The organism is Shinella sp. NM-101 (genome assembly GCF_021401195.1).
GTDB lineage: Bacteria > Pseudomonadota > Alphaproteobacteria > Rhizobiales > Rhizobiaceae > Shinella.
Map to the genome: position 1 here is coordinate 1 of NZ_JACBFT010000025.1, position 54,028 is coordinate 54,028.

Genomic DNA, 54,028 nt, shown 5'->3' on the forward strand with positions numbered 1-54,028 from the left:
CTCGGTGATCTGACGCACCGCGTCGCGCTTGAACTCTTCCGTGAAATTGCCTTTGCCCATGTAGGCCTCCTGCCTCAGATTTAGGGGAGAAGGCGTCTACAAATCTAGGGGCTATTCAGATCTTCAAGTTCGCGACCTACGACATCGACTTTATTGCCAGCGAGGTGGAGAGCGGAGGCCATGGATCGATCGCGGCGTTGAACCGCATGCTGCTCGTCCAATACTTTTCCGCTATCGAGGCGTATCTTAGCGACCGCCTGATCCGCCTGGTGCTCGACGATCCCAAATCCATGTCAGCATTGGTGAGGGGCAACAAGGAATGGGCCGCCGAAAAGATCAGTGTCGTTGAGCTTGCATCAAATGCAGATGCCTTTCGCGATTGGGTGCATACGCGCTTGCGCGAGCTGATGTACCACAACTTCGTGAAGATCGATCAATACTATCGAGGCGCGCTCGGCTCTACAATTTTTCCCGACGAATCGACAAAAAAAGTTCTTATGGAGTTCGTTCCGGTACGGCACGATTGCGTCCACCGTTACGGTCGCGATCACGACGGTCAACAGCGTACTATAAGCAGAGCAGATCTTGATAAGCTGGGCGGCGCCCTCGAAAACATGGTCGTTCACCTTGAGGAATTGTTTGTCCGGCGAGGTACAGACGGGTAAGGCGTTGTTCGCCGCCTGCATGGCTAACTCGGGGATGGTGGCTGCGCGAGGCCAAGATATGGGGGCGGAAAATGTGCATTCATACCGTGATTGTCGATGGCCCCCTTGCATTGCGGATGCAGCGGCTCACCGCGGCGCGCGAAGGCGCGATCGGGCGCCAGATACTAACGCTTCCCCTTTTAGCTGCGCGGCTCGCGGGCGGCTTCATAGCCCCAGCATCTCAAGAAATGTTGTATCCCGCGATACGAGCGGCTCTGGACGCTGGGACCTACGAAGACATCGGACAGGTGTCCGACCTGCCCGGAATGCCAACTGCTGTACTCGCCTCGCTCCGAAGCTGGTGGGAGGCCGGCATCCTAACTGAAATTGCGGACAATCCCCGCCTTCGTGACTTCACTATGCTGGAACGGCGTGTGAGAGAGGCGTTGCCCCCGGGGACACTCGCCCCGCCAGACCTCGTCGAAGCGGCACTGAAGCGCCTGCATCACGCTCCAAAACTTTTGGGTTCCGTTACGCTTCATGAGGTTCCCAACATCAAGCCCGTCTGGCACCGGCTCATCGAGCACCTCTGCGACGTTGTTCCAGTGCGATGGGTTGCTTCGGCCCATTGCCAGCGCAGCTGGTTTCCCGGAAACGAGGTAGTGTTGCCCGCCGGCCGCAGCCATCTCGCCGCCGCTGATGTCTGCGCCGATCCGCGGAGCGAGGTGCGAGAGGCGCTGCGTTGGGCGAGGGCGCTCATTGCGGAAGACGGCATATCTCCGAGCGAAATCGCGATCACGGCCACTTCGCCGAATACGTGGGACGATACATTCTTGGTGCTTGCGCGCGAGGCTGGGCTTCCACTGCATTTTAGCCATGGCGTCCCCGCCTTGGCGACGCGTGAAGGTCAGAGCTGTGCCGCACTGGCCGATGTTTTACTAAGGGGCCTCTCGCAAGAACGCATGCGCCTCTTATTCGCCCGGGTTTCTCCAGCGCGTCAGAATATCCCCCTCGACTGGGCCAAGGGTTTAAGGCGAAGCGCTGCGCTGTCGACCCCGCAGCATTGGCGGCACGCCCTCATGCAAGCGCGAGCCGAACGGGCCGATGGAGATGCTGCCGAAAAATCATTGCTACCGGTTATAGAGCTTCTCGCTAGCGGTCTCCTCGAGGCGGAACGCGCGGGACGTCTTTTGTTGCGTGGGGCAGCGCTCGCCTTGTGGCAGGATGCCTTACGCATGGCGCCTCCCCAGGCATTGGAACTCTCGCTCCAGGCCCTCCGTGTCGATGACGGGAAAGAGCCCGGCAGCAGCGTCGTGTGGGGACCAACTCGTCATCTAGCCGGCGCCCCTCGCAAGTATCTCCGGCTTCTTGGCCTCGAGGCAAACGCCTGGCCGCGACAGGCGATCGAAGATCCGTTACTTCCGCAGCATCTTCTCGACAAGATTAGGCTTCCGTCAGCTGATATCGCCGACGAGGACCGACTGATGCACGACCTCCTCATAGCTCAGTGTGACCACTATGCGCTCTCACGCGGACATAGGAGTGCGAGGGGTGCGCTGCAAGCCGCGAGCACGCTCTGGCGCCGCGATCAGCAGCGGATCGTGAGCCGGAGCGCCATCCCCGGGCACGCCTTCAGCGAAAGCGATCGCCTCTATGCAAGACCTGCAGATGCAGGCAAGCAATCGCAGATTCGGTCCAGCCGCGCCTGCTGGCGGGCTTGGCAGGATAGCGAGCGGCATACCGCGCATGATGGGCTGACTCGGGAAAACCATCCTTTGATCCTGGATGCACTCGCGGAAGTGCAATCCACGACGTCCCTAAATCGCCTCCTTTGCAATCCGCTCGGATTTGTCTGGGAGTACGCGCTTCACTGGCGCGAGCCCAATCTCGACCCCCAGCCGCTGGCGCTTGACCGACGCGCGTTCGGAGAACTCGTCCACGCCCTCATTGGAGGAGTTCTCCGCAACGGTGCTCCGAGGAATTTTGACGAGATCGACATCGGTCTAGCAGATGAAGCCAAGCGGCTGGGCGACATTTGGCCGATCGCACGTGCAGTCCCACCGGGTCTGCTGTGGCGCCATACGATGACAGTGGCCCGTGAACGCGCATCGCGGGGGTTGCGAGATGCTCTTGGAGAACCTCGTGGCATGAGCTGGACCGAGCTCACATTCGGCGAGCCCATCGCGGGGCCTCATCCTTGGACAACGCTTTCGCCGGTCTCGGTTGGAGCGACCGGTATTGCATTTCGCGGCAGGATCGATCGGCTAGACGAGGACGCGTCTCGAGGTGCGGCCATCATAACGGACTACAAGGTAGGTGCGGCGCCCGAGCGGAAGAAGACCATCGTTTTCAATCAAGGGAGGGAGCTCCAACGCGTTTTCTATGCTCTGGCCGCCAAATCGTTGCTGCCGGAGGTCCGGAACGTCGAGTCTCGGCTGACCTACCTCAGGCACGAGCCCGCTCGCACCTTGAGCTTGGTCCACGACGAACTCGCAGCTGCCATCGAGGAGGCAATTACCTTTACAGCCGCTGGTGTCGAACTTCAGAAGACCGGGCAGATTGCGCCGGGTCCCCAACCGGAGTTTTTTGACCCGATTTCGATCGCGCTGCCATCCGATCTGGACGTCTATCGTCGTACCAAGCAACGTCCCTTCGCGCAGGTGAACAGCCCGCTATCCAAGCTTTGGAGCAGCCCGTGACCGCTGACCTAGATGCTCGCAGACGCGCGTTGACAGACTTCATATCCAACATCCTGGTCGAGGCAGCCGCTGGCACCGGCAAGACGTCCTTGATGGCTGCCCGTGTTGCGATGATGATAGCGAGCGGGATTGAACCCTCAAAGATTGCCGCGATCACCTTCACCGAACCGGCGGCAAGCGAGCTTGAAGCGCGAATTCGGTGGACGATTGCGGAGCTCCGGGCCGGAAAGATCCCGCCGGCGCTAGCAAAAACACTCACTGAGCCGTTAGACGCGGATGCGCTTGCTCGTCTCGAGGCCGCGGCTCCGCGACTCGATGAGATCACGGCGACGACAATCCACGGCTTCTGCCAAGGCATCATCCGCTCCCACGGGCTTGCTGCGGGTCTCGATCCCGGATCCAGAGTGGTGGATGCAACCGTCGCCGAGGCCCTCTTCGATGAAGTGCTTGCCGAGTGGTTGGCGCGAAAGTTAGCGGATGGTGCCGACGAAGATGGAGCGATCGCCACGTTGGCGAAGGACGATCCGCTTGGAGTCGTCGAGCGCGTTCGCGAACTTGCCGTATTGCGCCGAGACCATCGCACCGCGAGTGCGCCTCCACCTGATTTCTCATCCCGGCCCGACCGGACATTCAACGAAGCCGTCGTGGCGTTTTCCCGCTGGCACGCTGCCGGTCCAGCCGAGGCTGGCACAGCGGACTTGATCAATGACCTGGAACGTTTGGCTGCATTCTATAACGAAGCCCTCGCGAATACCGCATTTCCAGTCCTTTGGCGCTTGACGCAGCCTCCACGCATCGAAGCTATGTTGCCGCGGTCCATCGATCTACAGCCGTATCGCAGAATGGCGGCCTGGAAGAGTGTCCTCGGACCCGCTGAAGGCCAGCGTCGGGGTGGCGAGGCCTCCGCCCGGTACGAGCAGGTGAGCGCGGCATACCGAGTCTTGATTGGGTCGATTGCCCAGCGGCTTGTGCATGAACTGGCCGCGGTCTTGAGCGAAGTGATCGATGCATATGATCTGCGCAAGCGTGATGCTGCGATCCTGGATTTCGACGACCTGCTGCTTCAAGCGCGACTTCTCGTCTGCGAGCATACGGAAATCCGCGAATGGCTTGCGGGCCGCTACCCGCATCTTCTCGTCGACGAATTCCAGGACACGGACCCGCTACAGGCCGAGATCCTGTTTTTCATCGCGGCAACCACGCCTCCCGGCCGATGGGAACAGGCTGAGCTCCGTCCCGGCGCGCTGTTTCTGGTCGGCGATCCTAAGCAGGCTATCTATCGGTTTCGCGGGGCCGACATTGAGGCCTATGCCGTCGCAAAGTCGGTGATCGCCAGATCATCCAACGGCTGCCTGCTAGCCGTTACAGCCAATTTCCGGTCCCGGGCGGAAGTGCTCGAACATGTCAACGAGGTTTTCCAGCAGGTTCTTGCCAAGCCGGGGCAGCCCGGCTTCGTGCCCTTGACGGCTACGGTGAACCCGCCGCCGCTGCCATTTCCGGCTGCGGCGAAGTTGACGATCGACGTGCCGCGCGATGCTCGCGCAGAGGAGCAGCGCGAGGCGGAGGCGGAGGCGGTGGCCGGTCTTTGCGTGCGCTTGATAGGGGCACTTACGATTACCGAGGCAGACGGCACAGAACGGCGTCTTCGCGCAGGTGATATAGCGTTGCTCGCGCCCACGCATACCGATTTATGGCGCTACGAGCGGGCCCTTGAAGGACAGCGGATCGCTGTCGCCTCTCAAGCTGGCAACGCACTATTCCGGCGGCAGGAATTGCAAGATCTTCTGGCTTTGGTCCGAACGTTGAGCGATCCCTTGGACACACTCGCGTTTGGCGCGCTTATGCGAGGCCCGCTTGTTGGCATGAGCGACGAAGAGTTGCTCGACGTCACGGCGGCACTCAAGCCAGATGCTGACGGTCGCCGGCGATTTCAGTTGCGGACGGTGGCTGACGACGTTGTCCATCCTCTCGCTCGTGACGTGCTCGTGAAACTCCAAGGTCTGCACAGACTCGCTGCGGAGCTCACGCCCATGCAATTGCTAGCGTACGCGATCGAGCGATTGAACCTCCGGGTGGTGATGGCCGCGCGTCATGGCCAACGCAACGCTCGTGCGTTGGCGAATCTCGATGCGATTGTCGAGCTTGCCAAGCCCTACGGAGTCGCTGGCCTGCGGGCATTTGCGCTCGATCTCCAGCGGGGTTGGGAGCGAAAACGCCGCCACCCCGAGGGACGGGTGGATGTCTCCGGAGAAGCGGTCGAAATCGTCACGATGCACAGCGCCAAGGGGCTTGAATGGCCTGTCGTCATCACGGTGAACTCGTCAACTCGTTTCAAGCCTCAGGACCAGTTCGTCTATCGCCAATCGGACGATACCCTCCATTGGATCGTCGGCGGCATTGAGCCACCGGACTTGGCAACCGCCCGCAGCGAGGAAGAGTTTCGTGAAGCTAGGCAGCGCGAACGGCTGTGGTACGTCGCGACCACGCGCGCCCGCGATCTTCTCGTAATCCCCGAGCTCCCAGGAGCCTCGCCGCGCTCGTGGTCCAGGGTCATGGATCTAGGACAAAAGCGACTGAGCGAGCTTCAAACTGACATGCTACCTGTCCCTGAAGTAACCGCTACTGATGTCCTGACCAACGAGCAGACCGACGCGATTTTCACCGCCGAGCGCGAGCGCATCGTGGCAGCCTCGGAACCCATTCTCTGGGATCGTCCGAGCGAGCGCGATCCTGACCGCAGCGCAGACACGATAGACAGCTTTGTCATGGATAGCACCCCGGACGGACAACGAATAATCGGGGCGGGCGCCCTCCGCGGTAACGTTCTTCACAAGCTGATGGAGGAGCTCCTTAATGGCGAACTGTCCCAAGGCGAGGAAGAGGTCATCCGGCGGGCCGGACAACTGCTAGAGCAACTGCAAGCCGCGTTGGATGGCAGCGACAATAAGCTCAGGCCGGATCCCGCGGAAATGGGAAGAACAGCGCTGCGGACATTGCGCATGCCCGACCTTGAGCCGTTCATCGGGCGGCTGGTGCCCGAAATTCCGCTATGGGCAGCAGCCCCGCCACGCTATCTGGCCGGCCGCGCGGATGCCGCCTGGCTCGACGGCGATCGCATCGCCCTGGTCATAGACTGGAAATCGGATGTGAATCCGGATGCGACTGCGCAGGGTGCACACGCGGCACAGCTCCGTGATTATCTGAGCGTGACCGGTGCTGAACGCGGGGCCGTCGTTTACATGTCAGCTGGTCATGTCTCCTGGATCGACCCGGGAGTGCCGTGATTACCAGACGGGATTGAGTGTCGGGGAGGAGGAGCAAACGATCACCCGGCTAGATCCACGCGTCATCGCGACATAGAGGTTTCGAGCGTTGAGGGCAGCGGCGTTCAGAACAACGGAGATATCGGCTTCCAGGCCTTTGAGTAGCAAGGTGCTGCCGACCGAGCGTCTGGCAAGCGGCCGCCCAACCAACCGCGACTGCTCGCGGATCGCAACGGTCGCCTCGCGGAAGGACGGTCCCCCTGGGGAGGCGGCGAGCTGGAGGGCGCGCTGGGCTGCGGCAAGCACCGCCGGACGATAACATCGCACCCCGCCCGTCCTGTTGATAGACACCAACAAGTCTGCAACCGCGCTCAGCGTTCGCTCCTGCTCGACCACAACGGCCGCCTGTTCCATTTCGGACAAGGCACGGCCAAGGCTGCCCGCCCGGGCGGCAGCGATCGACCGCACAAGGTCATCAGCAGAAAAATTGCTCATCAGGTTTTCAGCAAATCCAGCAGCCACGGCGAGCGCTTCCTGGTGACTGAGATCAAGCGCAGCTCCAAAATCCGTCAGGTCCCGCAAGTCTACGGCCTCTACGGTGACGGCACCATCGACCTGACGTGCGAAGCGGCGCTGTCCACGCGGGTCAGTACTGTCGCCGATAATCAGGACCTTTGCTTCGCCGGAGACTTGTACCGCGGCCGCCGCCAAACGAAGTGCATCATCGCGCCGACCGTCGAGCTCGATCCACTGAACTGCAGCGGGCGCCGTCCGCAGGTCGATCGGTGTGCCGCTGACGAGCTGGGGCCGGAGGGAGAGTAACCAATTCCCCAGTTCGGCGGCTCCGGCATTGTTCCACCGCCAAGGAATGGTGAGTTCCCCGACAACCGGGAAGAATGCCAGCACCTCTGAATTCCAATCCGCTAGACGGTCGCCCCCGAATCCGAAGATGGATTGGAAAGGGTCTCCGACGATCGCTGTCGGCAGGCTCTGGGCGAGCCAGGTCACCAACGCGTGTTGGCGGATGGAGCAATCCTGGTACTCATCTACAAACAGTCTTTCGTAGCTTGCGGCGAGGATATCGTTCACACGCCCGTTTGCGATGAGCCGAGCCGCTGCATCTCGGATGGCCTCATAATTCGGCCGCGCACCGCTTATGATCCTCGGATCGAGGCGCGCGCGCTGCGGAAATGTCGAAATAAGCCGGATCGCAAAGCCATCCAGCGTAGTTGCTCGATAGGAGCTGGGTTTCACTCCCGCCTTTTCGAGACGCCCACGCAACGCTGCCACGCCGGCGTTGGTGTGCGTCAACACGAGGATCGGTTTCGCGCCACCGTGCCGGGCAAGCGCGTCCGTGATGAGCTGTGTCTTTCCGCAGCCAGCAGGAGCTACGACAAGTCCACGCCCGATGGCGTTCAGGTCGATTTCACCGGCTGCCATCTTCAACCCAATCCAACACGCCATCCATCACGCTTGTCAGACTAGCATTGGCGGCAGCATAAGAAGGTCCGACGATGGTCCGTCCAGCGGTCTCCATGGTTGTAATGGTCTTAAGCCAGCCGAACCGCGCCGCAGCATTCCCCAGGAGCGTTCGGCTGGCGGCATCGAAGCCATTAATCAGAGCGTCGGTTTCAAGAACAATCAGAGACGTCGAGCTGTTCGAAATCGTCTTGATATGCGCGTCGATGAGTGCGCGTTCCTTTGCTTCGACCGCAAGCTCGAGAAGTTGCGCGACGGACGCGTCTGACAAGGCAGAAAACAGCTCCTGCTCAAGCGCCCGCCCCCCACCCCAGGCGAAGACCTCCCCTCCGCCGGCCAGGAAAGTCGCCTCCGCTGCTGCTGGCGCGGCCTTGTCACTGTCGCGCAGGATGGCGACGCGGTATCCAAGGGACTGCAATGCGTTGGCGCGGCTGAACGTCTCATCGCCATTGCCGTTGACCAGCGTGGCGCCGCAGGCGGCCAGCGATAATTCACCCGTTCCGGTGAAATGTTGATCCAGTCCGCGCATAAGGCCGATCTCGCTTCCGCCTTCACACACAACGATGGACCTCGCGAGGAGGGCATGGGCGTGAGCCCGGATCGTCCCCTGCACGTCCCCTGCGTCGCTGGCACGGGTCACGGTGTGTTCGTAATCGCTATGTCGGACGATGTGGAGCTGGTGAGCGCTCAGTTCGGTGACGGTCGTTGGTGAATGGCTCGTTGCGAACACCTGCATCGGAGGAATTTCTTCCTTCGCACCGAGCGCCCCGAGCAAGCGGATGATGCGGTGCGGCTCAAGGCCGTATTCCAGCTCATCGATCAGGAAGGTCGTTGCCTTTTCTGCAGCTTTCCGCTGCAGAGCGGCGATCAAAAGACGCGACGATCCCAAGCCGAGCGACCTCAGCGGTATGCCGCTCTCGTCGTGCAGCGAGATCGACCCGCCCGTAAAGCTGATCGAACCGGCGTCGATAAGGGCTTGCACCGCCGCACCGACAGGAACGCCCATCTCACCTGCAGCGGCGGTGACGATCTTCAAGGAGCCTTCCAACTCCTTGAGTTTCTCCTGATCAAAAGCATCACGCATCTCGCGCGCCAGCCGGGTCAGTTCGCTCGATGTATCTGCTTTGCCATCCGTTATTTTGCTCAACACCGAACCACGCCGCCACGTTAGGTGTGAGTCGCCCGCCCCACCGAGCCGCGCCGGCGCAATCCGGGTGCGATCGGCCCAGCTGAGGTTGCGCGTTCGTCCCGCGGCCTGCGCGCGCGGCGACACGAGCGACCATTCCGGCTCGAGGTCGCTCTGCACGGTGAGTTGCAGTGTCAGCGCCGTTTCTAACCCGGCACCTGGCTCCGCCTCCACGATTCCCGTCACCGCGTTGAAGCCCACCAGGAAGTCGCCGTACGCGTCGATGTTCTTGAGCGGATCATCGAGGGCGCCAAGGGTAACGGAAATGCGGATAGGCTGATCGAAGTCGATCCCGTGGAAGTCCGCATCCGTGAAGGACAACGATCGCCGCGCGCCGAGGCATAAATCGATTGCGTCGAGGATCGTCGACTTCCCGCTATCACCCGGGCCGATGAGACAGTTTACCCCGGGCCCCGGCAGCCACCGGAGAGTTTTGATTGCGCGAAAGTTCGCTATTTCCAATATTCGGACCAATGCCATGCCCACCCCCACATCTGCTTTTTTTCGCTTACCTGCCGTGCGCTGTATTAGATCTCCGCGGTAAAATCCTCCGCGAATAGCTATTCGGTGCAGGCGCGGCGGAAACGCTAGGGCAAAAGACATATAGCAGGTGATGCCACGAAGGGCCGTGTTTTTTACAGCTACTCCGGGAAACCCTCATGGGAAATGCTTGCATGAAAACGGCTTCATCTGCAAAATCTAAAGGGGCAGTATTTCTATCTGGCCGGCCTTATTGCTTAGGACGTGCATAATCGGAAGACGACGGGGAGGCCTTATGGATACAACGAAGCCTAATCAAGGTCTGTTGTTCGACGACCGGTTTCTGGACAAGTACGCCGGGCCGATCATTTCTGATCCCGCAGTCGCAATCGTGGAACTTGTGGCAAACGCCTGGGATGCCTACGCCACACGTGTCGATATTGTCTGGCCGAAGCGAACAGAGAATATCCCGTTTTCGATAACGGACAATGGAAAGGGGATGACGCCGGCACAGTTTGAGCGGCGTTGGAAAACCCTTGACTACAACCGCCTCCTCGAGGAAGGAAACAAGTCTGCGCCGCCTGCTGAAATGTCCAGCTCCCCTCCGCGCAATCCCTATGGACGCAACGGAAAAGGGCGTCACGCTGCCTTCAAGTTCTCTGACCCATATCGCGTCCGGACGTGGCGTGATGGCGAGGAGACAATATACGAGGTCCGACGCGGTACCAAACAGCCGTTCGATGTAAAGATTGTCAGCTCACGCACAGGTGTTGAAGGTCACGGGACAGAGATTAAAGCGACCACGTCCGACGGGGTTGCCATGGATGCCGATACAGCCCGGGAAATCATTGGGACTCGCTTCCTTGCCGACCCAAACTTCGTTGTCTCATTAGACGGTACACTCGTCACATTTGACGACATCCCTACGCACAGCATTCAGAAAGTGGTTGTCGATGTGCCGGGCCATGGAATCGTCCAGGTCGTCATGATCGATAGCCAAAAGGCTGACCGTACTACAAAACAACACGGCATCGCTTGGCGTGTGAATACACGTCTCGTAGGCGTACCAGGCTGGATAGGTTTCGATCATGAGCGGATACTCGATGGTCGCAGCACTGAGGCGAAACGCTTTCAGTTCATCGTTTCTGCCGATCTTCTTGAGAACGCTGTTCAGCCTGACTGGACGGGCTTTATTTCCAGTGATCCTGCCTGGCAGGCAACCCGCGACGCGGTTCACGCGCAGATCAAGAAATATCTCTCTGCATTTTCTGCTGATCGCCGTCGTGAAGCCAAGGAGACTGTGAAAGAGAACCTCGTGAAAACTGTGCGGCAGTTGCCGCCTGTAGGGCGGGAACGCTGGAATCAGTTTGTCGACGAGGTGATCGACAACTGCCCCTCCATTTCAACCGATGAGGTAGGGAAGGTGGCAGGTATCCTCGCCAATCTCGAATTGAGTACATCGAAATATGGATTAGTCGAAAAGCTCCATGAGCTTGAGCCCGGGGACCTTGACGCCCTCTACCAACTTCTTGACGATTGGACGCTCAGGCTCGCCAAAGATGCCTTGGACGAGGTTCAGACACGACTGAAGCTGATTGAAGATCTCGACAATAAGCTTCGTGATGAAACCATGGATGAGGTGGGAGACCTTCAACCATTGTTCGAGCGATCACTGTGGGTATTTGGCCCCGAGTTCGAAAGCCTCGAGTTCACCAGCAACAGGGGAATGACCGAAGTTATCAGGAAGATCTTCGGATCTGACAAAATAGGCAGCAGACAACGCCCTGACTTCGTCATATTGCCGGACGGAAGCGTTGGACTTTATAGTCGCGACGCACACGACCTCGGTCATGATGTCGACGGGGTATCCCGCCTCGTGGTCGCCGAAATCAAGAGGCCAGGAATCGCCATTGGCTCGGAACAGAAGGATCAAGCCTGGCGGTATGTGAAGGAGTTGAGAAACAAGGGGCTGTTGACCGAGGCAGCGACCATCACGTGCTATGTGTTGGGATCCAGGATCGACAAAGACGAAAGCGCCCACCGCACAGAATGGGACGGTCGGGTAACAATAATCCCGATGTCTTACAATACGTTCATACGTCGAGCGGAGAAGCGAATGCTCGGCCTGCGCGAAAAGCTCAAAGAAGCACCTTTTTTACGCGACATCGACGAGACGTTTCTTGAGCCGCCTCAGGAACAGCAGGCCGACATGCTCGTCAGCTGACGCAGTTTCGCGCAGAGCCGCTAATCTTCCGCTAGCGCCTGCTTGACGGCATCCAGTATTACTGAGACGTCGTCGCCGGTCGGTTCGATCTCCAGATCGCCATGAACGATGCGATTGCGGACCGCAATCAATGGGCGCAACCGGCGCTCGGTCTCGGGCGTGACGTAGCCCAAAGTAGCGAGCGTCTCGACAACCGTGCCAGGCGCGCGGGGCCGCTTGCCCTCCTCACCTTGTAGCCGGTGCAACGCTGCTTCTAGTAGAGCCCATCCTAACACGAATGCGGCCCGATGATTTCCTAGTTCGGAGAGAGCTTCCACCTCCAAGAGGCGCTTGGCGATCAATGCTTGCGAGGCCTGGGGCATCACTACAGTTGCTTGAGGATCATTTCCACCATAGCTGATAACGAACTCCCACTCGGGGTGCCCGTCGAAGAGCTTGCGGATCTGGCTCAAACTCCGCTCGGCCGCTGGGCTATATTGCTGCTTCACCTCGATCGCAATTTGGGCGTCGTCTTTCGACGCAATCGCGTCCGGCTGATATGAGCCAAGAAAAGGTGGGGTGAGCTCCTTGCCGGGATGCATCACGAACTTGAAACCCTTCGCCTCGTACTGATCACGAAGTTTCTCGAGTGTTTTCCGTTCGAATTCGATAGCTGATTGTGAGCTCAAGGTCACTGGATACTCCTCCAACTTAAATCGTTGGTGACATGTACATATACAACTGGCGTGGGGACTTCGGAAGCTGTCACTATGTCCAAGGCAGCAGTGAGCTGCTCGCTTGGATCGAGGAATTGCCAACCGCCTGCGGGCTCGAATTTCTGGACGCATACTCGCTCGATTGATTTGTCATCGAGATATATAATTCCGATCAATGCATCCAGGATCGGCTTGATGATATTGTCGACATCACCCCCCATCGGCGCGATAGGGAAATAGTAAATTGTGAGAGCCAGCGGTTCGGGCTCGAGATAGGCCCACTCGACGACCTCATCCCGCCTCGTCGCGGCAGCCGCGGCAACCTCGCCCTTCCAGCGCTCTTTCGATGACCCTCGCCCTTGAAGCGAAACGGGCGTTCCTTCGAGATGGAATTCAAATGGAAACAATTCTTCCTCTTCTACGCTGAGGTCCTTTGGTTAAATTGCGTTTCTTGGCATGCTGCCAAAATCTCGGATACGTTTGGCGTGAAGGGCGCGATTTTCAGCTGCTTCCTCAATCCCGACAGTGCCGCATTCCCGAATACTATCAAGCAGTGCCGTGGGTCTGATCACCGATAGCCCACGTGCCGGCGAAAAGCTCCTGATGGAGGTTCAAATCCTCGCGCCAGAGCTGGTTCTTGAGGCGATAGTAGGTACGACAGAGTGCGACGATCTTCTCGCCGGCTCCCAGCCGCACTGGTACCGAAATGTCCGTGATGCCGCTATAAACTGTTTTGGTGAAGCCGGAACTGGATAGCAAGAAACTTCCTTCGACTTCTTTTGACAGCGTCACCTTGATCAATTTCTTGAGATACCCCGAACCCGGCCGCTGATCAGTAAGCGGTGTGCCGCTGGCACATTGAATTGGCAACCCTATCAAACATGCAGGTGCGGCGCGGGTGTTTTGCGAGGAGCTCATGCGGGTCGAATTTTGTAGAAATCAGGACGGATAGTCGCTAGATATTTCCTACAGCGCGTGCTGCGGTGCTGCGGGTTCCCCCGAAATCCACGGAGACTACGATCAACCTCTCACAAGGAGCGCGAACCCATGTCTTCGACGATATCTAAGGGCCGCATTCAATCCACTCTCCGCCACTTCCTCGATAACGAGGCTTCAGGCGGCATCATCCTGATGTTAGTTGCCGCACTGGCGATCGCGACAGCAAATTCGCCGATGGCGGACGCGTATTTCAATATCCTTCATGTGTATATCGGGCCCCTCAGCATCCAGCACTGGATCAATGACGCACTGATGGCTGTCTTCTTCTTGCTGGTGGGACTGGAAATAAAGCGAGAGATGCTGGACGGCCAGCTATCGACCTGGAGCAGACGCATCCTGCCGGGAGCCGCCGCCGCCGGAGGTATGGTGTTTCCGGCACTGTTCTACATTTACTTTAACTGGAACGATGCGTCCGCGCTCAGGGGATGGGCCATTCCGACGGCGACCGATATCGCTTTTGCGCTCGGCGTGCTGTCGTTGTTCGGGAAACGTGTCCCGGCATCGCTGAAAATCTTTCTAGCCGCGTTGGCAATCATCGATGATCTCGGGGCAGTCATCGTAATTGCACTGTTTTATACCGCCGACCTCAACCTGCTGGCACTTTCCGGCGCGGCGATTGTCGTCGGCAACCTTATCATTTTTAACCGGATGGGCGTGAAAGCATTGTGGCCCTACCTGGTGCTGGGTGCAGTGCTCTGGGTTCTGGTGTTCTCATCCGGTGTCCATGCTACGCTGGCGGGTGTCATACTGGCGCTTACGATTCCGTTGAAACTCACGCCGGGCACTCCGGAAGCCACTCACGCAGAATCCCCTCTCCATAAGCTGGAGCACCATCTTCACAAGCCCGTTGCGTTTGCCATCGTGCCGATCTTCGGGTTTGCCAATGCGGGCGTTTCGTTTGCCGGGGTTTCCATGTCGGTCGTCACCGAGCCGCTGACCATGGGTGTTGCCGCCGGGCTCCTGCTCGGAAAACTGGTCGGCGTTCTTGGCACGGTTGCAGTTCTTGTAAACTTCAAACTCGCCGAACTTCCTGCACAAGCGAGCTGGGGACAGATGGCCGGGGTAGCACTCTTGTGCGGTATCGGCTTCACCATGTCTCTGTTTATCGGATTGCTGGCATTCAACGATCCGAACGTGCAGGATCACGTGAAAATCGGCATTCTGCTGGGTTCACTGACATCGGGCTTGATTGGTGCGGTTTTGCTCACCGCATTTGGCCGTCGATCCGAGACTTAAATCGGGCGCTCCACGGTAGCAGGTCATCGATCTGACTCTGCTTGTGGCCGTTGGCGATGGCGGTCAGGGTGGTGCTCAGGTAGGCGAACGGATCGACAGCATTGAGCTTGCAGGTTTCGATGAGCGAGGCGATTGTCGCCCAGTTCTTCGCTCCCGCATCGTGTCCCGCGAAGAGAGCGTTCTTCCGGTTCAACGCAATCGGCCTGATGGTCCGCTCAACCGTATTGTTGTCGATCTCGATGCGGCCGTCTGTCAGGAAGAGCTTCAAACCATCCCAGTATTTGTCGATGTAGGCCAAGGCCTCGCCAAGCGGGGACTTTGTCGCGACACGGCTACGGTGATGGGCAAGCCAGGCCTGCATGTCGGCGACGACCGGGGCTGAGCGTTCCTGTCGTCCAGCAAGACGAGCATTTGAATCACGACCTCGTAGCTCGGCTTCAATGCGATACAGCTCCCCGATCCGTTTGACGCCGTCCTCGGCAATGGGTGCTGATCCGTTGCGCGTGATCTCCACCAGCTTGCGCCGTGCGTGGGCCCAGCAATAGGCAAGCCGAATGTTTGGCCCAACGCGCTCAGGTGCGATCAGTCTGTTGTATCCGGCATAGCCATCCACCTGCAGGATGCCGGAGAAGCCTTGCAATATCCGCTCGGCATGAAGGCCCCCTCGACCGGGAGCGTAGGTGAAGGCCACGCCCGGTGGAGCGCCGCCGCCCCATGGGCGATCATCCCGCGCCAGCGCCCAGAAATATCCGGTTTTGGTCTTGCGCGAGCCGGGATCGAGAACCGGGGCACGGGTCTCGTCCATGAACAGCTTGGTAGAGCGCTTCAGGTTGGCGATCAGAGCATCAAAAACCGGACGGAGTTCGAATGCCGCCCGCCCGACCCAATCGGCGAGCGTCGAACGGTCGAGATCGATACCCTGGCGGCTCATGATCTGTGCCTGCCGATAAAGCGGCAGATGATCGGCATATTTGGAAACCAGTACATGCGCGATGGTCGCTTCGGTCGGCAATCCCGCATGGATCAGTCGTGCAGATGCTGAAGCCTGAGATACGCCATCGGTACAGACACGGCAGGCATATTTGGGACGACGGGTGACGATAACGCGGAACTGTGCGGGAATGACATCCAGCCGCTCGGACACGTCCTCCCCGATGCAATGCAGTCCGCCGCCGCAGGTGCAGATCAAGCTCTCCGGCTCGATGACCTCTTCGAAACGAGGAAGATGAGCGGGAAGAGAGCCTCGATTGGCTTCGCGTGGCTTGGGCTGCGGCTTACCCGGAGCGCTGTCGGCCTCGTCTTCGGCATGGATCGCCGCAATGGCCGTTTCCAAGTCTTCCAGTGCAAGATCGAATTGCTCAGGATCGGCCTTCTCGGATTTGCGGCCAAAGGCGGCTTGTTTGAAAGCGGCGACCAGTTTCTCCAGCCGTTCGATCCGCTCGTCCTTGCGGGCTTCACGAAGCTGGGAGGCGATCAGCATCGCCTTCAGGGCAGCAATATCGTCTGGAAGATCGACCGCATCCAACATGCTGGAAGCTTATCAATTTGGGCGGCATCACGCCGCCGGAATTTGCGAACCGAGTCATCGTGACGCACCTATTCGATTGCGGCTGGCGCTCGTACCTCAACGGACCGCACCCGACGCCAATCGAGCCCTGCAAATAGCGCCTCGAACTGGGCATGCCCCAAGGTCATCAGACCGTCCCGGATGTCTGGCCAGGTGAAAGTATGCTCCTCCAATCGCTTGTAGGCCAACACCAGACCGCTGCCATCCCAGTAGATCAGCTTCAATCGGTCCGCCTTGCGTGATCGGAATACGAAGACCGTCCCCGTAAATGGGTCCTTATGCAACTCGTTCTTGACCAGTGCGGCCAAGCCGTCGTGACCCTTACGGAAATCGACAGGTTTGGTCGCCACCATGATCCGAACCCGGTTCGAGGGAAAGATCATACCGGAACCGCGCAGGCACGCGCGACAGCGGCGATCCGGGAGGCGGACGCGCCTTCTTCCAAGCGGATCGTGACAGCGCCGACGATGATCTCGGGACGGCTTGCTTTCTTAGCGGGCGGCTCCGAAACAGGTGGCTCCACGATAACGGCTGCGAACTCCATCGCATTCTCGGGTGCAGGCAGAACCAGCTTTCCTTGCCGTGCCATTGTCCGCCAAGTCGACAAGTGGTTTGGCTTCAGACCGTGTCGCTCTGCAACTTCATTGACCATAGCACCTGGTCGAAGGCTCTCGGAAACGATCTGCGCCTTGATCTCGTCCGGCCAGTGCCGATGCTGCTCACGCCCAGACTTTCTGGTCGTGAGAAACTCCAATGTACTCTCCATGGAGAAACTCCCTTTGATCATCCATGGAAAGCGGATCACAGATCAGGACGGACAGGACAACGTGGGAGCGGGACACCGGTTACGCTGATCAGTCCAGTGCTTGACCTCGACCAAGAATACGCGCCGTTTCCCTCCCTCTGATATAGTAAGTTCCACATCGAACCCACCGTCTTTGGACGATCTCGTCTTTCTAGCGCCAAAACCCATGCCCTCAAAGGCTTCGCGGGGAACTGCCTCAACCTCCCACCACTGTAATTTGGCGAGCGCTTGAGGATATCGCGCCACCAAGTCCGCAAGTGATTTCATGGCGCCACCGACGATCCTCTCGTAGCTTGCGGTAACATCCTCCGGAATTACCTGCTTCCTGACCCAGTTACGTAATGCGGCCGGGCCAATTAGATCGATTTCACCGAGACCCAGGCTTTCGGCTTCTCGAAGCGTCTCGGCTAGAAACCCCGCCCTGGAAATCACCATGGCCCGATCGAAATTTGGGGATTTGTTTTTTAAGGCGAAGGCCTGCTGAACACATTTGATGTCCGCGGGTCTTCTTCCAACCCTTACCTCAACGGCGACTGTTTGATTTCTTCCGTCGATCAACCCGCTAAAGTAACAGTCGACGCCTTGATCGCCGCCAACGAAACCAGATTGGGTTACTTCGTAGCCGCAGGCGTCAAATATCCTTCTGACGAGCTGCTCAGCATCCTGAAGCGCCAGAGGTTGTTCGCCATTCTCGAAGCGATCGATAAGTCCCAGCGCAGCGTTTAGCTTATCCGCTGTGATGCCGGTCATGGTTCGGCTCCGGTGAACGTCTGGATCCTTCGCGGTTGCCATCAAAGTGAAGGCTTATCCGCGGTTGAGTTGAGATGAGCCTCCAACTCCTGAATACTGGTCATGACCGACACAAATTCAGGCGGCGTCCCAAATATCATGGCAGACATTCTCTCGTAGTCGGCTTTGAGTTTGTTACGCATCTCGGGCGTGGGCACCAGCCGAAAACTACCGGGCACGGCTCGATCATATCGATGGTCCGGTGCGCGAAACATTAGCTCTTTATGCCGGCGGCAAGCCTCAGCGAGATCGAGCATCGATGCAGTGGCCTTGCCGTAGTCAGGATTCGTCCAAATTTGATGAACATCATAGTAGTGGCGCGAGTATCGATTGAGGTCTGGGACTTTCAGCTCAGGACTATCCTGTATGCTTCGTTTTTCCGTCATCTCCGTCATCGCGTGAAGGATCAGCACTTTCTCCCAAAAAGTGCGCTCCGGCTTGACGGTCGTTACATTGTGCACCGTCAGGTCAGTGCCCTTTCTCATTTCCGAAACAACGTATGGAATGATCTCTCGCCTCTCGGCCGGAACGGGATCTGGGCGTGCCCCGCCTTCGATGCGCACTGCCGCCTCGACATAACCGCCGCTGGTGTCAAACACACTTTTGTATCCAAGAACCAGCACATCGAGCGCCTCCTTCTTTCGGTAGAGATCGTATCCGAAGTCGAGCGAGAAATGTCCCGATTGCCCGGCCTCTCCCTCGACCGCGGCGATTTCCTCATCGAGCGAACGCTTGAGCGGTCCGGACATGTAATGGCGTGCTGCCTCGTCGACCTGCTCGGCAAGAGCCTTCTGCTGCTGATTGACGGAGGGAAGGGCTGCGATATCTGCCTCCAGCGGAACTTTTAAATCTGCTTTGTAGATGCCGATGTCGATGTCTTCGGAGAAACGCTTTATCAGGCTATATGCTTTGCTGAGGCTGGTGCCGCCTTTGAAGTAAAGGCCGATCGCATCATCCTTGCGCCGGTTGAACAAGAAGTCCAGCACCCAGCAGACATACAGATCCTTCTCGATGTTCTCGGCACGCGTTTCCAGGTCTGACGCAGCGGCGGAGAATAGTGCTCTCCGCTCGTCAGCGCTCGAGCGAAGGATATCAACGAAACTCTGACGCATGTTCATCTATTCCCTCGCGGCCCGGCGGAGTGCTTCCGTCTTCCTGGGGCGGCGGATCGGCGGCTATGGTCTCCACCGCCTGGTACATCCAGGCTGGGATGGCGTGGATGTTTTCGCGAAGATCCTCGACGATCGGCTGCCTATGGGGGCTTCGTGCCAGGTAGCGTACGATACCATCGACAACTGCCTCCAGATTGGCGCGCTCGTCGCGAAACCAATGGAGGGCCTGGATCACTCGCATTGCCGGCCGGCCCGCCCAAAACGCAGTCTTTGCCGAAATGCGCTTGAAGTCCAAGATGTAGATCACGGGCTTCGTGGCCTCGGTATCGCCGGCATTGGCCTCGATCTCGATGGTTCGGGGATATGCGTCCGCATAGATTGTAGACCTGGCGGGGACGGCCGTCGTCAGGCCAAGATCATTGGCAGCCGTCATGCCATCGACGCAAACACGAAGCTTGTCACGTCGTGCGATGGCATCGATGAATGAGGCGCGTGGCGGAAACACCATCTTGCCGGTCAGTTGGCTGATAGTTGGTTTGTCGTAAAGACCACGATGAGGGCGGCGGATGTCGCCGCGATTGGTCAACCTCTGCAGGGCCTTTTCGACGGCATTAGGTGTTGCAATGTCGAGAAAATCGGAACGGGACCAAACGCCCGAAGGTGCCGCACCTGCGATCCTTTGGTGAATGCGTTCCAGAGTGTCCGACGTGGGATCCGGCATAATCATCCTACTTTTTGACCAAAGATTATATACAAATTTTGGTCACAAGGCGCAATAGGTTCGCAAATGACCAATATTTAGATACAAAAATTGGTCAGTAATCGCATATCTCACGCCTTCATGTAGTGCTTTTGAAAGGCGGTGGTCAGACCCTTGTCGTTCGTCTCCTTGCACATGGCATGAATAGCTGGGGCGAGTTTTAACCCAAGCGTATATCGGCTTGGTTTGACGGTTTTCTTCGCGACGTCGAACATTTCTAAAGCTGCTGCAGACAGTGATCCGGTGGCCCAGAATTCAAAGTGGACTTTCAGGTTTTTCCAATCTGGATGGTTTTTGATGGCGCTGAAGGCCGTCGGCACGTTGTGCTGTAACCATCGCTTGAATTCATTGTCGGGGATTTCGCCGAAGGGACTGTAGCCTTTGCACTCGAAGAGGTGAATTGAGGCATTGCCATTAATCGCCACGACATCCACCTCGGCCTGCTTCGCATCATTCTTGAAGATGCGGTTCATCTTGATATCCCACGAGATAGTTTTCCGGACTATATCGGCTGCGAGGTATTCGAACAGCGTACCGCGAAGTTGTGTGGACGCCCCTTCGATCTTACCAAGCTTGCTGAAAAGTTCGTCGAACCTCGCAGGGTCGATTGCAGATGTTGCAGCTTGACGCAGAACGCTGGTCAGCTCCTTCAGCCCAGCGGCGATTTCGTCTCCAAACAGATTTCCCGGTGTTGCCGCTATAATCCCGTTCTGCTTGGCAAGCATGAACGCGTCATGCGAATAGGAATCGGCGACGAACATCTGGATGGTAGCCCCGACGTTACGAAGTGCACGCAGCGAATGGCATTTTTGAAGAAACGGCCGAATTCCCCCGACTCCGACCTCTTCGCCGAGAAGAATATCGCAGGCAAGAAATCCCGGCTTCTGTTTGCCGTCGTCACCCTTCGTCAGAAAGCTCAAATAAGATGGCGCCGTGAGGTCCCACGCAAACGTGCCGACCCTTGGCAGCGTCTCTCCATCGCGTGTGGACACCTTTTCATAACTGACGAGACCGAGTTTCCTGCTCCAATCACTGATGGCCTTGAGCAGTACGGACTCTGTAATCAGCCTCGCTCGAACATCTTGCGCCAAGGATTCGTAACGGCCGTCGTACTGGCTGAACACGATGCATTCCCCAATGCCGCTGACAAGAACCTTATCCAGCAGTTGCGCCTGCTTCAGCCGGTTGAAGATCGTATCGGGTGATAAATGCCGTGCCTGCATCATTGGAGCGCCACACGCGATCGCAAAATGCTTTGTGGGAAGCAGCCCGCCACGTTGCAAGATCGCCTCGAGGGCCAACCCGTATGCTGACCGTGTTCTGATCAACGCCTCGACGAGATTTTCCCAATATTGCGGGGATCCGTACTGCTGCTGCAGATAGATAAAGCGGGCCTTTCGGGGGAAGGTGATATACGCGAGACGTTTTACTGCGGTCCGTGTTCGGGAAACGCGCTGCCTCGCGGCATCCGGTTTCAAACCGTGGTTGTCGATCAGGAATTGTGCCACATCGCTTGTAAGCGAGGGGCCATGAGCCGACAGATAGTCCAGAACTGCATCACTCACAGGGAAATCTCGCTGTCACACAGCGCTATTAATAACTTACGTACATGATAGCCAAAGGCCTTTTTTCGCGGTCCAAGCTATGACATTGTTTTGCAACATAAAAAGTAGCATATTTTGTCAACGCTTTCTTCCGTCAATGTCACAGTCGATGAAAGTATGGCTGAATATCGTTCCAATTTCTCGGTCAATAATGGCACCATCACCTTCTGGCGCGGCGAATTCGATCGGCCGATTTACACGAGCGGGAGCGCGTGCCGATGCACAGTCCCAGAGCATGTAGATTATTGAAGCAGCTGCGCCTTGATCGCCTGTCCGACAATGGTCAACTGCAGCACCGGTTCGCCGCGGATGAAGCTTTCCTCGACCAGCTCCATCTTTTCCAGCCGCTCGACGAGCTTCTCCGACAGCCGCTTGTCACCCACGAGCCAACCGCGGCCGACATTTCTTTGCCGCCGAAAAAATGCGATTGCTCTCAGCGCTTCTTCTTGCGTCCGCGTGAGGCTACGTAGCATCTCCCCGGCCGCCGGATGGTCTACCGTGTTTTGCATGGTCAGGCCCTTCGCCTCTGTTTGATGTCCTATCGGCGCCGGGCCAATCGTTGGAAGGCTCCTCTATCGGTTCGTCCGCCGGATCAGGATCACGATCATAGGCGAGTTGTCGCTTTGCCAGAACGTCATGCAGCGTCTCTATGACACGTGCCGTTCCATAGCCCTCACTTGCGAAACGATCGATGATCTCAGCGACAACATCATCCAGTAGCTGAAACAGTCGTTCCGGACTTTTCGCGGTCATGAACAGCCCTCTCGATCAGGCACCAATCCGGCGTTGCTTCCAGTCCCTATACGGTGCCAGCAGCTGGCCGGGGAAGCGTTCCTCTATAGCCGTCTCCACCATCGCGATCTGAGCGAATACATCGCTGCCGTCGCGATTTTCGAGAGCGATGCTCTCGCTTGCCTCTTCAAGCTTCTGCATCATTGCAAACACTTCCTCGTCCGTCATCGCCCCCAAGCGATCCGCGAACTCTACGGCGTCGAATTCTGATTGACCGGGCATCACGACTCTCCCATTTTTTCGCCAACGGCTATCACCTAGAATGGTGCGCCGGGTAACGGCGCCTCGTCGCTGCCTGCTTTGAGCCAGACGCGGTGATCTCCGAGATTGCCCGCGCAACCGCAGGGACAAACGATGCTCTCGGGCTCGATCATGCTCTCGACCCGCAGCAGGTGGTCGGGCAGTGCACGCGCCTTACGCTCCTTGCGAGGAGCGGCCTTTTGCGGATCGGATGCGCTGACTTCGATCTTTTTCTCGACGGCGGCGATCCGCGCCTGCGTCTCGGTGATTGCCGTTTCAAGGTCTTCCAGCGCCAGCTCCATCTGCGCCGGATCGAGCTTTTCCGATTTCGGCCCGAGCTTCGTGCGCCGATAGTCGTGAACCTGACCTTCAAGCTTCTCGACCAGTTCCTTCAGCTCGGCGATGAATGCGTCCTTTTCGGCCACCACCGCCTGCTCATGCTGACGTGCGGCACGCTCGACCGACAGTTCGACCTGCATCGCCGCAAACGCCTTCGCCACCTCTGGCGGAAGGTCCGGAAACAGGCTGAGATCAAGCGCCGACGACATGCTGCCTTATAGCAAGACAGCACAAAAAGCCAAACAAAACAACGTAAAGACGGTTAGATACTCACCCTGCCGGCGACGGCGCAGTCACCCGTTGCGCCATGACACGTCACCAGTCAAGACCGTCGAAGAGGGCCTCATACTGAGCCCTGGAAAGACGCATCGTCCCATCCTGCACCTTGGGCCAGGCAAAGTTTCCATGCTCAAGGATTTTATAGATCAGCACCATTCCGGTGCCATCCCACACCAGGATCTTCAGGCGATCCCCGCGCTTCGACCGGAAGTTAACCGTCACCCCGGAATGCGGGTCGAGCTTCAATTCGGTCTGCACCATCAAAGCCAGCGCCTGATGCCCACAGCGGAAGTCCACCGGACGCGTTGCGATCAGGATTGGCAGCCGCTGGCCCGCGACGATCATGTCGTCCCTCGCATAGCTCGCACCAGAGCCGCCACGCGCCCAACCGGCACATCGCCGGGAACCCGCATCACAAGGTCCGCGCCGATCTCCAGCGTCAAGACCGGCAAAACCGCCGACGGCTGCGGCGGCGCCATAACATTCACAGTCTCGCTCGGCTCCACCGCAATCGCCAAAGGCACAAAGGCAGGCTCGCCATCCCCGATCTCCGACGGGCCCGACATAGCCTCAAAAGGCAGGGCAGAATGCCCTCGCGCGCTTGCCGGCGCCAGAAGGAAAGCTGGTGCGCAACAACGTCGTGACGGCGCGCGACATCAGCAACACGAACACCAGGCTGAAGGCTTTCCGCGACAATCCGCGCCTTCACATCATCGGGCCAACGCCGGTTCCCGCGACGCGGCCCGACAACCTCGTAATGCCCAACAAATCCATCATCTGCCATACCAATCTCCAGATAGTCCTGGAAACCTTCTCGCACACGCAGAAAGCCTCAAAATACAGCTAATCCAATGGGGTGGAGAAGACGGCGCTTACGCATCAGCCCTCTCCCGGACCGACCGAGTTGCCCGATACGGACCGCTGTGGCAGCCGATATGCCGAACCGCTCCGCTGCGGCACGAACTGTCATGCCGCCGTTCAACGCGGCTGCAATACGCGTTCGCAAATCAAGAGAAAGAGGTCGCACCATCATTGCTGGCCTCCAATCCAGCAATGATCTTGAACCACAAATTCAAACCCGAGGAGATCTCATCTCCATTCCGAATAGACTGACAGGCTCTAGTTTTGTCGCCCGTTGGCACAGTAACCCTTGTGGCCATATGGAGGTAGTGCTCGCTACATTGTCCATAAGATTTCGTAAATACCACCTCCGCTAGTCGGAAAAATCCAACACGTTTCAGCTGGCTGTCAGTCAGGCATGCACTACCAAAGGGCGTGTCCGAGCCTTCGTTGATTGTCACCCTTGTTGGTCAAGGTGATGCTCGAGCTTTTCCCAGCTCTCATCCAGCGCATAGGTCGATGAAAGATAAGGTATGCCGATATGACCGAAATATACCGAGAGCTGCCGTTCGGCACTTTCCTCGTTCCAGCCGGCGATACCGCGGCTATAGATCGCCGAAACGATCCCGCTGCGGTCAGCGCCAGCCTTACAATGGATGAGTATGGGCTTCGGCGCATTTCTCATGATGGCTATCAACTGATCCGCGACCTCGCCCGTCACAGGATCGGACGAGGACATCTTGAAATCGATATGCTGCACGCCGAGGGCCTTTGCCGTGGCGACTTCATCCCGATACCACCGCGCGCTATCGGCGCCTCGAAGATTGATGATCGTCTTTATGCCGTGATCGGCAACGTATTTTTCCAGCTGCTTAGGCGTTGGCTGGGCAGATCGGTAGAACTCACCCGCGATGACTGTGTGAAAGTTTCCGGTGAGCTGGAGAAACCCGAGATAGCCGCCGCCCGCGACGGCGCAGATCGCGAGAACAGCGGCTGCTCTTTTCAGAACTTTTTTGCCGATGGCTTTTCGGTAGATGGTCATGGTTCGCGAGGCCTCCGGGCAGTTTTGACCTGGAGCCGCCACTGGATGCGTCTTCGGCGTGTGACGACTGCTGCCGCACGTATCGGAAACTAGGCTGACATTGACCTGAAGGAACGTCATGGCCGCCGTGGCGTGGAAGAGAGGACGAGTTTGAGAATCCTGCTTGTTGAAGACAGCCGGCTCATCGGAGAGGCGGTCAAGGACCATATCGCAACGACGCCCCATGCCGTGGATTGGGTCTTGCGCCTTGAGGATGCCGACGCCGCGGTCGGCTCCGTCGACTATGGACTTATCCTGCTGGATTTGCAGCTTCCTGATGGAGACGGAATCTCTTTCCTCAAGCGCATTCGGCGAAACAGCATGACCTTGCCTGTCATCATCCTGACAGCGCGGGACCAGGTCACCGACCGGATCGAGGGGCTGAACGCCGGAGCCGACGACTATCTCGTCAAGCCGTTCGATCTTGGTGAACTGGAGGCGAGGGTGGCGGCGGTTTCGCGGCGATACGACGGCCGGCCGCAGCCGATTCTACAATTCGGCGATATGGAGGTCGACCGGCCGCATCATGCGCTCACCGTCGCTGGAGATACGGTTCTCCTGACCCGTCGCGAATGGGCCGTTCTGGATCTCCTCGTGGCGCGACCGGGCATCATTGTTCCGAAAGGGCAGATCGAGGAGGCGCTTTACGAATTCGGCGCGGAAATCGAAAGCAACACGGTGGAGGTCTATGTCAGCCGCCTGCGCAAGAAAGTCGGCAAGGAAAGGATCAGGACCATCCGGGGCATCGGCTATCTTCTGGAGGAAAAATGAAACGCGAACGCAGCCTTGCCCGCTACCTGATGCTTTCGCTGACGGGCGCGCTCATTGCCTTCTGGCTGATCGCGATCGCCATCAGCATCCAGGTGATGCGGGAAGAATATGACGAGGTCTTCGATAGCGCCTTGCAGGAAACGAGCGAAAGACTGCTGTCGCTCGTCGCTGCCGATCTGCAACTGCGCGCCGGCGCCGGTCATGGCCTTTCCATCGATTTCAACGCCGCCAAGCAGGGTGAATATCTGACCTATCAGGCCAGAAGCATGGACGGTAATATCATTCTGAGATCCCATGATGCGCCGGAGACACCGTTCGATGCGCCGCTTTCAGTGGGCTTCCACGATACGGAGCGCCATCGCATCTATACCGCCGTGGCAGATGACTTCACCTTGTTCGTTCAGGTTGCCGACCGCTTCAGCCACAGACGGGAGGCCGTGCGCGAAAGCGCGGTCACGATGCTGATCCCGCTGCTCCTGCTCGTGCCGGGCAGCTACATCACGATCTGGCTGATCGTCGGCCGTGCGACGAAGCCCATAGGCACATTGCGCGGCGCCATTGCCACCAAAGATGGCGGCAACCTCGCTCCCATCAAAGATGCCGATCTGCCGAAGGAACTGAAGCCGATCGTGCGATCGGTCAATCTCCTCCTCGGACGTTTGCGGGCGGCCTTGGATGTGGAACGAGAATTCACGGCCAACAGCGCGCACGAATTGCGAACGCCGATTGCCGGGGCGCTCGCACATAGTCAGGTGCTCATCCGCGAGCTTCCCGATGGACCGGCGCGCAACCGGGCGCGGACACTCGAGAGCGCGCTTTCGGCGCTCGGACGACTTGCGGAAAAACTGCTTCAACTTTCCCGCGCCGATTCCGGCATCGGCACAAAGGATAGCGAGGTCGATCTTCTCGGCGTTCTCGACCTGATCGTGCGTGACTTCGAGCGAAGCGGCAATGCCAGAGGCCAGATAGAGTATGATGACACCTCCGGCGGAGCGTTGACGCGCGCGGTGGATGCGGACGCCTTCGCCATCGTCATACGCAACATCATCGAGAATGCGCTGATCCACCGCGAACCCGGCACGCCGGTCGAAATCTCGGTAGATGACAACGGTGTGATTCGCATCGTGAACGAGTGCCCCGTCATTCCGCCCGCAGAGATCGTGGATATCAAAAAACGCTTCCATAGAGGAAAGACGGAGGCTTCCGGGTCGGGTCTCGGCCTTCCCATCGCCGAGCGTATCGTCGCGCAGATGGGCGGCACCCTCCTATTGCGCTCGCCCGCTACCGGCAGAACCTCCGGTTTCGAGGCAAGGATCACCCTTTAGGCCTGCGCTCGTCCTCAAGCCTGTCGAGGCGCAGACGATGACGCTCGTCGCTTAGGCGGAACACGGTGAAGTAGACCGCGAAAATGGCGCTCGCCGTCCCGCTCGCCGCAAGAAGCAACATCAGGAACACCTGGTAGGTGGCGGCATTCAGCGGATCCTGCCCGGCGAGAATTTGCCCGCTCATGATTCCGGGCATGGTGATGATGCCGGCGCCGACCATCTGGTTCATCACCGGAATGATGCCGGCATTCACGGCCCGGCGCATCAGCGGCGACAACGCGCTAAAGCGGGATCCACCCAGCGCAAGCTGGGCCTCGATGGCGTCGCGCTCGTTGCCGATGTTCGAAAGGAGGGCATTGAGTGCGATGCTGGCGGAGTTCATTGCCGTTCCAAGAATAATGCCGCCGATCGGAATAGCGTGGGCTGGTTCCAGCCAGTTGTCCGCGCCGAGCACGGTCACCAGCGCAAAAGCGGAGACAAAGATCGTGGACATCGATACAGCCGCGCCGTTGATCAAATGTCGCCATCCGCCCTGCAACCGGCGTGGCTGCCGCGCGCCGACCTCGTGTGCCGCCGCCGTCAGCATGGCCAGGAAGATCAGGACGGTCAGAGCGGCGGAGTCCTGCCGGAAGACGAGGCGCAGCAGCGACCCGACGAGCAGGAGCTGCACGACCATTCGGATCGAGGCCCAGACCATACCCTTGTGAAAACCGAGGGAAAGAAAAAGAGAGAGACCGGCGCTGGTCAGCATGAGCGCCACCGCCGTGACCAGGTCGACGGGTGTCAGGGCGATGACCATCAGCGCGCCCTCATCCTCAGCATGCCGTCGGAGAGCCTTTCGGCCTGGGCGCTGTCATGGGTGACGACGAGCAGTCCGCAGCCGGACCGTTTTCTGTCTGCAAGAACCGCCTTCACCTTGAGAGCAGTTTCGTGGTCGAGCGCGGATGTCGGTTCGTCCAGAAGCAGGAAGTCCGGCTGTAGCGAGAGAGCCCGCACAAGCGCCATTCGCTGGCGTTCGCCTGTGGAAAGATGAGACGGCGATGCGTCGAGCTTGTCGCGGCCGACAGCGAAAGCGTCGATGAGGACGAGCGTATTGTCATCGACCGAAAAATGATCCCTGACTCGGCCAGCCCACCATCCGGAATTGGAGGCAACGTACATTACCCTGCGCCGCCATTCGGGAGCGGGGAGATCGCCCTGCTTTATCGGCCCCAACGAAATGACACCATCATGCGGATCCAGATCTGCGATTTTCCTGAGAAGGGTCGTCTTGCCGACACCTGATGGCCCGGTCAGCACCAGGCACGAGTGGGCCGCCAGTTCGAATTCCATGGCATCAACAGTGGATGTTGGAGGAAAGCTGCCTTTCAGGCTTGGTTTCGTCATCACCTGACCTCGCACTTGTGAGGACGTCCCTGTTGCGGAGGGCGCGAGCCGAGCAGAAACCGCAAAGCTGCACGCAGGTCGCTGTTGAGACGCAGAAAATCCTCCGTCAGCTAGTTGGTTCGATTAATTGCGTCTAGGGACAACTTTGCAACGGAAGCATGACGCTGGCTGGTTTGGCCTGTTCAGGTCATTGTCAGGCTGAGCCTTATTCAGGCCTCCATGCTGAATAATCTCTACAAATGGGTTCTTTCCCTCGCCAATCGGCCCACCGCGCCAGCCTGGCTGGCGTTCATTGCGTTCGTGGAGAGTTCGATATTTCTCGTGCCGGCGGATGCGCTGCTGCTGCCGATGTTACTTGCACGACCGGAGCGCAGCTATCGATATGCATTGATTGCCACTGTAGCGTCCGTTGCCGGCGGCATCGCGGGTTGGGCACTCGGCTATTTTGCCTATGATGCGATCGCCAAGCCCATTCTGGGCTTCTATGGAAAGCTGGCAGAATTCGAGCATTTGAAGGCGTCTGTCAACGGCTGGTGGATCATGCTGATGATGACGACGTCGGGTATCGCCCATCTCCCGCCGATCAAGCTGGTTACTATCCTGTCGGGTGTCGTCCATCTCAGCCTGCCGATTTTCATCGCGCTGGCGACCGTGACGCGCGGTGCTCGATTTTTTCTGCTCGCCTATCTTTTGCGCCGCTTCGGTGCACGGGTCGGGCTGTTCATAGAAAGGCGCCTGAATCAAATAGCCGTGCTCGTTCTCGTAATGGCGATATTTGTCTTCCTCGTTAGCCGCTGTACAATCCGATAGGCCCGGGGCGTATATATCCGTCAGCCCCCTGCACCTTACAATGGTTCCGCTTCAAACGCTCCAATTCGTTGCTCCAGGGCGTTTTGCCGCCCCGGAGCAACGTGCTATTTCGAGCCTTCGCAATCCTAAGCTCCCGAGGGATTATCAAGCGCCGAAATGAGGCCTTGCAGCGTCTTTCTGGCTTCCTCTGCATTGGGCTTGTTCGCGCGTAACGAAGCGATAGCTGCGTCGGCAGCAACGTCCACGACGCTCCATTCAGCGTGGCTGAGCGGCCACATCGTCGGCTGAGCAGTGTCCCATGCCGTCTCGAAGTCGGTGATGCGTATTTCAGCCCCGGCGAGGTCGCCCTTCTCGACCAGCTTGAGTGCATCCTGGGTGATTGCCTTGAAGCGGGAAAGGTCGCCGAGCGCACTCTGCGTCGCAGCGTAGGCGCAGGGTGAGACGATCGCTGGGGCGAGGGCTGGTAGCAGGGCCATCAGCCCAGCGGCAAAAAGCTGTCTTTTCAAGATGATCTCCTTCTCTAGCGCATGGAAAGCGCAACCGGAGCTTTGAACACTGAATTTACCGGCACATGGCTCTGATCATACCGTTTTGTAAGGTCGTGTTTGATCTGGCGTGACGCGCCAGCGGCGCATGCCAGTGCCAGACACCGATCAGGCTGGTTGCGGCTTTGCGCGCGGGGCTTCCAGCCGGTTCTTCAGGTTCATGTCAGAAATCAAAGGCATCTGCGACGAAAAGGCGGGTCTGCCAGCAGGGCGGCGCTGTCTTCTCGTTGAAGAACTCGCCCAAACGGGCGCGGGGCGCCTGCATCCTTATCGGATCGTGACGCTGCCGGAAATATCATGGAAATTCTCGAATGAACAATGCGCGCGGCTTCTTCCGGCCCCGGATCGGCAGTATCACCCTTAGCGTTCTGGTGTCGGTATATCTGGTCGCCCTGACCAACCGGACCTTCTGGTCGAAGATCCATACGTATCTTGCGGACTACCCGGCGGCGATCTGGACACTTTATCTGGCGATGGGCGTCCTGTTCGTCGCCTTCCTTACGGCATTCTCGGTGAAATATGTTGCAAAGCCGTTCTTCGTCCTGCTGATCGTCGCGGCGGCGATCGGTTCGTGGTTCACGGATACGTTCGGGGTCATCATCGACAGCGATATGGTCCGCAACGCATTTCAGACGACGCCGGCCGAGGCACAGCATCTCATCACCCCCGGCTTCATCGTTCATATGTTCGTCTTCGCCATGCTACCTGTCGCCCTACTACTGTGGGTGCGTGTCGATCATCGGCCCATCTTTCAGACGGTGGCACGCAATACCGCAGTCGTGCTTGCTTGCCTTGTCGTCTTCGCGGGGAGCGGCTTTGCCTTTTCCAAACCCTATGTCACGGCAATCCGCCAGCACAAGGATATCGTCAAGAGCCTGAATCCGGTCACGCCGCTGGCGGGGACGATCAAGTTCCTGATGCAGGCAACCGAAGATGCGAATGTGGTGGTGCAGCCACTGGGAATGGATGCGAAGATCGTCAGAACATCAGCGGGAACAGGCAAGCCGCGGGTGACGATTATTGTGGCGGGGGAGACGGCGCGGGCGGCGAACTTCTCGCTCGGCGGATACGGCCGCATGACGAACCCGGAACTGGCGCAGCAAGATATCGTCTATTTCCCCAACACGACCAGTTGCGGAACCGCGACTGCTACCTCGATCCCATGCATGTTCTCCATGTTCACCCGCTCGGAGTACTCCCATCGAAAAGGCCTCGAAAACGAGAACCTGGTCGATGTGCTCGCGCATGCCGGCGTCAATGTCGAATGGTGGGAAAACAACACCGGAAGCAAGGGCGTCGCCGACCGCATTCCTCATACGGACTTCGTAAAAATCGACGACCCGCAATTTTGCACGAACGGCGAATGCCGGGACGACATCTTTTTCGACCGCCTCGACGCCTGGCTGGACGGGGTGAAGAAGGACAGCGTTCTCGTGCTTCACACCATGGGCAGCCACGGCCCGACCTATCATCTTCGCTATCCGGAGGCGTTCCGCCGCTTTACGCCCGACTGCCAGACCGCTGAACTCGGTGATTGCACGGACGCGGAGATCGTCAACGCCTACGACAACTCGATCCTCTTTACCGACCATGTACTTTCCACCGTCATCGACAAACTCAAGGCGCGATCGAGCAAGTTCGAAACGGGGATGATCTACATGTCGGACCACGGTGAATCGCTGGGCGAGCACGGCCTCTACCTGCACGGGACACCCTACATCCTGGCACCTGAATTCCAGACGCATATTCCGTTCATCGTCTGGATGGACGCGGCTTTTGCCAACTCGATGAAGATGGATCGCGCATGCCTGAACCAAAAGGCTGCGCAGGATTACTCCCATGACAATATGTTCCACAGCGTTCTCGACATGATGAATATCCAGACGAACGTCTACAATCCCGCTCTCGATGTGTTTGCCGCCTGCAAGACGGGGGCATCGTCATGACGATTGCGCCCGAAAACCGGAAACTGACCGGGTTTGCCCATTTCTTCGCTGCCGCCGGCTACTCGGCCGGGGGCTTCGCACGGGCCTGGAAAGAGGCAGCCTTTCGCCAGGAGATCGGGGCGGGTGTTGTTCTGGCTGCGATCTATATGGCCGTCGGCGTCGATATGAGCACCGCATTGGCGGCGCTGATCCTCTTCCTCGTTCTGATTGCATTCGAGGCGATCAACACCGCGATCGAAGATATCGTCGACCGGATATCCCCGGAAGTGTCGCTCACTGCCAAGCACGCCAAGGATCTCGGCTCCTTCGCAGTGCTTTGCCTCCTTGTCGCGAACGGCGCATTGCTCGCCCGCGTTCTCTATTCTGCGGTCGTCGGCTGATCGGAGGGCGGATGAAGGACCGGTGTCTGCGATTGTGGAATTGGCTTCCCGGCAGCGGGAGCATATCGCCATGAGGTGTCTTCTCGTGGAGGACAACAAGGTACTGGGTGACGCCCTTCGAGATCATCTCAACTCTCTGGGTCATAGTGCGGACTGGTGTCTTACGCTCTGCGATGCGACCGCCGCTGTCGGAGCCGGCGCGTTCGATCTGGTGCTCCTCGATCTCAATCTGCCTGACGGAAACGGGCTTTCCCTTCTGAAACGGTTACGTACGGCGAATGATGCGACACCTGTGATCGTCCTGACGGCCTACGACCAAATGTCAGACCGGATGAACGCGATCAGCTCGGGTGCCACCGATTTCCTGGTGAAGCCTTTCAATCTTTCGGCTCTCACTAATGCCATCAGCGCGATCCAGCACTAGCGAGGCCATCATTCGCTTCGTTGTCGCCAGGCTTAGAGTCTTGACGATCACTTACTGTCCAGTCGTTTCCGGTTGAAGGTACAGGCATATGGAGAAGCATCAGTATGGCAGCTATCGTCGGGTCTGGGCTCGTCTCAAGCGCTTCGAACCGGCGAGCCTCGGCTTGTTTGGCATTCTTGCGGGCGGGGCCTTCCTCTTCCAATATCTGGTCGGGGAAGTACTGGAGGGCGAGCCGCTGAAATTCGATGCCGGAATCCTGCTTGCGTTCAGGCAACAGGATGATCCCGCTATTCCGATCGGACCGTCTTGGTTGCTTCACGCTGCCGACGATATTACCAGCCTTGGCGGCGTGACCGTTCTGAGCATGCTGACGATCCTGGTCACGCTCTATTTCGTGGTGGCTCGAAAGAGGGGGCTGGCGCTCTACATCGCCCTTTGTATCGGCGGCGGCTGGCTGGTCAGTACGCTTCTCAAAATCGCAATTGGCCGACCCAGACCGGATATCGTTCCGCATCTTGTCAAGGTTTCGGATCTCAGCTTTCCGAGCGGCCACGCGATGCTTTCGGCCATTACCTATCTAACGCTGGGCGCGCTGTTGGCAAAGGGCCGGCATCGCTCGGAACGCGTCTATGTCATGGGATGCGCGATCCTTCTTACGGTTACGATCGGTATCAGCCGTGTCTATCTGGGCGTGCACTACCCCTCGGACGTCATTGGGGGATGGTGTGCCGGAACGATCTGGGCGCTGTTTTGCTGGCTCGTCGCCAACCGTTTGCCGCACGATAGCTGCCGGACGAATCAAGAGGGTGTGTGACGAGCCGAAGATGGGTGGAGCTGAAGTTTGGTCCTCGGTGCTAAAGCAAGCTGAGGCAAATCATGGTTAGAATGCCGACACCAAGCATCATTGCAACGACCGCCAGATCCCCTCGGATCTGCCACACCGGGGTGAGGGGAGTGACCCTGAACCAGAAGAGGACGGCTGACGGGATCACCGTGAACAAGGCCAACTTCAAAATGACGGCAAAACCGGGCGAGGTCCAGTCCGGTAGGGCGGCATCAGCTAAGGCACCTCGGCTGGCAAGGAGGTTTATCATGGCCGAAACAATAAGGCATGGGATGACAATTGCTTTGGCCGCTTTCTGCCATATCGCCGCAAAACAGACGCCGGCGCAAATGGAAAACATCAGCAAAAACGAGATGAATGCGGGCATTGCCGCGGTCGATGACGCCAGGCGTGGCCAGGCACTGCAAAACTGAAAGAAAATGCAAAGGGAAGCCGCAAGAATCAACAGCGGACTGTTAATCGTCGGTCTTCTCCAAACTGACAACTTTGGTTGCGTTCTGCTGTCCAGCGAATGGCGTTGCATCCCGCCACCTCATCATCGACCAGGAATCTTCCGTTCGACACTCGTTGGGGAAGCTGACGTTAACCTGAAAGATTACCCTCTCGCCCGAATGGGCAGCGATGTGGTCAGGGCGCGAAGCTGAGCGTAATTCGTGTTCCGGGCAGGTTGTCATTGACATTGACGGTCGCGCCATGGAGGTCGGCAATCGCGCGCACGAGGCTGAGCCCGAGACCGTTTCCGGGTGTGGTGCGGCTCTTGTCAAGCCGGTAGAGCCGGCGGAAAATGTTTTCGCGCTCATTTTCCGGAATGCCTGGCCCGTCATCGGCAACGAAGAGTGACCAGCATTCTCCGCTTCGTTCAAGACCGACGCTGATCGCCGTGCCGGGCGGGCAGTGGGTAATCGCGTTCTCGATCAGATTCACGAGCATTTGGGTCAGAAGGTCCTTGTCTCCCTGAATCTCAACGGCGTCGATACGTTCCGTCCTTAGAGACTGCCCGTTGTCGTCCGCGACATCGGCGTAAGTCTCGGCGATGCCGTAAACCAACTGGTCGAGCGCGACAGGCAGAAAATGCCGCTTGCGGGCGCCCGCCTCGATCTGTGCGATGCGCAGCAGCGCGTCAAACGTCGTATTGATCTGGTCGCATTCGGCAAGAGCCTCCTCCAGCAGCGACCGCATGGCTTCGTCATTCAGGCTGCGCGTGGCTGCTTCGTCCACGAGCAGCTTGAGACGATTGAGCGGTGTCTTGAGATCGTGGGCAATATCGGTGCTGACCTGGCGCATGCTTTCGACCAGGGTGGAAAGCCGTTCGAGCGCCTGGTTGATGTGGCCGGCAATTTCATCGACGTCGTCCCCGGATCCCTTGAGCGGTATTCGCACATCCAGTTGTCCCCGCGAAACGGCGGCCATGCTTGCGGCGACGACGTCGAGGCGGTCCTGCGCGCTTCGGGCGAGGTAGGCGCCGGTGGCGAAGGCGAGCAGTGCAGCCAGCGCGCTTGACCAGCCGAAGCTAACCAGCACGATCTGCGCCAGATCCTCCATCTCCTTGAAACTTTCGCCGACGACGAGCCGGTTTCCGCCGACGTCGCCGCTGAGGATGCGAAACTGCTCGTCGCCGGCAAGACCAAGCTGCAATGCGGAGACCGTCTCGAAGCCCTCGCGGGGCGGTGCATGCTTGAGGTTCCCCGACAGAATCTTTCCGGACCGGTCGAGCAGCGCGAAGACGCGCGAGCCGTCGGCATTGAGCCGGACGAAACTGTCCATCGTCCCGACCAGATCCTCGATATCGTCCGAGGCATAGGTTGCTTCGATCACAGAATAGGTTTCCCGCACGGCGACATCCAGTTCCTCGCGCAGTTCGCGCCGCAGCAGTTCGAAGCTGACGAGCCAGACGGCGAGCGAGGTGAAGACGAACAGCAAGCCGTAGGTCAGCGCGAACCGGATGGGGGTGCTGCGCAGCAGCTTAGCGCGGGGCATGCAGGGAATACCCGGTACTGCGGACGGTATGAAGCAACGGTACGTCGAAGGGGCGGTCGATCTTGGCGCGCAATCGGCTGATATGTGTTTCGACGACGCTGGTTTTGGGGTCGAAGTGGTAATCCCAGACGCTTTCGAGCAGCATGGTGCGCGTCAGCACGCGTCCCTCGGCCCGCATGAGGGCTTCCAGCAGCGTGAATTCGCGCGGCTGAAGATCGATATTCTGGCCGGCTCTCGTCACGAGTCTCCTGACCAGATCCATTTCCAGGTCTGCCACGCGCAGGACCGTGCGCTGTTCCTGAACCGGCGGCCTGCGGGCGAGGGCATTGATACGCGCCAGCAATTCCGAAAAAGCGAAAGGTTTGATGAGATAGTCGTCTGCCCCCGCCTCCAGTCCCTCGACCCGATCACCGACCCCGCCGATCGCCGTCAACAGGAGCACGGGGGTGCGCACGCGTGCCGCACGCGCCGCCTTCACGATGGAAAGGCCATCGAGATGCGGAAGCATTCGATCGACGACCAGGATATCGTAGCTGCCCTGCGTGGCCTGGAAGAGGCCGTCACGACCGTCAGCCACGACCTCGCATTGATGGCCGGCTTCATTCAGGCCCTTGGCGATATAGTCGGAGGTTTTTCTGTCGTCTTCGATAACGAGAATTCGCATATCACATTCCATATGGGCCGCGACTTCGCGCTCTGGAAAAATGAGCCAACGGCGCGCCGTTGCGTTAACTTGTGGAATGCATGTCCGCTTGTAAAGGTGAGATAGCTGACATTCGCGGAACCTTACGAAACTGTATGGTTCCCACAAAGCGTACGTATTCCTGTTGGCCTAGAACTCTTCCCTGCCGGGTCACTCCCGGTCCTGCGGGGGGCAGGTTGCCCCGTTCTAACCAGTTGGAGACAATCCCATGAAAGTTCGCGCATCGACCACGCTCGCTTCGATGATTCTTGTCGGCCTCGTTGCCGTCTCGCTTCCGGCCCGCGCCGCCGTGCCTTGCGAAGAAATGCTCAAGGACATGCGGGCCGCAAAAGCGACGGCAACCCTCAACGACGCCGACAAGGCGAAGGTCGACGAACTGGAGGCCAAGGCGGTAGAGCGTTGCAATGCCGACGACGACGCCCGTTCCGACGCATTCCTCACCGAAGCGATGAAAATCATGGGCAAGTGATTGCCTGAACACGGAAGGATAGCCGTCATGTCACACGCCATCACCCCATCCGGCTCCGGGCTGAACCGTGTTCCGCGCGTTACCGCCGACTTCTGGCTGATCAAGCTCATGGCCGTTACCATGGGTGAGACCGCCGCCGACTATCTCGCCGTCAACCTCGGGCTGGGATTGACGACCACGTCACTACTCATGGCCGCGGTTCTGGTGGCGGTGATGGCGCTGCAACTCGCGCAGAAGCGCTATGTGCCCTGGACCTATTGGTCCGCCGTCGTGCTGGTCAGCGTTGTCGGCACGCTCATCACCGACAATCTGGTCGACAATTTCGGCGTGGCGCTGCAAACGACGGCTATCGTCTTCAGCGTGATGCTGGCGGCAACCTTTGTCTGGTGGTACAGGTCGGAAGGCACGCTGTCGATCCATGCCGTAACCACGAACCGGCGGGAAGCGTTCTACTGGCTGGCGATCCTGCTGACGTTCGCGCTGGGCACTGCCGTCGGAGATCTCGTCGCCGAAGTGTTCGGCCTCGGATATCTGACGACCGGCGTCATCTTCGGCGCCATCATAGCGGCCATTGCAGGGGCCTATTACGCGCTGCGCCTCGATGGAATCCCCACATTCTGGCTGGTCTACATTCTTACCCGGCCGCTGGGCGCATCCTTCGGCGATCTCCTTTCGCAGCCGACCGAGTATGGTGGAATGGGTCTGGGCACGACTTACACCAGCCTCGTCTTCCTGGCGGTGATCGTGGCGACTGTCTCCTACATGTCCTTCACCTACAGGCCAGAGGTGGTTCAGGCCGAACATGTGAGCTAAGTCGCTTCACCATCGCGATCCCTTGAGAGCCAATATCAACCACCCCGCGATTTCCACACGCGGGGTGGCTTTTGATGAATAGAGCGATTTTGTCGTTATTTCATGGCATTATTGGTGGTTCATGCAGTGTCTTATGAAATGGACCATGGCCTGTGAGAGATCAATCCTCACTTCGAGATTACCGCTTGAAAATAGCACAAACGACGATGGCCCCGGAACGGTTGTTCCGGGGCCATCGTCTTTGAGAGCTCGGCGATATTACTCGCTATCTTCGCCGTCGGCATGTTCACCCTTGTCATGGGTATCGGCGGTGGTAGCAGCTTCGCCGGTGAGGCCGTTGACCGCGATCGTCTGACTTCCATTCGCGGTCATCAGTTCCACTTCGTAAGTGGGCTGGTTCTGCTCGGGATCGAGCGCGGCATTGACGGCTTTGCCGCCGAACGCCTTCTCCGCCGCGGCGATCGCGTCGGAGAGGCTGACCTTTGCCGTTTCGAGGCTGGCGTACTCCTTGCTGTCGTCCTGGCCGGCAGCCAAGGCTCCCGTAGCGCTCGCGCCACCCAGCGTCAGGGCAACGAGAACCGCTGAAAGCGCCGTATATTTTCTCATGACTTATCTCCTTGTTACATTACGGCCCGCCGTGCGAACCGCAATGCAAGATGGGTGTCTATATTGTCCGGCACTTTGAGCACGGCTTACGGTTTCGTAAGCTTGTTTCAAGCTATGCTGATCAACGTGCAATGTGGGATCGGCATTTTAGGGCTTTTTCCAAGACATCCTTCGCTTCATCCGACAGTTGCCAACATGGAGATTTTTGAAGGAGACAGCGGGTTTCGGGCGGGCCGTCTTGAGGTGATCAACACAGGACGACGGCGTCGATTTACGGAAGATGAGAAGCTGCGGTCGTGCAGGAAGCCATGCGCGAAGAGGCCGTGCGTCGGCCACAGCCCGTTAGTAGCATCAGCCGATCCCTGTGAGACCGTTGGCGCAAATCGTTCAACAGGGTTTGCATGGCCAAGAAACAAACCGACGGTTTTGTGCCAGCGTTTATCATTCCGGAGACTTTTGTGCCCGTGAAGCTGGTCACGCCACCTGCTGCGATTGAGCATCTGGTATCCGTTGAATATACTGATGCGCCATTTGGTAACTTCGCCCGGTTCACTGACTGGAACGGTGCGGGGGCAACCGTCACGGACCGCCAACGACCGTGAGCGCGACGAACACCCCACCTTTCCTTTTGCGATCGCGGCCGCGAGAACAGCTCCTTCACCGATAGGAGCGGAACGGGATGGTCGAAGATCGCGCTGATGCCATGCTTGAAGCCATGGATGAAGGCATGCATGAAGCCAGGCATGAGGGAAAGTATCGTCGGATCGAGGTGATCACGGGTCGACGCCAGCGGCGGAATTGGACCGACGAGGAGAAGGCGCGGATCCTTGCCGAAAGTGCAGAACCTGACGTGAACATCTCGGCGATCGCCCGGCGCTGGGGCGTCAATCGCGGTCTGCTGAACGTCTGCTGCTTTCTTCCCCTGCGAACAGGTTCGCATTCCTCGCGAAACAAGAAAGCCGCTCCCGGCCGTCCTCCACTTCGTTCTGTCCCTTGAGGGTGCGGCGTCGATCGCCGTCGGTCCTTACACCGCCATCGAGGTCGCGACAGGCGCGGCCCGAGCAAACCGGAAAGGATCACGACAATGGCAGTCATCGGCGAATTCACAACCAACGGCAACAACTCGATCATCGGCAACGTGCGCACGCTCACGGTCAGTATGAAGGCCCGCCTGAACCCCATCGAGCGCGTCTCGCGCGACGCCCCGGACTTCCGCATCACCGCCGGCAACGGCGTCGAGGTCGGCGCGGGCTGGAAGGCGGTCTCCAACGACGGCGAGGAATACATCTCGGTCAAGCTGGACGACCCGAGCTTCAACGCCCCGATCACCGCGGCCCTTTGGCCGAGCGAGAAGGAAGGGGAATACGCCCTTATCTGGAACCGGCCGAAGCGGGAGGCCTGATCCCGGCTCTCGAGGAGCTCCGCCGAAAGGCGGGGCTCTTCTTCTTATCTCATCATGAAGCCGGTCGCGGGCATCGAGCCCGCCTCCGGCTTTTTTCGGCGCCATACGGAGAGGTAGGGGTCTGCTCAGATCGTCCAAGGATGCCATAGCAGACCGAAGGCCTCGAGGACGAGTGGTCAACCCCCAATTTCGCGTAGCCGGCTGCGCCGCCAACACGAAATCGGCTCCCCCACTCGCCGGCTCCGCCGGTCGCGTTCCGCGCTCCCCGACCCCTCCGCTCCGCCATGACGCGAGCCGTCGTCTTTCACAAACGTCAAGGAGACGACGATGACGATTTCCCTCGAAACGCAAATCGAACAGCTTCGGGCTGAGTTGCGGAATGCGGTCGATGCGGCTGAGCGCCGCTTGTCCGACATCAGCGCCCATGAGACAGAATTGGTTTAATTGAGAAGAGAGGATTTTCGGCTCATCGTAGCTCATTCAAAGGAAGCGAAGATGAGACAGAAAACCGGGCCGCAGACATCGTCGGCCGAGAAGACGATCAAGGATATTCGCCGCGCGACGCGCAAGCTGCATTCGTCGGAGGAGAAAATTCGCATTGTGCTGGAAGGTCTGCGCGGTGAAGACAGTATTGCCGCGATCTGCCGCCGCGAAGGGATCGCCGAGAGCCTGTATTATAGCTGGTCGAAGGAATTCCTCGAAGCTGGCAAGAAGCGGCTAGCCGGTGACACCGCGCGCTCGGCGACCAGTGACGAGGTGAAGGCGCTGCGCCGTGAGAGCCGCGACCTGAAGGAGGCGCTGGCTGATCTTACCCTGGAAAACCGCCTGCTCAAAAAAAGCATGATCGCGGATGGGGGCGACGAAGAATGAGATATCCCGCCACCGAGAAGCTTGAGATCATCCGGTTGGTCGAGCAGTCGCATCTGTCGGCCAGGCAGACACTCGACAAGCTCGGCATTCCAAGGCCGACCTTCTATCGCTGGTATGATCGCTTCCAGACCCACGGTGTTGAGGGGTTGGAAGACCGGACATCCGCGCCGTCACGGGTGTGGAACCGTATCCCTGACGATATCAGGGATCGCATCATCACACTCGCGCTCGATCATGCCGATCTGTCGCCACGCGAGCTGGCGGTGAAGTTCACCGACATGGAAAGCTATTTCGTCTCAGAGGCTTCGGTCTACCGCCTGCTCAAGGCCCATGACCTGATCACCTCGCCAGCCTATATCGTCATCAAGGCCAATGACGAGTTCAAGGACAAGACCACGCGCCCGAACGAGATGTGGCAAACCGACTTCACCTACCTGAAGGTCATCGGCTGGGGATGGTTCTACCTTTCGACCATCCTCGACGACTTCTCACGTTACATCATCGCCTGGAAGCTGTGCACCAGCATGAAGGTGGACGATGTCACCGACACGCTCGACCTGGCACTCGCCGCCTCAGGCTGCGATAGGGTCAAGGTCGAACACCGGCCGCGCCTATTGTCCGACAACGGCCCGTGTTACGTCGCCTCCGATCTCGGCGAATGGCTGGACAAATACAAGATCGATCAGGTTCACGGGGCTCCCGGCCACCCCCAAACGCAGGGCAAGATCGAGCGCTGGCACCAGACGTTGAAGAACCGCATCCTGCTCGAAAACTACTTCTTCCAGGAAGACCTCGAAGCCCAGATCGCAGCCTTCGTCGAGTATTACAACCATCGCCGATACCACGAGAGCCTCAACAATCTCACACCTGCCGACGTCTACTTCGGACGCGGCCAGACCATCTTGCTCGAACGCGAAAGGATTAAACGAGAAACCATCAGACAGCGCCGCTTGAACCACCAGGCCAAAGCGGCTTAAATCAACCCGCAAACCGAGCCGGAAACTCCATTCTTCCAAAGCCCAAAAAGTCTCAAATCATTTGACGACGGACAGAAACGCACTGGATACCCGGCTCCCTTTGCTGCGGCAGTCATCTCGGCCGCCAGTACAGTTGGTCCGATCATACCGCCCAGCATTCCGTTCATCCTCTATGGGACCCTCTCCGGGGTCTCAGTCGGGAAGATGTTCGCTGCAGGCGCCCTTCCCGGACTGGCAATGGCTGCTAGCTTTCTCATCATCATCGCGATCATGGGCCGCAAGGCCGATCTTCCGAAGGACGAGAGAGGAAGCCTTCCGCAAGCCCTTCGAGCGCTTTCCGATGCCAGCCTTGCTCTAGTTATGCCCATCATCATTCTGGGTGGCATCCTGTTCGGTATATTCACAGCGACTGAAGCTGCGGGCGTGGCAGTCGTTTACGCGCTCATTGTTTCCATCTTCATCTACCGAGAAGTCCGGTTCAGTGAACTCTTTGGGATCGTTCTGGATGCAGCAAAGAGTGCGGCGATTATAATGTTCGCTATCGGTGCAGCAGGTCTACTGAGTTGGGTCATCAACTATTCCCAGATGGCCTTTGAGCTTTCTAGCATCTTGACAGCCGTGACAACCGACGGAACCGTGATGCTGCTTCTAATAGCATTGCTGCTTTTGGTGCTTGGATGCTTCATGGAGGCGACGCCTCTCATCATCATCCTGACGCCGGTGCTGCTTCCGGTCGCAACCCAGCTTGGTGTGGACCCGATCCATTTCGGCCTCATCATGGTTATGGTTCTGATGATCGGATTAATCACCCCACCGGTCGGAATGGTGCTGTTCATCACCGCTGGGATCGGTAACGTGAGCATCTTGAGCGTTGCCCGGAGCTGCATACCTTTCATGGTCGCAATCGCAGTCGTCACCATCCTTGCCATCGTCTTTCCCGCTTGGGTGCTCTGGCTCCCAAGCTTGGTCTGACGCCAAGTAGCGCTGGAACAGGATACTGCTTCAGCGCACCATGAAAGTCGTCACCACTGCAATAGCGTTGCCGTCACCGACCGCTTCGAGCTTCCACTACGTTTTGCACTCTTGTGGGCTTCAAGGAGAAAATCATGAACAGTCTACCTGCACACGTCCGGGAAAAATTAAGTGCGGTCAGCACCGCTACCCTCTGTACTGCTCTCTTCAAGCGTGGCTTGCGGAACCAGTTCGTTCAAGATGTGCGTCCCGTGAATGCAAAGCCCCACAACATGGTGGGAGAAGCTTTTACGCTCCGTTACATACCGGCCAGGGAAGATCTCAATCCGATTACCGTGTTCGAAGATCGTGCGCACCCGCAGCGCAAGGCGGTCGAGGAATGCCCAGCCGGTGCAGTAATGGTCATTGACAGCCGAGGGGACCCGCGCGCCGCTTCGGCAGGTGGAATCCTTGTCGCGCGGTTGATGATGCGAGGTGTCGCCGGCATCGTCACCGACGGTGGCTTCCGTGATTCACCTGATATCGCGAGTTTGCCGATTCCAGCATATCACAAACGTCCGTCTGCCCCAACGAACCTTGTGCACCATCAGGCGGTCGATCTTAATGTTCCAATCGCTTGTGGTGAGGTGCCCGTCTGGCCAGGCGACATCATGGTTGGGGATGCCGAGGGAGTGGTGGTGATCCCTGCGGGAATTGCCGAAGCGATTGCGGACGAAGCGGAGCAGATGACGGCGTTCGAGGACTTCGTACAGGAACGAGTGCTAGATGGCTTTTCCATCATCGGTCTCTATCCGCCGGTCGAACCCCAAACGCAGGTGGATTTCGCTGCGTGGCGAGCAGCGAAAGGTCGCTAAGGTGAACCTTGCGTCCTTGGCGGCTCAGGCTGCCAATCCGAAAGCATGGGCAATGCCCGCTAGGAGCAGGCTATGCGAGACCGATCGCAAACGCGGGCCGCGAACGGAAATTTGAGGAAACGAGTAGAATGAGCGGAGATTTTGGAGAAGGAGTGGGGCATCCGCCGGTGGCCCCAGCGGTTGAAGCGCAGCGGCTCCCCAGGCGCTTACGAAAGATCTTTGCTCTTGAGGATCTAGAACCAGAAGCTCGTCGTTTACTCCCGCGGCCAATTTTCGGATACGTCGCAGGCGCCGCGGAGACTAACGCCTCTCTTGCAGACAACCGGCGGGTTTTTGAGGAAATTCAGTTTCTCCCGCGTGCTCTCGTCGATGTCTCGGAGCGTACGCTGGATACGACGGTAATGGGAAGCAGTTACTCACTGCCGTTCGGCGTAGCTCCAATGGGCGTATGTGCTCTCACCGGTTACCGTGGAGACCTCGCTCTCGCACGAGGCGCTGCCAAAGCGGGCATTCCAATGATCATCAGCGCCGCTTCCTTGATCCCGCTGGAAGAGATCGCGGCTGTTGGTTGTGGCGTTTGGTACCAAGCCTATCTCTCGGGGGATCTTCAAGAAACGGCCGCGATGATGGATCGCGTATGGCAAGCGGGAATCAGCACATTTGTGATCACTGCTGACAGTGCCGTTGTGCCCACCCGCGAAAACAACTTGCGCAACGGCTACAGATCGCCCCTGAGACCGGACCTTAACCTGCTGTGGGATGGCATTACGCATCCTTCATGGTCCATTGGGACGTTCCTTCGAACTTTTGTCAGGCATGGAACCCCCCATTTCGAGAACGCGACCCCAGAACGAGGCGCCCCACTCTTGTCGCGCCGTGCTGTTCGCGATTTCTCAGGCAGAGAGTTTCTCAGCTGGCAAAACGTTCGTTTCGTACGCTCCTCTTGGAAAGGAAGGTTGGTTGTTAAAGGACTGCTCCGACCGGATGATGTGAAGTTGGCACGCGAGATCGGTGTAGACGGAATCATCTTGTCAAATCACGGGGGCCGTCAGCTGGATGGCGCTATCTCCCCGATGCGCGCCCTTCCAGCAGCGGTTGAACAGGCTGGGACAATGGCCGTGATGATCGACAGTGGCTTTCGAAGGGGCACCGACATCTTAAAGGCAATCGGCCTCGGGGCTCAAATGGCGTTCATCGGGCGCCCCTTTAATTATGCCTCAGCTCTTGCCGGCGCGGCAGGCGTTGATCACGCTATCAATCTTCTTCGCGGTCAGCTTCGGGCGGACCTTGGCATGCTCGGTCTGCGCACCCTACTGGAAATGCGCGCAGAGATGCTGTTCACGAAAAATTTTCAAGCTCTTGGCCTCGGGTCTTATACGGAGGGAGATAATCCAGATCATCGCTCCCGCCGCAAGTCCATGGGGAGCGGACCAGTATGACCTGCCCAGCGCGCAAGGTCTTCTATAATTTCGAGGCACTCCTTCCATCTATGACCTCATGCAACGCTTGCTGCCGCAGGGTTTAGGGTTCAGACTCAATCATAGCCAGAACGCGACGAGGGTGGCCAAGGCGACTGCGGAGAGGAAGTTTCTGGCAAGCTTGTCGTAACGCGTTGCGACGCGTCGGAAGTCTTTCAGTCGGCAGAAGGCGTTCTTGATGAGGTGGCGGCTCTTGTGCGTTCGGCGTCGTATTGGATCGGCCTTGTGCGATTTGAACGGCCAGGTATCACGGGGACGATTGCGGACTGGCGCAGTCGCTTTCGCAGACTGTTGGCGTCATATCCCTTGTCCGCAAGAAGATATCGCGCACCCTTCAGACCAGCCAGCAGGTGTGGCGCGACCGGGCTGTCTGCCGCATTGCCACCGGTCAGCATGAATGCGAAAGGGCGACCGATCACGTCGGTGAGGACGTGGATTTTGGTGGTTTGCCCGCCGCGCGAAGGTCCGATAGCCTGATTTTTCGCCCCCCTTTGCCGCCATGGGCCGAGCGGTGCGCCTTGACGTAGGTGCTGTCGATGGAGGTGCTTTTGGTCGAAGGTGCAAAGCTCGCCGCGGTGGCTCCAGTAAACCTCCTCAATGTCGAAGGGTGTGGCGCTGAATCGGTCGGCAACAGCCGATACCTCCGCGGCAGGTACAAACAGGAAGACCGCCGATGGGTCGACGAAGCGTCGGATCAACCAAGGACAGGCGATACGGTCGATCTTCGGCCGCGAGCGGGTCACCCAGACTGTACGGCCGCGGCTGTCGCGGGCTGGCAGCTTCTCTTCGGGGACAAGCGAAGCCTTCGACGCACGCCAGGCCTCGAAGCCGCCTTCAAGAACCTCGGCAGCCTTACCGACGGCACGAAGATGAGCGGCAACGCCGTGGCCGAGCTTCTGGCCCTTCTGGCAAAGAACGACGGATGGCCCGGTAAGCTCCTCCGCCCAGTCCGTCACAGCGCGGTAATCGCGCCGTACCGATCCCGGTATGAGGCGGGTATCGGCAGCGAAGTCCTCGGCGTTGCGGACGTCGATAATGGTCGGCGCGTTCGGCGTGCCGATGATGCGGTTCAGCTTGTCGGGTGTGATTTCAAGAAATGACGGCATAGCGCGTCCCTCCGGTTTCTCGGGTTCAAAGGACGCGATTCTTCGGCCGTGGCCTCGTGGGGCGATCGCTACCCCATAGGTGAGGATTTGCATCACGCCCGCGCGATGTCAAGATCGATCCAGGTGAGGGCTCCCGCTCGCAGCATACCTCCTCCGAACCGCAGTTGCCAGCTGACGAATTATAGTATACCCCCCTATAATAATTCACGGTATTTCGCGGAGCGCGGCAGTTATGAGCACCCCCCACACGCATGGTCACGTCCATGATCATCGCGGCGAGCACGCAGATCATGTTCATCGCGCGCTGAACGCAAAGCACGAACACGTCTTCCTCGGCGGCAATCACGATCGCAACGCCCAGCGCACCTGGACGGTCATTGCCATCACCGCCTCGATGATGGTCGCCGAAATTGTCGCGGGCAACATCTACGGATCGATGGCGCTCGTCGCCGACGGCTGGCACATGTCGACGCATGCGGCGGCGATGCTGATCACGGCGCTCGCCTATCTCTATGCCCGCAAGCACGCCACCGACAGCCGCTTCTCCTTCGGCACGGGCAAGTTCGGCGACCTCGCCGGCTTCGCGAGCGCGGTGGTCCTGGCCTTGGTGGCGCTGCTCATCGGCTGGGAAAGCCTGCTGCGGCTGCGTTCGCCGATCCCGATCGATTTCGAGCAGGCGATTTTCGTCGCGGTCATCGGCCTCGTCGTCAACCTGGTTTGCGCCTGGCTGCTCAGGGGCGACCATGCGCATCATGGACATGGCCACGATCATCATGGCCATCACGGCGGCGGAGACAACAATCTGCGCGCGGCCTATATGCACGTCCTGGCGGATGCGTTGACATCGGTCCTGGCCATCGTCGCGCTTCTCGCCGGCAGTCTTTACGGTTGGTCGGCGCTCGATCCCGTCATGGGCCTCGTCGGCGCGCTGGTCATCGCCAGGTGGTCCTGGACCCTGATCCGCGACACCGGCGGCGTCCTGCTCGATTTCGTTCCCGACGGCGAAGACCTGCCGGAGGAAATTCGCGGGATCATTGTCGCCGAGGGCGGCGAGATCGAGGATCTGCACGTCTGGCAGCTTGGCCCGGGGCATCACGGCGCGATCGTCTCGATTGTCGCCGCCGAGCCGAAAGCACCGTCCTATTATCGGGAAAAGCTGGCGGCGATCCACGATCTCTCGCATGTCACGGTTGAGGTCGAGGCCAAAGCGGCCTAGCAAGCCCGTTCAACCTGTCACGTCGTCGGGGAGCCGTTCCTATGTCCCATACCAGCCGAGAGAAGACCAAGCTCATGAACCGGGTCCGCCGGATCAAAGGACAGATGGAGGCGATCGAACGCCACCTCGACGAAGAGAAAGGCTGCGCCGAGGTTCTCCAGTTGATCGCGGGCGTGCGCGGCGCAATCAACGGTTTGATGGGCGAAATCATCGAAGATCATATCCGCCACCACGTCGCCGACGGCACGCTGGCGCAGTCGCAAAGAGACGACGGCGCACTCGAACTCATCGACGTCGTCCGCGCCTACATGAAATAACAATCGCCATGAAAATCGAACCTCCCTGCACCGACGTCTGCGCTTTCGATCCCCGCAAGAAATGGTGCGTCGGATGCGGCCGCACGCTCGAGGAGATCAAGATATGGAAGAAGCTCACACCCTTCCGGCGGCAGGCCCTGTCGAACGATCTCAAGCACCGGATGAAATGGATTGAGAAGAACGACGCGGCGAAGCTCAACCGCTAAGAACCCAGCCCCAGAGACTGGCAGCGCCCGGCCACGCCTTTGGAGGACGGCCGGATTTATTGGCGAAGCAAAAGCACCCGCCCATCCCAGTTCGCGGCAGTCATGCCGTCGCGCATGGCAAGGCGCCCCATCGGAAATTGACCGGCCAGCACATCGCGCGGTGCGTTCGCCTCCGTCCGGACCTGCGCCCAACTGAACAGTGAGACGGATCGAACGACCCGCTCCTCGACGACCGAGCCTATCCACACTTGCGACGAGATTCCGCCGGCAATGTCCAGATCGGCGGACCATAGCCGGAGCACCAGCCGCGCGTCGTTCGACGTGCCCTCATGCACGACCGTCAGATCTGGAAGCCGGCCGCTGGCAAGCCGGGCAACGACCGGCAGCGCGGCGGGATTGGCATCCGGCGTCAGCCAGGTCAGGGTGTTGCGAGGTGCCCAGGATACCGGGTCGCGCCATCCTTTGCCTGCCAAAGCCTCATGAATGCCACTCAGGCTTCCGGCCCATTGGACGGTCAACGGTTCTTCGATCTCGCCGGTCAGATCGATGCGGTACGCCGGCAATTGGCGCCAGCCGGTCGTCCACCAGGTCTCGGCGGGTATCGTCGGCGTCGACATCTTGACGGCATAGCGCCCGACATCCAGCGCATGATGCCGGTAGACATTGAGGCCGCCGGCCAGAGTGAGCGCGATGCACCCGACAAGGGACAGTGCTTTTGCGCTGATCGGTTCGGAAGCCTTGCGAAGATAGAAAAAGCCCAACAGGGCAAGCCAGACCGTCCCGAACGCCAGCCCGCCGATCACGTCGGAGAACCAGTGGGCGCCGAGATAGAGGCGAGAAAATGCGATCAGGAACGTGAAGGACGCGGCGCTTGTTGCGATGGCGAATTGCCAGGCGGGACGCAGGTCCCGCGCGATCAGGAACGCGAGAAAGCCGTAGAGAATGAGGTTGACGGTGCTATGGCCGCTCGGGAAGGAAAACGCGCTCCAGCCGTTGTAGAACAATTCGCCGGGCCGGGCGCGGTGGAGCGCGACCTTGATGACCGTGTTGAGCGCGGAGCCGCCGGCAACGGCGGCCAGCCAGTATGCGGCCGTGCGCCAGGCGCGCTTCCAGGCGAGCCACAGGAACACGATGATCGTCACCGAGGCCACGACGACCGTATCGCCAAGCTCAGTAATAGCGATCATCACGGCGTCGCCGGGGGCGGTGCGCAGCGCCTGTAGAGCCTGATAGATCGAGGCATCGGCGCGTATGAGCGGATCGCCGCTGACGACATCCTCGAGAACGCCGAGGAACAACCAGGCGCCGCCGAGAAGCAGCGCGGCTAGCCGCGCCAATCCCTTGGCCTCGGGTCGCGACCGGTCAAGCAGGCTGGCGATGGCTTGCACCCAGACTGAATCGACGTGGCCAAGGCGGATGCGGAGGCGTTGCCCGGCCGCGACGGCAGCCGGTACGCCGCGCTGCAGCGCGAAGCGCACGATGTGAGCCATCGCCCAGATCACCACGGCGACCAGGACGGTTATGATCGCCAGCGGCTCGGCGGCTGGTCCGAACAGGCCGAACACAGCGCCGACCAGCGCACCCGGCAGAATGTGCGACGGCGCCCAGACCAATGCGGAAAGGATGTTGGCGACATAGAAGCGGCGCGACGACATCTTCAGGATGCCTGCGATGAGTGGAATGAAGGCCCGCACGCCGGGGACAAATCGGGCGATAAAGACGCTCTTGTCGCCGTGACGGGTGAAGAAGGCTTGGCTGCGGGCAATCAGTTCCGGATGACGGTTCAGCGGCCAGGTCTGGAGGATTTGGCTTTGGTAGCGATGGCCGATCCAGAAAGAGAGGCCATCGCCGATGATAGCCCCGGCCGTCGCCGCTGCGAGCAGCGGCCAGAGCGTGACGACGCCGCTCGGCACAAGGGCGCTGATCGCAATGATGACGGCCGTACCGGGCACGAAGACGCCGACCAGCGGGATCGATTCCGACAGCGCGAGAAGCAGTACCACCGCATAGGCGAGACGCGGATGCGCCGCGATCAGAGTGGTGACGGAGGAAAGAAAGGACGCCACCATTCTCCTGACCTACAGGATACCGGTGATCATTCGGTCCACGCGGGTTCCCTCCCCGTAGAGGCAACGCACCTGCACGGCGGCGATGATCGCCGTCAAAGCGCCGCCGAGGACGTCGCTGACATAATGCGTGCCGATATAGACGCGCGAAACCATCACCAGAACCGCCGCCGCCAGGAACCAGAGCCCGAGCCGTCGCACGCCCTGCAGCAGGAACGCCGCGGCGATGGCGATGGTCGCCGTCGCGTGATCGGAGGGAAACGAAGGATCGGCGCTTTGTCCGATCAGGAGATGCGTGACGCCGGCGTCGTAGGGTCGTATCCGATGGACGGCAAGCAGGATCAGTTGATTGAGCGCGAGGCCGAGCAGGAACGTCAGGCCCGCGGCGACCAGCCCGTGCCGGATATGGTGCCGGTCCCCGCGTCGCCACCATTGTCCGGCGACCGCCAGGACAAGGAGCGGAACACCGATCGCCGAGATCCAGATCATGAGGAGATCGAGCACGGGGCTCGTTCCAGCGGGGCTGTTGATCGCCCTGGTCAGTGCTGCATCAAGCTCGTTCATCGCGATATCCAGACCCAGATTTTGGTGCGCGCTCGGCGCGATTGTCGTTCGGCAGATGTTTCGTCACGTCAGGCACGGTCCGGCGCCTTCAGCCGGCCGGCCATAAAAACCAGACCGGCCACAGTCAGCACGGCGAACGCGGCGCCGGCGACAAAAGTCCCCTGCGGGCCGACGACGTCCCACAAGGCTCCGGCCATCACGCTTGCAGCCAACAGCGCCAGCCCGGTGACGAGGTTGAACATGCCGAAGGCCGTGCCGCGCAGTTCCGCCGGCGCGCTCTCGGCGATCAGGGTCGCAATGAGCCCCTGGGTGAAGCCCATATGCAGCCCCCAGAACACGACACCGACGCCGATCCCCAAAAGGCTCGGCGCGAAGGCGAGAACCAGATCGGCGAGGATGAGCAGCACCATGCCGACGATCAGGATCGTCACCCGGTCCATCCGGTCGGACAGGATGCCGATCGGATAGGCCGACAGCGAATAGGCCAGGCTCATGAGCACCAGCACGATCGGGACCAGCGACAGCGGCAGCCCGATCGACTGGGCGCGCAGGATGAGAAAGGCTTCGCTGAAGCGGGCAAGCGTGAACACCGCCGCGATCGCCACCACCCACCAATAGGCAGAGCCCAGGCGGCGCAATTCGTCGCGATGCAACGGCATTCGGACCTTGCGCAGTGTTTTTGGCCGCTCCGGTTCCTTGATGGCGAAAAGAATGACGCCGACCGACAGGAATGCCGGGATGACGGCGACCCAGAACACGGTCTGGAACCGATCCGCCGTCAGCCACATCAACCCGATCGCGAGCAGCGGCCCCAGAAAGGCGCCGATGGTGTCGAGCGACTGGCGCAAGCCGAAGCTCGCGCCACGCAGTTCCGGCGGCGCGATGTCGGCGACGAGGGCATCGCGCGGCGCCCCCCGGATACCTTTGCCGATACGGTCGATGAAACGGGCGGCGACGAGCCAGTCGAGCGAGGAAGCGAGCGGAAAGATCGGCTTGGTGAAGGCGGCCAGCCCGTAGCCGATGGCGGCCAGCAGCTTGCGCTTGCCCAGCCAGTCGCTGAGCGCGCCCGAAAAGACCTTGCTGATCGAGGCGGTCGCCTCGGCGATGCCTTCGATGAAACCCACGGCAAGGGCCGATGTGCCGAGAACCGTCACCATGTAGACGGGCAGCAACGCGTGGATCATCTCGGACGAGATGTCCATCAGCATCGAGACGACACCGAGCGCCCAGATGCCGGCCGGAATGCGCCGGCGAACCGAAGTGGATGCCGCGTCGGCCGCTACCGCGTCTGGCGTGTCTGGTTCGGCCATCTCATCGGTTCTCGTCATGGGCATCGAAGACGCGTTGGGCATAGCCGTCGAGCAGCACCTCGCAGGCGCGCAGACGGTCCGCCGCCTCGTCGGCCAGCGTTCCGCCGTAGAAATCGAGCTTCCGGATTTTTTCGAGCCAGCCCTGCAGCTTCTTGAGGTCGGTGTCTTCCTCTTCAAGCTCCGCATAAGTGAACTTGTTGATGGCAACCTCCTTGGCGATCTCCGCCTCGAAGTCGGCGCAGCGTCCGAGAAATTCGCGATATTGCTCATCCCGATCGGCCTTGAAACGCGAAACGACTTTCTCCTCCTGGGCACGGTCGAGCGCCACGGTCTCCAGGATGACCGCCTCGCCGCCCATTCCGGCAACATCGTTCTCCAGCATCTTCAGGCGGCGCACGTGGTCATCGGTATTCGGCAGCAGGCAGACGCCGTTTTGCAGGTAAACCGCGCCCATGCCTTTCAGGCGTCGCCAGAGTGCGATGCGTTTGGCGGCGGGTTCGGGCGGGACCTTGTAGGTCAGCAGAAGCCAAGAGGGCGGTGTTGTCATGGCACATGACTATTGTAACGACCGTAACATTGCAAGTGAACCGATACCAGAAACAACACTTGTCCATTACTCCTCGTCCACAGCACCCGTAACCTGCTGCATGAACGCATGTCGGTGATTACCGCACCTGCGGGTGGCTCGATTCGAACCAGCCATCGTCATGAAATGGCGCTGCTTTCTGACAGACACCTGAAGGCTTCCTTGGTAGGGCAAAGCGGTGTCATACTACCTGTAAAATGATGCGCGGCGCTGAATGGGCCGAACTATGTGCAGCTCGGAGGATGTCCGAGCCGCGCATTTCTGGCGTGGTTAGCGAGAGGTGGCCATAATCTCCCACGGATCATAATCGTGGTTATGTGCAGGTTCACATAACCATGAATTTTTCCCATGGGCGGCTCATTGAGCCGCCGTTCCTGAGTGCCGCTTGCGAGCGGCAGGCCGCAAGGGAGGCTTCGCCGCGGCCGACCCGGGCATTGCATGATCCGACAATTGTCAGCCGCGCCCTGGCGGCCTTTGCTCTTCGCGGCTGGTGGAAGCGTGCCCGAGACGAGATGGGCAAGGAAATGCGAGGAAGAAGAGGCATGGACAGAAGAGAGATAGAGGCGCTGCGCGAACGGGTGAAGTGTGCTGCCGTTCTCGAGCAGACGGGCTTCGCCATCGATATGAAGGAAAGCACGCGGCGGGCAGTGAAGTTTCGACGGGGGAGCGAGATCGTCATCGTCACCCATGAGGGGCGCGGATGGTTCGATCCGCTCAGCGATGCAAAGGGCGACGTGTTCGGTCTCGTCGCGCATCTCGACCATGTCGACTTTCTCGCATGCGCCGGACGTGTTGCCGCGCTCGTCGGTTTTTCGATCACGGAACCGGAATGGCGGTCTCCAAAGATAGAGCAAGACTACGACCTCTCTTTGTCCGAGCGATGGCAAACACGCCGCCGTCCATGGCCCGGTTCTTCGACCTGGGTTTATCTCGATGGTCAGCGTTTCCTGCCGGCATCTTTGCTTCGCGCCGCGATCAGGCAAGATCGTCTGCGCGAGGGGCCATATGCCAGCATGTGGGCAGCGCATACCGACAGCGCCGGAGCCGTCACCGGTTGGGAGGCGCGGGGTCCCGAGTATCGCGGTTTTGCCTCCGGAGGGACGAAGGTTCTCTTCCGCCTGGGGCCGGAAACAGCATTGCGCCTGGCTGTCACGGAAGCTGCGATCGACGCCATGAGCCTCGCCGCCATCGAGCGGTTTCGGGATGGAACGCTCTATATCAGCACCGGCGGCGGATGGTCGCCGTCGACGGAGGCGGCGCTGCGGCAGATGGCATCGCGGCCCGAGGCTCTGCTGGTTGCGGCGACAGACGCCAATCCGCAAGGCGAGATGTTTGCCGAGCGGTTACGGGCGCTCGCTGACGACGTCGGCTGCAACTGGTCTCGCCTTCGCCCGCCGGCGGACGACTGGAACGAGGCCCTGAAAATCAGGGAGAAAGAAAAGAGGGAAAGGAAGGAAGGCGGCGTGCCGCATTCGCACCGTCCGCGTCAAGGGAGGCTTCGCCCGGCGGAGCCGGCCCTTGACCCGGCCGGCCGCGATGCCGGCGGCAGGCGAGGTGTCATGAAGGACTGAAGAGGATGGCAAGGTCGAGAGGACAGTGCCGCGTTTCGGTCCGGACCACTCCGAAAGAGCCGCAGATGAACCCCTCTCCCGCAACCCGCAAGGTCTTCCAGGGCGTCGCCTCACGCCAGCAAATGTTCCGGATGTTCGATCGGCACGCCCAGCGTCCGAACCGCTGGGAGGGCGACGCTGCCCCGCTCTATGCCGGCGAATGGTTCGAGATCGCCGAGACTGAACATGATTACATGTTCGAAATCCTGCCGCCACTCTGGATCCGCGGATCGATGTTCGCGATGCGCGAGTATCTTACAGGGGGTCAGAACAAGAGCTGCTCGAAATCGTACGCTAAGACCGAACGGAGCGGGAACGTCATGCAGCGCGGAGGATTCTTCCAGGAAGTCGCAATGGCCTGAAGCCTTCGGGCATCTGCTGC

At 59.3% G+C, this 54,028-nt stretch carries 52 protein-coding genes and 5 pseudogenes; 27 read left to right on the top strand and 30 right to left on the bottom strand.

The window, feature by feature from the left end; all coding sequences use genetic code 11:
• Positions 1-206 precede the first annotated feature (206 nt).
• The 3 genes from L0976_RS26480 (at position 207) to L0976_RS26490 (ending at position 6,627) form a co-directional block, all read left to right on the top strand.
• On the top strand, positions 207-665 hold the full coding sequence (locus L0976_RS26480; protein ID WP_234189896.1) for a hypothetical protein: 459 nt from the start codon (positions 207-209) through the stop codon (positions 663-665).
• Between the two features lie 71 nt (positions 666-736).
• The gene (locus tag L0976_RS26485) at positions 737-3,343 is read left to right on the top strand and encodes a PD-(D/E)XK nuclease family protein (protein WP_234189897.1); all 2,607 of its coding nucleotides are present in this window, start codon (positions 737-739) and stop codon (positions 3,341-3,343) included.
• Positions 3,340-6,627 (top strand): UvrD-helicase domain-containing protein, encoded by a 3,288-nt coding sequence (locus L0976_RS26490; protein ID WP_234189898.1) that lies wholly within the window; start codon positions 3,340-3,342, stop codon positions 6,625-6,627. The genes L0976_RS26485 and L0976_RS26490 overlap by 4 nt, the downstream gene beginning before the upstream one ends.
• On the opposite strand, the gene L0976_RS26495 is transcribed toward L0976_RS26490, so the two are convergent.
• Both L0976_RS26495 and L0976_RS26500 read right to left on the bottom strand, forming a co-directional pair.
• Positions 6,628-8,046 carry a UvrD-helicase domain-containing protein gene (locus tag L0976_RS26495; protein ID WP_234189899.1) on the bottom strand — a complete coding sequence of 473 codons (1,419 nt, stop codon included), beginning with the start codon at positions 8,044-8,046 and terminating at the stop codon, positions 6,628-6,630.
• Positions 8,033-9,751 (bottom strand): ATP-dependent endonuclease, encoded by a 1,719-nt coding sequence (locus L0976_RS26500; protein WP_234189900.1) that lies wholly within the window; start codon positions 9,749-9,751, stop codon positions 8,033-8,035. Before L0976_RS26500 ends, L0976_RS26495 begins: the two co-directional genes overlap by 14 nt.
• A gap of 295 nt (positions 9,752-10,046) precedes the next feature.
• Here L0976_RS26500 and L0976_RS26505 point away from each other — a divergent pair, with 295 nt between their 5' ends.
• Positions 10,047-11,975, top strand: a complete 1,929-nt coding sequence (locus L0976_RS26505; protein WP_234189901.1) for an ATP-binding protein — start codon at positions 10,047-10,049, stop codon at positions 11,973-11,975.
• A 20-nt stretch (positions 11,976-11,995) separates the two neighbouring features.
• Here L0976_RS26505 and L0976_RS26510 read toward each other — a convergent pair whose 3' ends face one another.
• The 3 genes from L0976_RS26510 to L0976_RS26520 all read right to left on the bottom strand — a co-directional run bounded on the left by L0976_RS26510 (position 11,996) and on the right by L0976_RS26520 (position 13,588).
• Positions 11,996-12,649 (bottom strand): hypothetical protein, encoded by a 654-nt coding sequence (locus L0976_RS26510; RefSeq protein WP_234189902.1) that lies wholly within the window; start codon positions 12,647-12,649, stop codon positions 11,996-11,998.
• Positions 12,646-13,077, bottom strand: a complete 432-nt coding sequence (locus tag L0976_RS26515; RefSeq protein WP_234189903.1) for a RusA family crossover junction endodeoxyribonuclease — start codon at positions 13,075-13,077, stop codon at positions 12,646-12,648. The genes L0976_RS26510 and L0976_RS26515 overlap by 4 nt, the downstream gene beginning before the upstream one ends.
• Positions 13,078-13,216: 139 nt before the next feature.
• Positions 13,217-13,588 carry a hypothetical protein gene (locus L0976_RS26520; RefSeq protein ID WP_234189904.1) on the bottom strand — a complete coding sequence of 124 codons (372 nt, stop codon included), beginning with the start codon at positions 13,586-13,588 and terminating at the stop codon, positions 13,217-13,219.
• 129 nt (positions 13,589-13,717) lie between these two features.
• Here L0976_RS26520 and nhaA point away from each other — a divergent pair, with 129 nt between their 5' ends.
• Positions 13,718-14,905 (top strand): Na+/H+ antiporter NhaA, encoded by a 1,188-nt coding sequence (nhaA, locus tag L0976_RS26525; protein WP_234189905.1) that lies wholly within the window; start codon positions 13,718-13,720, stop codon positions 14,903-14,905.
• On the opposite strand, the gene L0976_RS26530 is transcribed toward nhaA, so the two are convergent.
• From L0976_RS26530 to L0976_RS26595, 13 genes and pseudogenes are all read right to left on the bottom strand, one after another.
• Positions 14,874-16,433 (bottom strand): IS66 family transposase, encoded by a 1,560-nt coding sequence (locus L0976_RS26530; RefSeq protein WP_234189906.1) that lies wholly within the window; start codon positions 16,431-16,433, stop codon positions 14,874-14,876. The genes nhaA and L0976_RS26530 overlap by 32 nt on opposite strands.
• A 68-nt stretch (positions 16,434-16,501) precedes the next feature.
• On the bottom strand, positions 16,502-16,855 hold the full coding sequence (tnpB, locus tag L0976_RS26535; protein ID WP_234189907.1) for an IS66 family insertion sequence element accessory protein TnpB: 354 nt from the start codon (positions 16,853-16,855) through the stop codon (positions 16,502-16,504).
• Positions 16,852-17,238 (bottom strand): transposase, encoded by a 387-nt coding sequence (locus L0976_RS26540; protein ID WP_234189908.1) that lies wholly within the window; start codon positions 17,236-17,238, stop codon positions 16,852-16,854. The genes tnpB (L0976_RS26535) and L0976_RS26540 overlap by 4 nt, the downstream gene beginning before the upstream one ends.
• Before the next feature lie 42 nt (positions 17,239-17,280).
• Positions 17,281-18,027 (bottom strand): restriction endonuclease, encoded by a 747-nt coding sequence (locus L0976_RS26545; RefSeq protein ID WP_234189909.1) that lies wholly within the window; start codon positions 18,025-18,027, stop codon positions 17,281-17,283.
• Positions 18,028-18,068: 41 nt separating this feature from the next.
• The gene (locus tag L0976_RS26550) at positions 18,069-19,178 is read right to left on the bottom strand and encodes a nucleotidyl transferase AbiEii/AbiGii toxin family protein (RefSeq protein WP_234189941.1); all 1,110 of its coding nucleotides are present in this window, start codon (positions 19,176-19,178) and stop codon (positions 18,069-18,071) included.
• Positions 19,159-19,899, bottom strand: coding sequence for a DUF6088 family protein (locus L0976_RS26555; RefSeq protein ID WP_234189910.1), 741 nt, complete (start codon positions 19,897-19,899; stop codon positions 19,159-19,161). Before L0976_RS26555 ends, L0976_RS26550 begins: the two co-directional genes overlap by 20 nt.
• 110 nt (positions 19,900-20,009) lie before the next feature.
• Entirely contained in the window at positions 20,010-21,503 is a 1,494-nt protein-coding gene (locus L0976_RS26560) for an NERD domain-containing protein (protein ID WP_234189911.1), read from the bottom strand.
• Positions 21,504-21,784: 281 nt separating this feature from the next.
• Complete coding sequence (locus L0976_RS26565) at positions 21,785-22,051, bottom strand: hypothetical protein (protein ID WP_234189912.1); 267 nt, start codon at positions 22,049-22,051, stop codon at positions 21,785-21,787.
• 259 nt (positions 22,052-22,310) lie between these two features.
• A complete protein-coding gene (locus L0976_RS26570; RefSeq protein WP_234189913.1) occupies positions 22,311-22,556 on the bottom strand; it encodes a hypothetical protein in 246 nt (81 codons plus the stop codon).
• Positions 22,557-22,669: 113 nt separating this feature from the next.
• Positions 22,670-23,122, bottom strand: a pseudogene (locus L0976_RS26575) (transposase); the annotation flags it as partial.
• Between the two features lie 106 nt (positions 23,123-23,228).
• A complete protein-coding gene (gene tnpB / locus L0976_RS26580; protein WP_234189914.1) occupies positions 23,229-23,537 on the bottom strand; it encodes an IS66 family insertion sequence element accessory protein TnpB in 309 nt (102 codons plus the stop codon).
• Positions 23,534-23,976, bottom strand: a pseudogene (locus tag L0976_RS26585) (transposase). Before L0976_RS26585 ends, tnpB (L0976_RS26580) begins: the two are co-directional and overlap by 4 nt.
• 513 nt (positions 23,977-24,489) lie before the next feature.
• The gene (locus L0976_RS26595; protein ID WP_234189915.1) at positions 24,490-25,074 is read right to left on the bottom strand and encodes a dual specificity protein phosphatase family protein; all 585 of its coding nucleotides are present in this window, start codon (positions 25,072-25,074) and stop codon (positions 24,490-24,492) included.
• 150 nt (positions 25,075-25,224) lie between these two features.
• Here L0976_RS26595 and L0976_RS26600 point away from each other — a divergent pair, with 150 nt between their 5' ends.
• Positions 25,225-25,884 (top strand): response regulator, encoded by a 660-nt coding sequence (locus L0976_RS26600; RefSeq protein ID WP_234189942.1) that lies wholly within the window; start codon positions 25,225-25,227, stop codon positions 25,882-25,884.
• Positions 25,881-27,209, top strand: a complete 1,329-nt coding sequence (locus L0976_RS26605; RefSeq protein ID WP_234189916.1) for an ATP-binding protein — start codon at positions 25,881-25,883, stop codon at positions 27,207-27,209. The genes L0976_RS26600 and L0976_RS26605 overlap by 4 nt, the downstream gene beginning before the upstream one ends.
• Here L0976_RS26605 and fetB read toward each other — a convergent pair.
• The gene (fetB, locus tag L0976_RS26610; protein ID WP_234189917.1) at positions 27,199-28,008 is read right to left on the bottom strand and encodes an iron export ABC transporter permease subunit FetB; all 810 of its coding nucleotides are present in this window, start codon (positions 28,006-28,008) and stop codon (positions 27,199-27,201) included. The genes L0976_RS26605 and fetB overlap by 11 nt on opposite strands.
• Positions 28,008-28,595, bottom strand: a complete 588-nt coding sequence (locus tag L0976_RS26615; RefSeq protein ID WP_234189918.1) for an ATP-binding cassette domain-containing protein — start codon at positions 28,593-28,595, stop codon at positions 28,008-28,010. Before L0976_RS26615 ends, fetB begins: the two co-directional genes overlap by 1 nt.
• Positions 28,596-28,814: 219 nt before the next feature.
• Here L0976_RS26615 and L0976_RS26620 point away from each other — a divergent pair, with 219 nt between their 5' ends.
• Positions 28,815-29,405: a YqaA family protein gene (locus L0976_RS26620; RefSeq protein WP_234189919.1), complete on the top strand. Its 591-nt coding sequence runs from the start codon at positions 28,815-28,817 to the stop codon at positions 29,403-29,405.
• 125 nt (positions 29,406-29,530) lie between these two features.
• Here L0976_RS26620 and L0976_RS26625 read toward each other — a convergent pair whose 3' ends face one another.
• Positions 29,531-29,911, bottom strand: coding sequence for a hypothetical protein (locus L0976_RS26625; protein WP_234189920.1), 381 nt, complete (start codon positions 29,909-29,911; stop codon positions 29,531-29,533).
• A 350-nt stretch (positions 29,912-30,261) separates the two neighbouring features.
• On the opposite strand from L0976_RS26625, the gene L0976_RS26630 reads away from it, so the two are divergent.
• From L0976_RS26630 to L0976_RS26650, 5 genes are all read left to right on the top strand, one after another.
• Positions 30,262-31,896: a phosphoethanolamine transferase gene (locus L0976_RS26630; protein WP_234189921.1), complete on the top strand. Its 1,635-nt coding sequence runs from the start codon at positions 30,262-30,264 to the stop codon at positions 31,894-31,896.
• Complete coding sequence (locus tag L0976_RS26635) at positions 31,893-32,276, top strand: diacylglycerol kinase (RefSeq protein ID WP_234189922.1); 384 nt, start codon at positions 31,893-31,895, stop codon at positions 32,274-32,276. Before L0976_RS26630 ends, L0976_RS26635 begins: the two co-directional genes overlap by 4 nt.
• An 85-nt stretch (positions 32,277-32,361) precedes the next feature.
• Entirely contained in the window at positions 32,362-32,700 is a 339-nt protein-coding gene (locus L0976_RS26640) for a response regulator (RefSeq protein ID WP_234189923.1), read from the top strand.
• Between the two features lie 88 nt (positions 32,701-32,788).
• Positions 32,789-33,514, top strand: coding sequence for a phosphatase PAP2 family protein (locus L0976_RS26645; protein WP_234189924.1), 726 nt, complete (start codon positions 32,789-32,791; stop codon positions 33,512-33,514).
• A gap of 140 nt (positions 33,515-33,654) precedes the next feature.
• Positions 33,655-33,957: a hypothetical protein gene (locus tag L0976_RS26650; RefSeq protein WP_234189925.1), complete on the top strand. Its 303-nt coding sequence runs from the start codon at positions 33,655-33,657 to the stop codon at positions 33,955-33,957.
• Between the two features lie 214 nt (positions 33,958-34,171).
• Here L0976_RS26650 and L0976_RS26655 read toward each other — a convergent pair whose 3' ends face one another.
• Together L0976_RS26655 and L0976_RS26660 are read right to left on the bottom strand one after the other, a co-directional pair.
• Entirely contained in the window at positions 34,172-35,521 is a 1,350-nt protein-coding gene (locus L0976_RS26655) for a HAMP domain-containing sensor histidine kinase (protein ID WP_234189926.1), read from the bottom strand.
• Positions 35,508-36,185 carry a winged helix-turn-helix domain-containing protein gene (locus L0976_RS26660; protein ID WP_234189943.1) on the bottom strand — a complete coding sequence of 226 codons (678 nt, stop codon included), beginning with the start codon at positions 36,183-36,185 and terminating at the stop codon, positions 35,508-35,510. The genes L0976_RS26655 and L0976_RS26660 overlap by 14 nt, the downstream gene beginning before the upstream one ends.
• A 280-nt stretch (positions 36,186-36,465) precedes the next feature.
• Here L0976_RS26660 and L0976_RS26665 point away from each other — a divergent pair, with 280 nt between their 5' ends.
• Complete coding sequence (locus L0976_RS26665; protein ID WP_234189927.1) at positions 36,466-36,693, top strand: hypothetical protein; 228 nt, start codon at positions 36,466-36,468, stop codon at positions 36,691-36,693.
• A gap of 27 nt (positions 36,694-36,720) precedes the next feature.
• The gene (locus tag L0976_RS26670; protein ID WP_234189928.1) at positions 36,721-37,506 is read left to right on the top strand and encodes a hypothetical protein; all 786 of its coding nucleotides are present in this window, start codon (positions 36,721-36,723) and stop codon (positions 37,504-37,506) included.
• A gap of 258 nt (positions 37,507-37,764) precedes the next feature.
• On the opposite strand, the gene L0976_RS26675 is transcribed toward L0976_RS26670, so the two are convergent.
• Positions 37,765-38,112 carry a PepSY domain-containing protein gene (locus tag L0976_RS26675; protein ID WP_234189929.1) on the bottom strand — a complete coding sequence of 116 codons (348 nt, stop codon included), beginning with the start codon at positions 38,110-38,112 and terminating at the stop codon, positions 37,765-37,767.
• Between the two features lie 401 nt (positions 38,113-38,513).
• Here L0976_RS26675 and L0976_RS26680 point away from each other — a divergent pair, with 401 nt between their 5' ends.
• The 7 genes and pseudogenes from L0976_RS26680 to L0976_RS26710 all read left to right on the top strand — a co-directional run bounded on the left by L0976_RS26680 (position 38,514) and on the right by L0976_RS26710 (position 44,626).
• Complete coding sequence (locus L0976_RS26680) at positions 38,514-38,714, top strand: hypothetical protein (RefSeq protein ID WP_234189930.1); 201 nt, start codon at positions 38,514-38,516, stop codon at positions 38,712-38,714.
• Positions 38,715-38,791: 77 nt separating this feature from the next.
• A pseudogene (locus tag L0976_RS26685) lies at positions 38,792-39,019 on the top strand (transposase); the annotation flags it as partial.
• A 177-nt stretch (positions 39,020-39,196) separates the two neighbouring features.
• Entirely contained in the window at positions 39,197-39,514 is a 318-nt protein-coding gene (locus L0976_RS26690; protein ID WP_064334949.1) for a DUF736 domain-containing protein, read from the top strand.
• Between the two features lie 495 nt (positions 39,515-40,009).
• A protein-coding gene (locus tag L0976_RS26695; RefSeq protein ID WP_234189931.1) for an IS3 family transposase occupies positions 40,010-41,361 on the top strand; the annotation gives its coding sequence in 2 pieces (ribosomal slippage) (positions 40,010-40,346 and positions 40,346-41,361; 1,353 coding nt in all).
• A complete protein-coding gene (locus L0976_RS26700; protein ID WP_370643873.1) occupies positions 41,362-42,333 on the top strand; it encodes a TRAP transporter large permease in 972 nt (323 codons plus the stop codon).
• 134 nt (positions 42,334-42,467) lie between these two features.
• Positions 42,468-43,187 carry a ribonuclease activity regulator RraA gene (locus tag L0976_RS26705; protein ID WP_234189932.1) on the top strand — a complete coding sequence of 240 codons (720 nt, stop codon included), beginning with the start codon at positions 42,468-42,470 and terminating at the stop codon, positions 43,185-43,187.
• A 128-nt stretch (positions 43,188-43,315) separates the two neighbouring features.
• Positions 43,316-44,626, top strand: coding sequence for an alpha-hydroxy acid oxidase (locus L0976_RS26710; RefSeq protein ID WP_234189933.1), 1,311 nt, complete (start codon positions 43,316-43,318; stop codon positions 44,624-44,626).
• A 99-nt stretch (positions 44,627-44,725) separates the two neighbouring features.
• Here the strand turns inward: L0976_RS26710 and L0976_RS28815 are convergent.
• Positions 44,726-44,884, bottom strand: a pseudogene (locus L0976_RS28815) (transposase); the annotation flags it as partial.
• Positions 44,821-45,771, bottom strand: coding sequence for a chromate resistance protein ChrB domain-containing protein (locus L0976_RS28820; protein ID WP_370643872.1), 951 nt, complete (start codon positions 45,769-45,771; stop codon positions 44,821-44,823). The gene L0976_RS28820 and the pseudogene L0976_RS28815, both read right to left, overlap by 64 nt.
• A 232-nt stretch (positions 45,772-46,003) precedes the next feature.
• Between L0976_RS28820 and dmeF the strand changes: the two genes are divergently transcribed.
• The 3 genes from dmeF to L0976_RS26735 are packed head-to-tail and all read left to right on the top strand — an operon-like array spanning position 46,004 to position 47,510.
• Positions 46,004-46,987 (top strand): CDF family Co(II)/Ni(II) efflux transporter DmeF, encoded by a 984-nt coding sequence (dmeF, locus tag L0976_RS26725; protein ID WP_234189934.1) that lies wholly within the window; start codon positions 46,004-46,006, stop codon positions 46,985-46,987.
• Between the two features lie 41 nt (positions 46,988-47,028).
• Positions 47,029-47,304, top strand: coding sequence for a metal/formaldehyde-sensitive transcriptional repressor (locus tag L0976_RS26730; RefSeq protein WP_234189935.1), 276 nt, complete (start codon positions 47,029-47,031; stop codon positions 47,302-47,304).
• 8 nt (positions 47,305-47,312) lie between these two features.
• Positions 47,313-47,510 (top strand): DUF1289 domain-containing protein, encoded by a 198-nt coding sequence (locus tag L0976_RS26735; protein ID WP_234189936.1) that lies wholly within the window; start codon positions 47,313-47,315, stop codon positions 47,508-47,510.
• Positions 47,511-47,566: 56 nt separating this feature from the next.
• On the opposite strand, the gene L0976_RS26740 is transcribed toward L0976_RS26735, so the two are convergent.
• From L0976_RS26740 to L0976_RS26755, 4 genes are all read right to left on the bottom strand, one after another.
• Complete coding sequence (locus L0976_RS26740; protein WP_234189937.1) at positions 47,567-49,579, bottom strand: bifunctional DedA family/phosphatase PAP2 family protein; 2,013 nt, start codon at positions 49,577-49,579, stop codon at positions 47,567-47,569.
• 9 nt (positions 49,580-49,588) lie between these two features.
• Entirely contained in the window at positions 49,589-50,140 is a 552-nt protein-coding gene (locus L0976_RS26745; protein WP_234189938.1) for a phosphatase PAP2 family protein, read from the bottom strand.
• Positions 50,141-50,208: 68 nt separating this feature from the next.
• The gene (locus L0976_RS26750; RefSeq protein WP_234189939.1) at positions 50,209-51,450 is read right to left on the bottom strand and encodes an MFS transporter; all 1,242 of its coding nucleotides are present in this window, start codon (positions 51,448-51,450) and stop codon (positions 50,209-50,211) included.
• A 1-nt stretch (position 51,451) separates the two neighbouring features.
• Entirely contained in the window at positions 51,452-51,997 is a 546-nt protein-coding gene (locus tag L0976_RS26755) for a Chromate resistance protein ChrB (protein ID WP_234189940.1), read from the bottom strand.
• A gap of 581 nt (positions 51,998-52,578) precedes the next feature.
• Between L0976_RS26755 and L0976_RS26760 the strand changes: the two genes are divergently transcribed.
• Positions 52,579-53,607, top strand: coding sequence for a DUF3991 and toprim domain-containing protein (locus L0976_RS26760; RefSeq protein WP_234189945.1), 1,029 nt, complete (start codon positions 52,579-52,581; stop codon positions 53,605-53,607).
• A 65-nt stretch (positions 53,608-53,672) separates the two neighbouring features.
• Positions 53,673-53,909, top strand: a pseudogene (locus L0976_RS26765) (DUF1419 domain-containing protein); the annotation flags it as partial.
• Positions 53,910-54,028: the final 119 nt, after the last annotated feature.

Excerpts from the sequence above, each read along its gene's own strand:
- L0976_RS26520 (WP_234189904.1), bottom strand. The coding sequence starts at position 13,588 with ATGAGCTCCTCGCAAAACACCCGCGCCGCACCTGCATGTTTGATAGGG.
- L0976_RS26730 (WP_234189935.1), top strand. The coding sequence starts at position 47,029 with ATGTCCCATACCAGCCGAGAGAAGACCAAGCTCATGAACCGGGTCCGC.
- L0976_RS26485 (WP_234189897.1), top strand. The coding sequence starts at position 737 with ATGTGCATTCATACCGTGATTGTCGATGGCCCCCTTGCATTGCGGATG.
- L0976_RS26505 (WP_234189901.1), top strand. The coding sequence starts at position 10,047 with ATGGATACAACGAAGCCTAATCAAGGTCTGTTGTTCGACGACCGGTTT.
- L0976_RS26690 (WP_064334949.1), top strand. The coding sequence starts at position 39,197 with ATGGCAGTCATCGGCGAATTCACAACCAACGGCAACAACTCGATCATC.
- L0976_RS26570 (WP_234189913.1), bottom strand. The coding sequence starts at position 22,556 with ATGCCCGGTCAATCAGAATTCGACGCCGTAGAGTTCGCGGATCGCTTG.
- L0976_RS26755 (WP_234189940.1), bottom strand. The coding sequence starts at position 51,997 with ATGACAACACCGCCCTCTTGGCTTCTGCTGACCTACAAGGTCCCGCCC.
- fetB (WP_234189917.1), bottom strand. The coding sequence starts at position 28,008 with ATGGTCATCGCCCTGACACCCGTCGACCTGGTCACGGCGGTGGCGCTC.
- L0976_RS26630 (WP_234189921.1), top strand. The coding sequence starts at position 30,262 with ATGAACAATGCGCGCGGCTTCTTCCGGCCCCGGATCGGCAGTATCACC.
- L0976_RS28820 (WP_370643872.1), bottom strand. The coding sequence starts at position 45,771 with ATGCCGTCATTTCTTGAAATCACACCCGACAAGCTGAACCGCATCATC.
- L0976_RS26675 (WP_234189929.1), bottom strand. The coding sequence starts at position 38,112 with ATGAGAAAATATACGGCGCTTTCAGCGGTTCTCGTTGCCCTGACGCTG.
- L0976_RS26480 (WP_234189896.1), top strand. The coding sequence starts at position 207 with ATGCTGCTCGTCCAATACTTTTCCGCTATCGAGGCGTATCTTAGCGAC.
- L0976_RS26545 (WP_234189909.1), bottom strand. The coding sequence starts at position 18,027 with ATGACCGGCATCACAGCGGATAAGCTAAACGCTGCGCTGGGACTTATC.
- L0976_RS26655 (WP_234189926.1), bottom strand. The coding sequence starts at position 35,521 with ATGCCCCGCGCTAAGCTGCTGCGCAGCACCCCCATCCGGTTCGCGCTG.
- L0976_RS26605 (WP_234189916.1), top strand. The coding sequence starts at position 25,881 with ATGAAACGCGAACGCAGCCTTGCCCGCTACCTGATGCTTTCGCTGACG.
- L0976_RS26705 (WP_234189932.1), top strand. The coding sequence starts at position 42,468 with ATGAACAGTCTACCTGCACACGTCCGGGAAAAATTAAGTGCGGTCAGC.
- L0976_RS26550 (WP_234189941.1), bottom strand. The coding sequence starts at position 19,178 with ATGCGTCAGAGTTTCGTTGATATCCTTCGCTCGAGCGCTGACGAGCGG.
- L0976_RS26595 (WP_234189915.1), bottom strand. The coding sequence starts at position 25,074 with ATGACCATCTACCGAAAAGCCATCGGCAAAAAAGTTCTGAAAAGAGCA.
- tnpB (WP_234189907.1), bottom strand. The coding sequence starts at position 16,855 with ATGATCTTTCCCTCGAACCGGGTTCGGATCATGGTGGCGACCAAACCT.
- L0976_RS26680 (WP_234189930.1), top strand. The coding sequence starts at position 38,514 with ATGGCCAAGAAACAAACCGACGGTTTTGTGCCAGCGTTTATCATTCCG.
- L0976_RS26620 (WP_234189919.1), top strand. The coding sequence starts at position 28,815 with ATGCTGAATAATCTCTACAAATGGGTTCTTTCCCTCGCCAATCGGCCC.
- L0976_RS26500 (WP_234189900.1), bottom strand. The coding sequence starts at position 9,751 with ATGGCATTGGTCCGAATATTGGAAATAGCGAACTTTCGCGCAATCAAA.
- L0976_RS26735 (WP_234189936.1), top strand. The coding sequence starts at position 47,313 with ATGAAAATCGAACCTCCCTGCACCGACGTCTGCGCTTTCGATCCCCGC.
- L0976_RS26555 (WP_234189910.1), bottom strand. The coding sequence starts at position 19,899 with ATGCCGGATCCCACGTCGGACACTCTGGAACGCATTCACCAAAGGATC.
- L0976_RS26540 (WP_234189908.1), bottom strand. The coding sequence starts at position 17,238 with ATGGAGAGTACATTGGAGTTTCTCACGACCAGAAAGTCTGGGCGTGAG.
- L0976_RS26760 (WP_234189945.1), top strand. The coding sequence starts at position 52,579 with ATGGACAGAAGAGAGATAGAGGCGCTGCGCGAACGGGTGAAGTGTGCT.
- L0976_RS26740 (WP_234189937.1), bottom strand. The coding sequence starts at position 49,579 with ATGGTGGCGTCCTTTCTTTCCTCCGTCACCACTCTGATCGCGGCGCAT.
- L0976_RS26615 (WP_234189918.1), bottom strand. The coding sequence starts at position 28,595 with ATGACGAAACCAAGCCTGAAAGGCAGCTTTCCTCCAACATCCACTGTT.
- L0976_RS26665 (WP_234189927.1), top strand. The coding sequence starts at position 36,466 with ATGATTCTTGTCGGCCTCGTTGCCGTCTCGCTTCCGGCCCGCGCCGCC.
- L0976_RS26495 (WP_234189899.1), bottom strand. The coding sequence starts at position 8,046 with ATGGCAGCCGGTGAAATCGACCTGAACGCCATCGGGCGTGGACTTGTC.
- L0976_RS26670 (WP_234189928.1), top strand. The coding sequence starts at position 36,721 with ATGTCACACGCCATCACCCCATCCGGCTCCGGGCTGAACCGTGTTCCG.
- L0976_RS26745 (WP_234189938.1), bottom strand. The coding sequence starts at position 50,140 with ATGAACGAGCTTGATGCAGCACTGACCAGGGCGATCAACAGCCCCGCT.
- L0976_RS26710 (WP_234189933.1), top strand. The coding sequence starts at position 43,316 with ATGAGCGGAGATTTTGGAGAAGGAGTGGGGCATCCGCCGGTGGCCCCA.
- L0976_RS26635 (WP_234189922.1), top strand. The coding sequence starts at position 31,893 with ATGACGATTGCGCCCGAAAACCGGAAACTGACCGGGTTTGCCCATTTC.
- L0976_RS26660 (WP_234189943.1), bottom strand. The coding sequence starts at position 36,185 with ATGCGAATTCTCGTTATCGAAGACGACAGAAAAACCTCCGACTATATC.
- L0976_RS26565 (WP_234189912.1), bottom strand. The coding sequence starts at position 22,051 with ATGCAAAACACGGTAGACCATCCGGCGGCCGGGGAGATGCTACGTAGC.
- L0976_RS26645 (WP_234189924.1), top strand. The coding sequence starts at position 32,789 with ATGGAGAAGCATCAGTATGGCAGCTATCGTCGGGTCTGGGCTCGTCTC.
- nhaA (WP_234189905.1), top strand. The coding sequence starts at position 13,718 with ATGTCTTCGACGATATCTAAGGGCCGCATTCAATCCACTCTCCGCCAC.
- dmeF (WP_234189934.1), top strand. The coding sequence starts at position 46,004 with ATGAGCACCCCCCACACGCATGGTCACGTCCATGATCATCGCGGCGAG.
- tnpB (WP_234189914.1), bottom strand. The coding sequence starts at position 23,537 with ATGATCGTCGCGGGCCAGCGGCTGCCAATCCTGATCGCAACGCGTCCG.
- L0976_RS26530 (WP_234189906.1), bottom strand. The coding sequence starts at position 16,433 with ATGTTGGATGCGGTCGATCTTCCAGACGATATTGCTGCCCTGAAGGCG.
- L0976_RS26750 (WP_234189939.1), bottom strand. The coding sequence starts at position 51,450 with ATGGCCGAACCAGACACGCCAGACGCGGTAGCGGCCGACGCGGCATCC.